The sequence below is a fragment of the Cryobacterium sp. PH29-G1 genome, from assembly GCF_030063365.1.
Classification (GTDB): domain Bacteria; phylum Actinomycetota; class Actinomycetes; order Actinomycetales; family Microbacteriaceae; genus Cryobacterium.
In genome coordinates this window covers 1-46,319 of sequence record NZ_JASISY010000020.1, presented here as the reverse complement: position 1 = coordinate 46,319, position 46,319 = coordinate 1, and the positions used below count along the sequence as shown (strand labels likewise).

Annotated in this window: 46 protein-coding genes; 29 read left to right on the top strand and 17 right to left on the bottom strand. The window is 66.8% G+C overall.

What is annotated here, in order from left to right; genetic code table 11:
* Positions 1-350: 350 nt before the first annotated feature.
* Complete coding sequence (locus QMK22_RS17080) at positions 351-1,181, bottom strand: IclR family transcriptional regulator (protein WP_283498854.1); 831 nt, start codon at positions 1,179-1,181, stop codon at positions 351-353.
* Between the two features lie 172 nt (positions 1,182-1,353).
* On the opposite strand from QMK22_RS17080, the gene QMK22_RS17075 reads away from it, so the two are divergent.
* The 9 genes from QMK22_RS17075 (at position 1,354) to QMK22_RS17035 (ending at position 10,759) form a co-directional block, all read left to right on the top strand.
* Positions 1,354-2,070, top strand: a complete 717-nt coding sequence (locus QMK22_RS17075; RefSeq protein WP_283498853.1) for a CoA transferase subunit A — start codon at positions 1,354-1,356, stop codon at positions 2,068-2,070.
* Positions 2,071-2,089: 19 nt separating this feature from the next.
* Positions 2,090-2,758, top strand: coding sequence for a CoA transferase subunit B (locus QMK22_RS17070; RefSeq protein WP_283498852.1), 669 nt, complete (start codon positions 2,090-2,092; stop codon positions 2,756-2,758).
* A gap of 245 nt (positions 2,759-3,003) precedes the next feature.
* A complete protein-coding gene (locus QMK22_RS17065) occupies positions 3,004-3,723 on the top strand; it encodes a DUF969 domain-containing protein (RefSeq protein ID WP_283498851.1) in 720 nt (239 codons plus the stop codon).
* Entirely contained in the window at positions 3,720-4,688 is a 969-nt protein-coding gene (locus QMK22_RS17060; protein WP_283498850.1) for a DUF979 domain-containing protein, read from the top strand. Before QMK22_RS17065 ends, QMK22_RS17060 begins: the two co-directional genes overlap by 4 nt.
* Before the next feature lie 21 nt (positions 4,689-4,709).
* Complete coding sequence (locus tag QMK22_RS17055) at positions 4,710-5,792, top strand: DUF2891 family protein (RefSeq protein WP_283498849.1); 1,083 nt, start codon at positions 4,710-4,712, stop codon at positions 5,790-5,792.
* Positions 5,793-5,884: 92 nt separating this feature from the next.
* The gene (locus QMK22_RS17050; RefSeq protein ID WP_283498848.1) at positions 5,885-6,643 is read left to right on the top strand and encodes a LamB/YcsF family protein; all 759 of its coding nucleotides are present in this window, start codon (positions 5,885-5,887) and stop codon (positions 6,641-6,643) included.
* A 4-nt stretch (positions 6,644-6,647) separates the two neighbouring features.
* Positions 6,648-8,291: a 5-oxoprolinase subunit B/C family protein gene (locus tag QMK22_RS17045; RefSeq protein WP_283498847.1), complete on the top strand. Its 1,644-nt coding sequence runs from the start codon at positions 6,648-6,650 to the stop codon at positions 8,289-8,291.
* 3 nt (positions 8,292-8,294) lie between these two features.
* The gene (locus tag QMK22_RS17040; RefSeq protein WP_283498846.1) at positions 8,295-10,031 is read left to right on the top strand and encodes an acetyl/propionyl/methylcrotonyl-CoA carboxylase subunit alpha; all 1,737 of its coding nucleotides are present in this window, start codon (positions 8,295-8,297) and stop codon (positions 10,029-10,031) included.
* 47 nt (positions 10,032-10,078) lie between these two features.
* Positions 10,079-10,759 carry a GntR family transcriptional regulator gene (locus QMK22_RS17035; RefSeq protein WP_283498845.1) on the top strand — a complete coding sequence of 227 codons (681 nt, stop codon included), beginning with the start codon at positions 10,079-10,081 and terminating at the stop codon, positions 10,757-10,759.
* A gap of 18 nt (positions 10,760-10,777) precedes the next feature.
* Here QMK22_RS17035 and QMK22_RS17030 read toward each other — a convergent pair whose 3' ends face one another.
* From QMK22_RS17030 to QMK22_RS17020, 3 genes are all read right to left on the bottom strand, one after another.
* Positions 10,778-11,575: a putative hydro-lyase gene (locus QMK22_RS17030; protein ID WP_283498844.1), complete on the bottom strand. Its 798-nt coding sequence runs from the start codon at positions 11,573-11,575 to the stop codon at positions 10,778-10,780.
* Positions 11,566-12,786, bottom strand: coding sequence for an NRAMP family divalent metal transporter (locus tag QMK22_RS17025; protein WP_283498843.1), 1,221 nt, complete (start codon positions 12,784-12,786; stop codon positions 11,566-11,568). Before QMK22_RS17025 ends, QMK22_RS17030 begins: the two co-directional genes overlap by 10 nt.
* A 426-nt stretch (positions 12,787-13,212) precedes the next feature.
* The gene (locus QMK22_RS17020; RefSeq protein ID WP_283498842.1) at positions 13,213-13,890 is read right to left on the bottom strand and encodes a MarR family winged helix-turn-helix transcriptional regulator; all 678 of its coding nucleotides are present in this window, start codon (positions 13,888-13,890) and stop codon (positions 13,213-13,215) included.
* A 117-nt stretch (positions 13,891-14,007) separates the two neighbouring features.
* Here QMK22_RS17020 and QMK22_RS17015 point away from each other — a divergent pair, with 117 nt between their 5' ends.
* The 6 genes from QMK22_RS17015 (at position 14,008) to QMK22_RS16990 (ending at position 20,211) form a co-directional block, all read left to right on the top strand.
* Positions 14,008-14,967 carry an SDR family NAD(P)-dependent oxidoreductase gene (locus tag QMK22_RS17015; RefSeq protein WP_283498841.1) on the top strand — a complete coding sequence of 320 codons (960 nt, stop codon included), beginning with the start codon at positions 14,008-14,010 and terminating at the stop codon, positions 14,965-14,967.
* Positions 14,968-14,969: 2 nt separating this feature from the next.
* The gene (locus tag QMK22_RS17010) at positions 14,970-15,854 is read left to right on the top strand and encodes an amidohydrolase family protein (RefSeq protein ID WP_283498840.1); all 885 of its coding nucleotides are present in this window, start codon (positions 14,970-14,972) and stop codon (positions 15,852-15,854) included.
* Entirely contained in the window at positions 15,851-17,002 is a 1,152-nt protein-coding gene (locus tag QMK22_RS17005; protein ID WP_283498839.1) for an acyl-CoA dehydrogenase family protein, read from the top strand. The genes QMK22_RS17010 and QMK22_RS17005 overlap by 4 nt, the downstream gene beginning before the upstream one ends.
* A 49-nt stretch (positions 17,003-17,051) precedes the next feature.
* The gene (locus tag QMK22_RS17000) at positions 17,052-17,507 is read left to right on the top strand and encodes a MaoC family dehydratase (protein WP_283498838.1); all 456 of its coding nucleotides are present in this window, start codon (positions 17,052-17,054) and stop codon (positions 17,505-17,507) included.
* A gap of 49 nt (positions 17,508-17,556) precedes the next feature.
* Positions 17,557-18,555 (top strand): ABC transporter substrate-binding protein, encoded by a 999-nt coding sequence (locus QMK22_RS16995; RefSeq protein WP_283498837.1) that lies wholly within the window; start codon positions 17,557-17,559, stop codon positions 18,553-18,555.
* A 105-nt stretch (positions 18,556-18,660) separates the two neighbouring features.
* Positions 18,661-20,211 (top strand): acyl-CoA synthetase, encoded by a 1,551-nt coding sequence (locus QMK22_RS16990; protein ID WP_283498836.1) that lies wholly within the window; start codon positions 18,661-18,663, stop codon positions 20,209-20,211.
* Positions 20,212-20,260: 49 nt separating this feature from the next.
* Here QMK22_RS16990 and QMK22_RS16985 read toward each other — a convergent pair whose 3' ends face one another.
* Positions 20,261-20,896 carry a PadR family transcriptional regulator gene (locus QMK22_RS16985; protein WP_283498835.1) on the bottom strand — a complete coding sequence of 212 codons (636 nt, stop codon included), beginning with the start codon at positions 20,894-20,896 and terminating at the stop codon, positions 20,261-20,263.
* A gap of 113 nt (positions 20,897-21,009) precedes the next feature.
* Here QMK22_RS16985 and QMK22_RS16980 point away from each other — a divergent pair, with 113 nt between their 5' ends.
* Both QMK22_RS16980 and QMK22_RS16975 read left to right on the top strand, forming a co-directional pair.
* Entirely contained in the window at positions 21,010-22,104 is a 1,095-nt protein-coding gene (locus tag QMK22_RS16980; protein WP_283498834.1) for an aromatic ring-hydroxylating dioxygenase subunit alpha, read from the top strand.
* 12 nt (positions 22,105-22,116) lie between these two features.
* Positions 22,117-23,127 carry a PDR/VanB family oxidoreductase gene (locus QMK22_RS16975; protein WP_283498833.1) on the top strand — a complete coding sequence of 337 codons (1,011 nt, stop codon included), beginning with the start codon at positions 22,117-22,119 and terminating at the stop codon, positions 23,125-23,127.
* Positions 23,128-23,381: 254 nt separating this feature from the next.
* Here the strand turns inward: QMK22_RS16975 and QMK22_RS16970 are convergent, their stop codons facing one another.
* Genes QMK22_RS16970 through QMK22_RS16955 form a run of 4 tightly spaced genes read right to left on the bottom strand, consistent with a single transcriptional unit; the run spans position 23,382 to position 26,819 of the window.
* Positions 23,382-24,242 carry an ABC transporter ATP-binding protein gene (locus tag QMK22_RS16970; protein WP_283498832.1) on the bottom strand — a complete coding sequence of 287 codons (861 nt, stop codon included), beginning with the start codon at positions 24,240-24,242 and terminating at the stop codon, positions 23,382-23,384.
* A complete protein-coding gene (locus QMK22_RS16965) occupies positions 24,232-25,005 on the bottom strand; it encodes an ABC transporter permease (protein ID WP_283498831.1) in 774 nt (257 codons plus the stop codon). The genes QMK22_RS16970 and QMK22_RS16965 overlap by 11 nt, the downstream gene beginning before the upstream one ends.
* Positions 25,002-25,805: an ABC transporter permease gene (locus QMK22_RS16960; RefSeq protein WP_283498830.1), complete on the bottom strand. Its 804-nt coding sequence runs from the start codon at positions 25,803-25,805 to the stop codon at positions 25,002-25,004. Before QMK22_RS16960 ends, QMK22_RS16965 begins: the two co-directional genes overlap by 4 nt.
* A gap of 51 nt (positions 25,806-25,856) precedes the next feature.
* Entirely contained in the window at positions 25,857-26,819 is a 963-nt protein-coding gene (locus QMK22_RS16955; protein WP_283498829.1) for an ABC transporter substrate-binding protein, read from the bottom strand.
* Between the two features lie 187 nt (positions 26,820-27,006).
* On the opposite strand from QMK22_RS16955, the gene QMK22_RS16950 reads away from it, so the two are divergent.
* The 9 genes from QMK22_RS16950 to QMK22_RS16905 all read left to right on the top strand — a co-directional run bounded on the left by QMK22_RS16950 (position 27,007) and on the right by QMK22_RS16905 (position 36,035).
* Positions 27,007-27,819: an IclR family transcriptional regulator gene (locus QMK22_RS16950; protein ID WP_283498828.1), complete on the top strand. Its 813-nt coding sequence runs from the start codon at positions 27,007-27,009 to the stop codon at positions 27,817-27,819.
* Between the two features lie 148 nt (positions 27,820-27,967).
* Positions 27,968-29,149, top strand: a complete 1,182-nt coding sequence (locus QMK22_RS16945) for a 4-hydroxybenzoate 3-monooxygenase (RefSeq protein WP_283498827.1) — start codon at positions 27,968-27,970, stop codon at positions 29,147-29,149.
* Positions 29,150-29,172: 23 nt separating this feature from the next.
* Positions 29,173-29,976, top strand: a complete 804-nt coding sequence (gene pcaH, locus QMK22_RS16940; protein WP_283498826.1) for a protocatechuate 3,4-dioxygenase subunit beta — start codon at positions 29,173-29,175, stop codon at positions 29,974-29,976.
* Positions 29,969-30,562: a protocatechuate 3,4-dioxygenase subunit alpha gene (pcaG, locus tag QMK22_RS16935; protein ID WP_283498825.1), complete on the top strand. Its 594-nt coding sequence runs from the start codon at positions 29,969-29,971 to the stop codon at positions 30,560-30,562. The genes pcaH and pcaG overlap by 8 nt, the downstream gene beginning before the upstream one ends.
* Positions 30,549-32,042, top strand: coding sequence for a lyase family protein (locus QMK22_RS16930; RefSeq protein ID WP_283498824.1), 1,494 nt, complete (start codon positions 30,549-30,551; stop codon positions 32,040-32,042). Before pcaG ends, QMK22_RS16930 begins: the two co-directional genes overlap by 14 nt.
* On the top strand, positions 32,039-33,334 hold the full coding sequence (pcaDC, locus tag QMK22_RS17485; protein WP_349361317.1) for a bifunctional 3-oxoadipate enol-lactonase/4-carboxymuconolactone decarboxylase PcaDC: 1,296 nt from the start codon (positions 32,039-32,041) through the stop codon (positions 33,332-33,334). The genes QMK22_RS16930 and pcaDC overlap by 4 nt, the downstream gene beginning before the upstream one ends.
* 9 nt (positions 33,335-33,343) lie before the next feature.
* Positions 33,344-34,147: a CoA transferase subunit A gene (locus QMK22_RS16915; protein WP_283498823.1), complete on the top strand. Its 804-nt coding sequence runs from the start codon at positions 33,344-33,346 to the stop codon at positions 34,145-34,147.
* Positions 34,147-34,821: a 3-oxoacid CoA-transferase subunit B gene (locus tag QMK22_RS16910; RefSeq protein WP_283498822.1), complete on the top strand. Its 675-nt coding sequence runs from the start codon at positions 34,147-34,149 to the stop codon at positions 34,819-34,821. The genes QMK22_RS16915 and QMK22_RS16910 overlap by 1 nt, the downstream gene beginning before the upstream one ends.
* Positions 34,818-36,035, top strand: a complete 1,218-nt coding sequence (locus QMK22_RS16905; RefSeq protein WP_283498821.1) for an acetyl-CoA C-acetyltransferase — start codon at positions 34,818-34,820, stop codon at positions 36,033-36,035. The genes QMK22_RS16910 and QMK22_RS16905 overlap by 4 nt, the downstream gene beginning before the upstream one ends.
* A 174-nt stretch (positions 36,036-36,209) precedes the next feature.
* On the opposite strand, the gene QMK22_RS16900 is transcribed toward QMK22_RS16905, so the two are convergent.
* The 4 genes from QMK22_RS16900 to QMK22_RS16885 form a co-directional block, all read right to left on the bottom strand.
* Positions 36,210-37,034, bottom strand: coding sequence for a putative endonuclease domain-containing protein (locus QMK22_RS16900; protein ID WP_283498819.1), 825 nt, complete (start codon positions 37,032-37,034; stop codon positions 36,210-36,212).
* 229 nt (positions 37,035-37,263) lie between these two features.
* Positions 37,264-38,487: an acyl-CoA dehydrogenase family protein gene (locus tag QMK22_RS16895; protein ID WP_283498818.1), complete on the bottom strand. Its 1,224-nt coding sequence runs from the start codon at positions 38,485-38,487 to the stop codon at positions 37,264-37,266.
* Between the two features lie 150 nt (positions 38,488-38,637).
* Complete coding sequence (locus QMK22_RS16890) at positions 38,638-39,513, bottom strand: alanyl-tRNA editing protein (RefSeq protein ID WP_283498817.1); 876 nt, start codon at positions 39,511-39,513, stop codon at positions 38,638-38,640.
* Between the two features lie 137 nt (positions 39,514-39,650).
* Entirely contained in the window at positions 39,651-39,773 is a 123-nt protein-coding gene (locus tag QMK22_RS16885) for a hypothetical protein (protein WP_255408738.1), read from the bottom strand.
* Between the two features lie 194 nt (positions 39,774-39,967).
* On the opposite strand from QMK22_RS16885, the gene QMK22_RS16880 reads away from it, so the two are divergent.
* Positions 39,968-40,213, top strand: coding sequence for a hypothetical protein (locus QMK22_RS16880; protein ID WP_283498816.1), 246 nt, complete (start codon positions 39,968-39,970; stop codon positions 40,211-40,213).
* 74 nt (positions 40,214-40,287) lie between these two features.
* Here the strand turns inward: QMK22_RS16880 and QMK22_RS16875 are convergent, their stop codons facing one another.
* From QMK22_RS16875 to QMK22_RS16865, 3 genes are all read right to left on the bottom strand, one after another.
* Complete coding sequence (locus QMK22_RS16875; RefSeq protein WP_283498815.1) at positions 40,288-41,634, bottom strand: threonine/serine exporter family protein; 1,347 nt, start codon at positions 41,632-41,634, stop codon at positions 40,288-40,290.
* A complete protein-coding gene (locus QMK22_RS16870) occupies positions 41,631-42,812 on the bottom strand; it encodes an acyl-CoA dehydrogenase family protein (protein ID WP_283498855.1) in 1,182 nt (393 codons plus the stop codon). Before QMK22_RS16870 ends, QMK22_RS16875 begins: the two co-directional genes overlap by 4 nt.
* A 97-nt stretch (positions 42,813-42,909) precedes the next feature.
* The gene (locus QMK22_RS16865) at positions 42,910-43,770 is read right to left on the bottom strand and encodes a DUF4349 domain-containing protein (protein WP_283498814.1); all 861 of its coding nucleotides are present in this window, start codon (positions 43,768-43,770) and stop codon (positions 42,910-42,912) included.
* Between the two features lie 151 nt (positions 43,771-43,921).
* Between QMK22_RS16865 and QMK22_RS16860 the strand changes: the two genes are divergently transcribed.
* Positions 43,922-44,122: a hypothetical protein gene (locus tag QMK22_RS16860; protein ID WP_283498813.1), complete on the top strand. Its 201-nt coding sequence runs from the start codon at positions 43,922-43,924 to the stop codon at positions 44,120-44,122.
* A 3-nt stretch (positions 44,123-44,125) separates the two neighbouring features.
* Positions 44,126-44,965 carry an alpha/beta fold hydrolase gene (locus tag QMK22_RS16855; protein ID WP_283498812.1) on the top strand — a complete coding sequence of 280 codons (840 nt, stop codon included), beginning with the start codon at positions 44,126-44,128 and terminating at the stop codon, positions 44,963-44,965.
* A 160-nt stretch (positions 44,966-45,125) separates the two neighbouring features.
* Here QMK22_RS16855 and QMK22_RS16850 read toward each other — a convergent pair whose 3' ends face one another.
* A complete protein-coding gene (locus tag QMK22_RS16850) occupies positions 45,126-46,082 on the bottom strand; it encodes an SDR family oxidoreductase (RefSeq protein ID WP_283498811.1) in 957 nt (318 codons plus the stop codon).
* Positions 46,083-46,319: the final 237 nt, after the last annotated feature.

Genomic DNA, 46,319 nt, shown 5'->3' with positions numbered 1-46,319 from the left:
GAGGGAGGGAGGGCGCGCGGAGGGCGGGCGCGCGCGGGGAAGGTCTGGGCACAGCGCGCGGAGGGAGCGCGCGCGGAGGGACTGGGCACGGGCGCGCGGAGGGAGGGCAGGCGCGCGCGGAGGGACTGGGCACGGCGCGCGGAGGCACGGGGCGCGGAGGCACTCGGCGCGGAGGCACGGGGCGCGGAGGGAGGGCGCGCGGAGGGAGGGCGGGCGCGCGGAGGCAAACGGCGCGCGGAGGCAAGGGGCGCGGAGGGCGGGCAGGCGCGCGCGGAGGGACTGGGCACGGCGCGGGGCGCGACCGGCGGGCGCGCGGAGGGAGGGTGGGCGCCGGGGCGGTGCGGTGCTTGCTAGATGGTGTTGGAGGCCAGGCGGGCGTGCTGCAGGGACTGGGTGATGCGGCTGGCCTCGTCGAGCAACAGTTGGCCGAGCATCCTCTGCCGCTCGGGCTTGAAGCGCGGCTCGATTCCGGTGAGCGAGAGCGCCCAGGCCGGCCGGCCGGCCCGGTCGAAGATCGCCGCCCCCATGCCCCAGCTGCCCTCCAGAATAAGCCCGGGGTTGACCGCGTAGCCGGTGACCCGGGTGCGCTCCAGATTGGCACGGATGCTGGCGGGCGAATGCCGACCATCCCAGCGCGCCGTGAGCGCCTCGGCGTCGGCGAGGAGGGCATCCACTTCGGCCTCGGGCAGGAACGCCATGATCGCCAGACCAGCGGATGCCACCCCCAACGGAAACCGCACCCCCTCGTGCAGCACGAAGGAGCGAATGGGAAAGCTGCCCTCCTCGCGCAAGAGACACACGGTCTCGGCGCCGCGCCGAATCGAGAGGAACGCGCTCTCTCCGGTTTCTTCGGCGAGGCGCTGCAGGCTGGGCCGGGCCAGCTCTTCGATGGGGTAGCGGGCCGCAGCGACGGTTCCCATGACGAAGATCTCGGGGCCGTAGTGCCAGGTTTTTTTAACCGGATCGTGGTCGAGCAGACCCTCCGCGGCGAGGGAAGTGAGCAGCCGGTGCACGGTGGGCCGGGTGAGGCCCGAGTCGCGCACGATCTCGGCCAAGGGAGTGCCACTGGGATTGCGACCGACCAGACGCAACAGCAGGGCGATGCGGGTAACGACCTGGGCGCCCTGCAGCACCGGGGCGCCGGCCGACCGGGGTGTGGCGGCGGGTCGGTTACCGGTCATTGTGACTCCTTTGTCCATAATGTGGATGTTTCGCAGCCTACTGTTCACGGGGTGGAATCGCAAGAAAATAGCAATTGACAGGGCTTATTCGGCCTGAATACCATGACGTAACGAGCTGTTGTCCACAAGATGGACAGGCTTCCACAGCTACACCACTCAACGAGGAGACAGTATGTCCAAGGTTCAGGTCAGCGCGATTGACGCGCTGTTCGACGTTCTGCGCGACGGGATGACCCTCGCCGTCGGTGGATTCGGGTTGAGCGGAATCCCCGCCGATCTCATCGACGCGGTGCGGGCATCCGGTGTGAAAGACCTCACCGTGGTGTCCAACAATATGGGCGTCGACGGCAAGGGCCTCGGCGTGCTGCTCGAGGCCGGGCAGGTGCGCAAGGTTATCGCCTCCTACGTGGGGGAGAACAAGCTCTTCGCTGAGCAGTTTCTGGCCGGCGTACTCGAGGTGGAGTTCAGCCCCCAGGGCACCCTCGCCGAGCGGTTACGGGCTGGCGGCGCGGGAATTCCGGCGTTCTATACCAAGACCGGCGTGGGCACACTCATCGCCGAGGGCAAGCCGCTCGCCGACTTCGACGGTGAAACCTACCTGCAAGAACGCGGAATCGTCGCCGACGTAGCCCTGGTCAAGGCCTGGCGCGCCGACACCCTGGGCAACCTGGAATACCGCTTCACCGCCCGCAACTTCAACCCGATCGTGGCCACCGCCGGGCTCGTGACCATCGCCGAGGCCGACATTATCGTGGAGCCCGGCGAGATCAACCCCAACCATGTGATCACGCCCAGCGTTTACGTGCAGCGCCTGGTTCAGTCCTCGGATCGGGTCAAAGACATTGAACAGCGCACCGTGCGCAGCCGGCCCGTGCTGGCATCCGCTTAGAGACCCGAGGAGCACAATCATGGCTTGGACCAGAGACGAAATGGCCGCGATCGCGGCGCAGGAACTGCGTGACGGCGACTACGTGAACCTCGGCATCGGCATTCCGACGCTCGTGGCCAATAATCTCCCTGAGGGCATCCAGGTGACGCTGCAGAGCGAGAACGGACTGCTCGGCATGGGGCCCTTCCCGTGGGAGGGTGAGGAAGACGCCGACCTCATCAACGCCGGCAAGCAGACCGTCACGGTGCTGCCGGGCGGGTCGATCTTCGACTCGGCCACCTCGTTCGGCATGATCCGCGGCGGGCACGTAAAGGTGGCCATTTTGGGCGCGATGCAGGTCTCCGGCCTCGGCGACCTCGCCAACTGGACCATTCCCGGCAAAATGGTCAAGGGCATGGGCGGCGCGATGGACCTGGTCGCCGGCACCCCGCGGGTGATCGTGCTCACCGAGCACGTCGCGCGCGACGGCGCCCCGAAGATCGTGACCGAGTGCACCCTGCCGCTGACCGGCCTGAAGTGCGTTGACCGCATCATCAGCGACATTGCCGTCTTCGACGTGACGGCGACCGGCCTCGTGTTGCGGCAGCGCGCCCCCGGTGTCAGCCTGCAAGACATCGAGGACACGACCGAGGCCGCCTTCACGGTCGAGGAACTGCCCGCCATCGGGCTCGGCGCCGGTCGCCGCTGACGCTCGCCAAAAGAGCGCCGCCGCTGACGCCGGCCAAAAAACACCTTCGCTGCTGAAGCGGAGGTGTTTTTTGCGTAATTTCCGTTCAGTGTCCCCCTGGCTATTGTGAGATTGTTCAACAATTAGGTAGGCTCTGGAAAACGCTGATTGGGCATCCGCTCTGAGAATGCGAGCAATACCCCTGCTCATCGGGGGTTTATTTGGCGTGTCTGGAGACCCAGGGCGCAGGCAACGCTGGGAGAAATATGCTCGTTCTGATCGGTGTGCTGCTTGTGATCGTGGGGTTTGCGATTCGCATGAACCCCCTCGTGGTGGTGACGGTCTCGGGCATCGTCACGGCGCTGATCGGCGGGTTGACCCCGCTGGAGATTCTGGAAGCGTTCGGCACGGGCTTCGCCAGCAGCCGGTCGGTGACGGTCTTCGTGATCGTGCTGCCGGTCATCGGGCTGATCGAACGGTTCGGTCTGCAGCAGCAGGCGAAGCGGATGATTGCCCGACTCTCGCGCCTGACCACCGGTCGCGTGCTGGTCGGCTACCTCCTGATTCGCCAGATCACGGCCGCTCTGGGCCTGAACAGCGTGGGCGGGCACGCCCAGACCGTGCGGCCGCTGATCTTTCCGATGGCGGAGGGCGCGGCCCTGCGTCGCTACGGCACGGTGCCCGATCCGATCAAGGAGAAGATCAAGGCGCATTCGGCCGCGACCGACAATGTAGGGGTCTTCTTCGGTGAAGACATCTTCGTTGCGGTGGGCTCGATCCTGCTGATCACCTCCTTCGTCGATGCCACCTACGGCCTGCAGCTTGACCCGTTGCACGTGGCGGTGTGGGCAATCCCGACCGCCATCGCCGCACTGCTCGTGCACGGATTCCGATTACTTCGACTCGATAAACAGCTCGACCGCGAGGTGCGTGCCATTGAGGCCGCCGACAACGTCGAAATCATCAACGCAGGAGGCACGGCATGATTGGCGTTGAAGCGGTTTACTGGTTTGTCGGCGCGCTCTTTCTGGTCTGGGCGCTGCTCATCGCCGGCGACAGCAGCCACCCGCGACGCTGGGGCAGCGCCGCGTTCTGGGGGCTGCTGGGCCTCTGCTTCTTCTACGGCACCTTCGTGCAGAGCGAGCTGGCCCCCGGCTGGATCCTCGGGATCGCCGTCATCGTCATGGTCGTGCTCGCCAGCACCGGCCAGCTCAAAGACGGCCGGGCGCGCACGACGAACGACGTGGAGCGCGAAACCTATTCGGTCGCTTTCGGAAACAAACTCTTCATTCCGGCACTGACCCTGCCCGTGGTGACCGTGCTGGTCGTGCTTCTGGCCCCGTACGTCACCATTAACGGGCAACTCCTGATCAGCCCGGTCAACTCCACCCTGGTGGCGCTCGGCATCGGCGCGATCTCCGGGGTCATCGTGGGTCTGGTTATTTTGCGGCCGCGGCGGCTGTTCACCCCCATTCTCGAAGGCCGTCGCATTCTGGAATCCATCGGCTGGGCGGCCCTGCTGCCGCAGATGCTGTCGACTCTCGGCATCCTCTTCACCAAGGCCGGCGTGGGCGTGGCCGTGGGCACCCTGGCGACCGTGGTACTGCCGGATGGCTCGCTGATCGCCGCCGTGCTGGTCTACTGCGTGGGCATGTTTCTGTTCACCGTGCTGATGGGCAACGCCTTCGCGGCGTTCCCCATCATGACCGCCGCGATCGGCTGGCCCGTGCTCGTGCAGACCTTTGACGGCAACCCGGCCGCCGTGTTCGCCATCGGCATGCTCTGCGGCTTCTGTGGCACCCTCGTCACACCGATGGCCGCCAACTTCAACCTGGTGCCGTCGGCCCTGCTGGAGATGAAAGACAAGTACGGCGTGATCAAGGCCCAGATCGGTACCGGCGTGCCAATGCTCGGCATCAACGTGGCCCTGATGTACTTTCTCGCGTTCTGACCGCACAACGAAGTGGATTCCATGCCTGACACCCGCACCCCCCTTGACGCTCCCGCCCTGCTCACCCAACTCGCTCCGAGCTACGCCGACGTCGTGCTCGACAACCTGGCCCGGCCCTATCCGCACTCGGCGCACCACACCGCGCGTTCAGCGGATGACCGCCCCACGCCCGAGCAGATCCACCCGGCCTTCTACACCGCCTTCGACTGGCATTCCAGCGTGCACATGCACGTGTTGGGTGTGCAGCTGCTCGAGCACGGCGTGGACGCGGAGCGGGATGCCGCCCTCCGCCGGGCGATCGGCGCCAATCTCACGGCCGACAAGCTGCACGTCGAGGGCGCCTATCTGCTCGCCAACGCCAACTGGGAACGGCCATACGGCTGGGCCTGGCTGGTGCGTCTCGCGGCCACCTGCGCGGCATCGACCGATGCCGAGATTCGCGGCTGGGCATCCGCACTCGACCCCATCGTCGACGTCGTGGCCGAACTGTTCGTGGCCTGGGTCGGCACCGCTGAATGGCCGGTGCGCCACGGCCTGCACACCAACTCGGCGTTCGGCCTCGGCCTGATGCTCGACGCCTTTCGCGACCTCGGCCGCAGCGACGCCGCCACGGCGTGCGAAAGCGCAGCCCGCACCTGGTTTGAAGCGGATGCCGGCTGGCCCGGTGACTGGGAAATGAGCGGGCAAGACTTTCTCTCGGCCGGGCTCAGCGAGGCCGATCTGCTGCGCCGCGTGCTCACGCCCGAAGCATTCGCGACCTGGTTCGCCGCATTTCTGCCCGGGCTGACGGCCGGCTCACGCATTCTGCGCCCGTACCGCGTCACCGACGAAGCGGATGGCTACCTCGTGCACCTGCACGGACTGAACCTCTCCCGGGCCGGTCAGGTCGCGCGCATTCTCGATGCGCTGCGCCGTGCCCCCGCCGCGCTCGACGCGCCAGCCGCACCCGTGGTGGCGGGGCTGACCGCGGCCCGGGAGCCCCTGCTGCGCGCCGGCCTCGAGGCGGTCGTGGCCGAAGACTTCATGTCATCGCACTGGCTCGCGACCTTCGCTTGGGACGCGCTCCTGTCGGCATCCGCTCTCGCCGATCCCGCCGCGAACTAGCCCGGGACTGCCATTCTCCGTCAGCTTTTCTAAATATTGTTGAACAATCGGGTGGTATGGGGCAGTCTAGGGAGAACGAAAGATGAGGAACCATGATTACCATCGATCTGAACAGCGACGTCGGAGAGTCCTACGGTAACTGGCGCCTCGGCGACGACACCGCCATCATCGCCCAGGTCACCAGTGCCAACGTGGCCGGTGGCTTTCACGCCGGCGACCCCAACCACATCCGCGCGACGTGCGCTGCAGCCGCCATGGCCGACGTCGCGGTCGGCGCGCACCCGGGGTATCGCGACCTGGCCGGCTTTGGCCGACGCTTCATCGAGATGGACCCGGCCGAACTCAGCAACGATGTGATCTATCAGATCGGCGCCGTACAGGCCCTCGCCCGCGCCGCCGGAACACGAGTGCGCTACGTGAAACCGCACGGCGCCCTGTACAACACGATCGCCCGCCATCCGGTGCAGGCGCAGGCCGTGGTGGACGCCGTGCTCGCCGTCGACCCGAGCCTGCCGCTGATGGTGCTGCCGAACAGCGAAATTGAACGCCGCGCGCAGGCCGCCGGGCTGCGCACCGTGGCCGAAGCCTTCGCCGACCGCGCCTACAACGCCGACGGCAGCCTCGTCTCGCGTACGTTGCCCGGCGCTGTGCTGCACTCGGTCGAGGCGGTCACGGCCCAGGTCGTGCGGCTCGCGCTCGAGGGCACCGTGGTGGCCATCGACGGTTCCATCATTGCGGTTCCGGTGCAGAGCATCTGCCTGCACGGCGATACCCCCGACGCCGTGCGGCTCGCCGCGGCGGTGCGCACGGCCCTGCTGGGTGCCGGCGTAACCGTGGCCAGTTTCGTTTAGCGGAATGCGTACCCCCATCCGTTCCATCCGTGCCGTCGGCGACCGGGCTGTGCTCGTGCAGCTCGGCAGCCTCAGCGAGGTGCTCGGGCTGTACGAGGCGCTGCGCGAGCATCCGTTGCCCGGCCAGGTCGACGTCGTCGCCGCCGCCGAAACCGTGCTCGTGACGGCCGAATCGGCGAGCGTGGCACGCGGTTTCGCCGCCCGGCTGCGCGCGATCGAGCCACGCACCGCCCAGGCCGCCCACGATGACCTGGTCACCATCGACGTCGTCTACGACGGTGACGACCTCGACGAGGTCGGCGCACTCACCGGCCTCGGCCGGGACGGCGTGATCGCAGCGCACACCGCACAGCTGTGGACGGCCGCGTTCGGCGGATTCGCCCCGGGATTCGCCTACCTCGTCGGCGACGACCGGCTGCGGGTGGCCCGGCGTAGCAGCCCGCGCCGGGCGGTTCCGGCCGGAGCGGTGGCGCTCGCCGATGGCTATTCCGCCGTTTATCCGCGGGTCACGCCGGGCGGGTGGCAGCTTATCGGCCGTACCGACGCCGCCCTCTGGAACCTTGACCGCGACCAGCCGGCCCTCCTGCAGCCGGGCCATCGGGTGCAGTTTCGCGCCGTGCGCGAGTTCATCACGGTCACGCCCGCCGTCAGCCCTGCTGTCACACCCGCCGCCAACTCCGCCGATTCTTCCGCCGCCGCCGCCGCCTCCGCCGATTCTGCCGCCGCCTCAATCGTTGACCTCGTCGTCGTGCAGCCCGGACCGCAGACCACCGTGCAAGATCTCGGCCGCCCGGGCCTGGCCCATCTCGGCGTGGCCGGGGCCGGCGCGCTCGACCGTGGCGCCCTGCGCCGTGCCAACCGCCTGGTCGGTAACCCGGCCGACGCCGCCGTGCTGGAAAATGCTCTCGGCGGCCTCGTGCTGGAGGCTCGCACCGAGCAGGTGCTCGCCGTGGCGGGGGCCGGCGTTGCGATCAGCGTCGGCAAAACGGATGCCGCCGCGCGATCCGTACCGACCGACGCGCCGTTCGCGGTGCACGCCGGCGAACAGCTGAGCCTCACGGCCCCGGAGTGGGGCGTGCGCAGCTATGTTGCGGTGCGCGGCGGCTTCGACGTGCCGCTCGTGCTCGGCAGCCGGTCCACCGACTCCATGTCGGGCATCGGCCCGGCGCCGCTTCGCGCCGGCCATGCCCTGCGGGTGCTGCCGGCAGCACCCACGAGTGTGGTGGGCGCCGCCGAATGTGCGCCCGCGCCGCCCAACGACGTGACCGTGCTGCGGTACGTGCCCGGGCCCCGCGATGACTGGTTCAGCGCCGACACCCTCGGCGACTTCGACCGCACCGACTGGCGCGTCACCGCCCAGTCGAATCGCATCGGCCTGCGCCTGGACGGGCCGGCCCTGCAACGCGCGCAGAGCGGCGAATTGCCCAGTGAGGGCACGGTTTGCGGCGCCATTCAACTGCCGGCTTCGGGCGTTCCAGTGTTGTTTCTGGCCGACCACCCGGTGACCGGCGGCTATCCGGTGCTCGGGGTGGTGTTGCACGCCGACCTCGACCGGGCGGCGCAGCTCGCTACGGGCGCGCGCATCCGTTTTACTGCCGTACAGCTTGATTCCACCGCACCGACCGCCATCCACCCGAACGAGAGCTGACCCGTGCACAAAGTACTCATCGCCAACCGCGGCGAAATCGCCGTGCGCATCATTCGAGGTTGTTCCGACGCCGGGCTCGACTCGGTGGCCGTCTATGCGGATGTCGATGCCGACGCCCCGCATGTCGGTATGGCCACCGAGGCCTACGCGCTGGAGGGCAACAGCCCCGCGGAGACCTATCTCAACGTGCCGAAGCTGCTGGCCATCGCCCGGCGCTCGGGTGCTGATGCCGTGCACCCCGGCTACGGTTTTCTCTCCGAGAACGCCGACTTCGCCGAGGCCGTGCAGAATGCCGGACTGATCTGGATCGGACCGAGCCCGGACAGCATTCGCGTGCTCGGCAACAAGGTGTCGGCGCGCGAGATTGCTGTGCGCGTGGGCGCGCCGCTCGTGGCCGGCTCCAACGGAACCCTGGAGACCGCCGCCGAAGTGCGGGCCTTTGCCGAGGAACACGGCCTGCCGGTGGCCATCAAGGCGGCGTTCGGCGGCGGCGGTCGCGGCATGAAGGTGGTCTGGGAACTCGACGCCATCGAGGAGTCCTTCGACTCGGCTGTGCGCGAGAGCGTGGCGGCGTTCGGTCGCGGCGAATGCTACGTGGAACGCTTTCTGCACAAGCCCCGGCACGTCGAAGCGCAGATCCTGGCCGACGGGCACGGCGAAGTGATCGTCGTCGGCACGCGCGACTGCTCGCTGCAACGCCGCAACCAGAAGCTCGTTGAAGAGGCGCCCGCACCGTTTCTCACCGACGATCAGCGCGAGCTCATCTACAGCTCGGCGAAGGCCATCTGCCGGGAGGCCGGTTATTCCGGCGCCGGCACCGTGGAGTACTTGCTCGCCGACGACGGCAGTATCTCCTTTCTCGAGGTGAACACACGCCTGCAGGTGGAACACCCGATCACCGAAGAGACCTCCGGCGTCGACCTGGTGCTGGCCCAGCTCGCGATCGCCGCCGGCGGCGGGCTGCCGGTGTCCGACGACCCGGTGCCGCGCGGGCACTCGTTCGAATTTCGCATCAACGCCGAAGACCCGGGCCGCGGTTTTCTGCCGTCGCCGGGCACCGTGACCACCTTCACCGTGCCGACCGGGCCGGGCATCCGAGTGGATGCCGGCATCCGCTCTGGCGATGCGGTTGCGCCGCAATTCGACTCGCTGCTGGCCAAGCTCATCGTCACCGGCGCTGACCGGCCGCAGGCCCTGCGGCGCGCTCGCCGGGCGCTCGCCGAGTTCGAGATCACCGGCCTGCCCACCGTGCTGCCCTTTCACCGGGCCGTCGTTGACCTGCCGGCGTTCGCCGGACCGGATCGGCTGGGCGTGCACACGAGCTGGATCGAAACCGAGTTTGCCGAGCAGCTCGCCGCCGACCCCTCGCTCGCTCCGGCTGCCGTGCCGATCGGGCGGCGCACCATCACGATCGAACTGGACGGGCGACGCGTGGCGCTCGGTCTGCCCGATGACCTGCTGGCCGGCCTCAGTCACGGCGGCGGCGCGGTTCCTGTCGCCGCGGTCGCCGCCGACGAGCCGGATCCGGCCGCGCTTCACTCCACCATGAGCGGCACGGTCGTCAAGTGGCTCGTCGAGGACGGCGTCACCGTGGCCGAGGGGGATGCGCTTCTGGTGCTCGAGGCCATGAAAATGGAGTCGACCGTACTCGCGCATCGCTCGGGCATCGTCGTGGGGTTGCTCGTGGCTCCCGGTGACCTAGTGGCCGTGCACGCGGTCGTCGCCGCCATTGAGGCCTGACCCGCGCAGCAGACTCGATCCTGCACCAGACTCGATACTGTGGGGACATGACCCTCGACGAGATCCTGCCCGACCTTCGTCGCCAGAGCGCCGACGTTCGCCACGCCGAAACCGGACTGTGGGCCGCGTCGATGCTGCGCGAGCGTATTTCGGCCGGGCAGCTTGCCCCTGGCGCCAAACTGTCGGAGGAGCCACTCTGCGAGGTGCTCGGGGTGTCCCGCAATACGCTGCGCGAGGCTTTCGCGACCCTGGCCCGCGAGCGCGTCGTCACGCGCATCCCCAATCGGGGTGTCTTCGTGACCCGGCCCACCGCCGACGACATTCGGGAGATTTACCGGGTGCGACGCTTTCTCGAACCGGCCGCGCTTGCATGGTCGATCGAACCGAAAACGGATGCCCTCCATGCCGCCATCGCGCGCGCCCGCGTCGCCCGCCGCGCCGGCTCGGTGCCGGGCATGGCGAGCGCCAACCAGGACTTTCACGCGGCCATCGTGGCCCTGACCGGAAGCGAACGCCTGACCCAGCAGATGACCCAGGTGCTCGCCGAGATGCGGCTGGTTTTTCACTCGATGGAAGACGATCCGCTCTTCCACGCCCCGTACATTGACGACAACGCCGTGATTCTCGACACGTTCGAGGCGGGGGAACGCGCCGCGGCGGCGGCGCTTTTGGTCGATTACCTGCACGGCGCCGAGCAGCAGCTACTGGCGGCGCATGCCCGCGCCTGAGGCCGGCATGCGCGGGGCCTACGGCACTAGATAGTCGCAGTCACGGGCATCCGTGATGAGCATGTGGCCGGGGGCATGGCCGATGGCGAGCGGCGGGCGGGACTCCATCACGGCCGCCTGCGGGGTGACCCCGCAGGCCCAGAACACCGGAACGAAGCCGTCGGCCACGCGCACCGGGTCTCCGAAGTCGGGGCTCGCGAGGTCATGGATTCCCAGTGTCGCCGGATCCCCGATGTGCACCGGAGCGCCGTGCACGGCGGGGTAACGCGCCGTGATGCGCGCGGCATCCGCTACCCGGTCGGCGGGGATCGGGCGCATCGACACGACGAGCGGCCCGGCCAGGCTGCCAGCGGATGCGCAGCGCCGGTTGGTGCGGTACATCGGTACGTTTCGGCCCTGCTCGATGTGGGCGATGGGAATGCCCGCTTCTTGCAGAGCGGCCTCGAAGGTGAAGCTGCAGCCGACGATAAAGGTGACGAGGTCGTCGCGCCACCAGGCCGACAAGTCGGTGGGTTCATCGACGAGCACACCGTTCTGGTAGACGGTGTAGCGGCCGACGTCGGTGCGAATGTCGCCGCCGACCAGCAGTGGGCCGGTCGTCTCTCCGGCCTCCAGCACTCCGAGGATCGGGCAGGGCTTCGGGTTGCGTTGGGCGAACAGCAGCACGTCGAAGGCCTGCTCGCGCGGCACGATAATGAGGTTCGCCTGGGTGAATCCGCTGGACCAGCCCGCCGTCGGTGTGGCGAGTCCGTCTCGAAAGCGCGCCCGGGCCGCCGCAGGGCTGAGGCTTGCCCGGTCGATCTGCGTTACGACCACAGCTGCACGAGGCCGCCGAGTGAGCGGTAGCCGAGATACACGGTGAGGAGCCAGGCGGCGACGCCGATGACGATGAGCCATTTGGGGTAGACGTAGCCGCCGAGCAGGTCGCGGCGGCGCCACGCCACCCAGAGGATGACAGCAAAGCCGACCGGCAGGATCAGCCCGTTGACGGCTCCGGCCATGATGAGCAGGGTGGCCGGGGCCTGGCCGAGCAGGGTGAAGACCGCCGCCGACACCGCGATGAACACGCAGGTGGCAATGCTGCGCACCCGTGGCGAGGTCTTCGCGGTGGTGACGAACGAGATCGACGTGTACGCGGCTCCGATCACCGAGGTGATCGAGGCGGCCCAGAGGATGACACCGAACAGCATGCGGCCGATGTCGCCGGCCGCGGACTGGAACGCTTCGGCGGCCAGGTTATCGCTGGTGAGAGCGACGCCGCCGGCGACGACGCCGAGAATCGCCAGGAACAGAAGCACCCGGATGACGCCGGTGATGATGATGCCGAGAATGGAACTTTTGGTGATCTCACCGACGTTTTCGGGGCCGGAAACGCCGGCGTCGATCATGCGGTGCGCGCCGGCGTAGGTGATGTAGCCGCCGATCGTGCCGCCGATCAGGGTCGTGATGATGAGAAAGTCGATGTTGTCGGGAATTACGGCATTTTTAAGTGCTGCGCCGAGCGGCGGCTGCGACACGATCGCGACGTAGCCGATGAGTACGATCATGACGGCACCGAGCACGACGACGATCTTGTCGAGCGCCACGCCGGCACGCTTGCTCAGGAAGATGGCGATGGCGATGGCCGCCGATGCGAGCCCGCCGATCTTCGGATCGATGCCGAACAGAACGTTGGTGCCGAGTCCTGTTCCGGCGATGTTGCCCACGTTGAAGACGAGGCCGCCGATGCAGATGAGCGCGGCGAGAAACCAGCCGGCCCCCGGCAGCACGGTGTTGGCGAGTTCCTGGGCGCGCTTGCCGCTCACGCCGATGACCCGCCACACGTTCAGCTGAACGGCGATGTCCACCAGAATCGACACCAGAATGGCGAAGGCGAAGGCGGCACCGAGTTGCACCGTGAAGGTCGTGGTCTGCACGATGAAGCCGGGGCCGACCGCGCTCGTGGCCATGAGGAACATGGCTCCGAGTAGGGCTCCGCGGTGTTTGCTCTTCGGTTTACGCGTGATCGGTGCATTGGTCGTGGCCATGAATTGCTGCTCACTTCTCTGGGATACGAGTCAGCACCGGCGGCCACTGATTGTGAGAAAGCCTACGATTGTTCAACAATCACTGCAACCATTTGGGGGACATTGGGTCAACCTGTAACCCGCCTGAAATACAAAACGGTCAGATCCTGCGCATCCGGTTCTCGCGCTTCCCCGGCGCATAACTCCTGCAATTTCTTCAGGCCAGCGCCGACTTCCGCGGAATGGCGCGGTGAAGTTCTGGCGAGCTCTCAAATTGCAGGAGTTATGCGCTGGGCGGGCTGGCCGAGCGGTTGCCGAGCGGATGCAGGCAGGCGAGCAGCCAGGTGTGCAAGTGGGCAGGCAGGAAGTCCGGGCGGACTGGAATCCGGGGCGGGCAGACAGACAGACAGGCAGGTGGGCCGGTGGGCAGCCAGGCCGGCCGGCGCGTCAGGGAGCGGGTTCGAAGGCGATGCGGCGCAGTAGGGAGCGCAGCTGGTCCCGCTCGGCACTGCTGAGGCCCCGGAGGGATCGGTCCTCGGCCGCCTGAATCATGGCGCCGGCCTGCCGGTAGAGTTCCCGGCCAGCCGGGGTGGCCACGATCACTTTGGAGCGGCGATCGCGCGGATCCTGCTCGCGGGTGACGGCGCCGAGCTGTTCCAGATGGTCGACGAGGGCCACAATTTGGCTGGGGTCGAGGCTGAGAAACCCGGCGAGTTCGCGTTGCGAGGGGTTCTGGCCGCTGCAGGCCAGCGATAGCACGGAATACGATCGCACGCGCAGATCGAGCTCGGCGAGCATGCTGTTGGCCCGGGCCGAGCCAACGGATCGGGCTCGCGCCGTCATGAACTCGATCTCGTTGGCGAGGTCGGTATCGCGCAACCGATCGGAATCGCGCAGGCGGTCGGCAGCCGGGTCGGCGGCTCTCGTTTGCTCGCCAGGGCCAGGGCCAGGGCCAGCGCCAGTGCTAGTGCCGGTGCTAGTGCCGGTGCCGGTGCCGGTGCCGGTGCCAGCGCCAGGGCCAGCGCCAGCGCCAGCGCCAGTGCCAACGAACTCTGCCGGCGCGCCGGCCGCACCCTCGGCGCGGGAAACCAGGGGCGCTTTTACGGCCGGAACGGACTTTGTCATTTCCATAGGATAAACCCTAGCAAATTAGTTGACATTTTCAACGGTATAGGTTTTCATTGGTTTTACCGCACGGCAGAGCCCCGTGGCATCGACGCCACAATCGAACGAGGAGTCACAATGACGTTGACGAACATGCCCCCCACCGGCACGCTGTTGAAAGGCAAGGTAGCGATCGTGACCGGCAGCGGCCGAGGGCTCGGACTCGCTTACGCGCAGGAACTGGCACGGCAGGGGGCATCCGTTGTGATCAACGATGTCGACCAGCTGATCGCCGATGACGCCGTCGCGACCATCGTTGCCGAAGGAGGCCAGGCCGTGGCCGTCGTCGCCCCGGTGGGTTCGACCGCCACCGCGCAACAGCTTGTGCAAACCGCCGTCGACAGCTTCGGCCGTCTCGACATTCTCGTCACCAACGCCGGCGTGCTGCGCGACACCGTGGTCTGGAAGATGACCGACGACGACTTCGACGCTGTCATCAACGTGCACCTGCGCGGTACATTCACCTGTGTTCGTGAGGCGGCAATTCGTTTTCGCGAACAGGGCGAGGGTGGCCGCATCATCTGCATCGGCTCGCCCACCGGTCAGCGCGGCAACTTCGGCCAGACCAACTACGCTGCCGCCAAGGCCGGCATCGTGGGCATGGTGCGCACCTGGTCGATGGAACTGGCTCGCGCCAACGTCACCGTGAACGCGGTCGTGCCGGTCGCGGCGACCGCGATGACCGACACCGTGCCCTTCTTCAAAGCCTTCAATGATGCCGCAGCTCGCGGCGAGACCATGCCGCCCTTCGCCCGCCGGGTGCTCGGCTACGGCACCGCGCAGGACGTGGCCGGAGTCGTCGGCTTTCTCGCCTCCGATGCTGCGGCCGGCGTCACCGGCCAGGTCATCGGCTCCGGCGGCGACCGGGTTCAGCTCTGGTCGCACCCCGAGGTCGTCGCGACCGCCTTCGAGACCGGCGGGTGGAGCGTCGAAACCTTGAGCGAAGACTTCTCCGCGCTGTTCGGCGACAAACTGCAAAGCGTCGGCGAGAAACTGCCCGAGCTGCCCGCCGAGTTGCAGCCCGTCGCGGCGAACTAGCGATGGTCTACGAACTGGGCCTCAACGTTGACGCGCTCACGGCCATCGACACGCACGTGCACATCGAGGTCGGCGACGACGGGCACAACGCCCTGCCGCAGCCGCTCGTCGACGCCGCGAGCAAATATTTCAAAACGGATGCCCCCCGGCCCGGCCTCGACGAGATCGCCGACCTGTATCGCGAACGCAAGATGGCCGCGGTCGTTTTCACCGTCGACGCCTCCCGCAACCTGAACCACCCGCCGAACAGCAGCGAAGAGATCGCGATCGGTGCCGCCCGCAACAACGACGTGCTGATTCCGTTCGGCTCGGTCGACCCCACCCGGGGAGCGGCTGCGATCACCCAGGCCGAGCGCCTGGTCGGAGATTTCGGGGTGCGCGGGTTCAAATTCCACCCGACCGTGCAGAACTTCAACCCGAGCGACGAGCAGTTCTACCCGCTCTGGGCCACCCTGCAGACCCTCGGGCTGCCCACGATCTTTCACACCGGCCAAACCGGTATCGGTTCGGGCCTGCCCGGCGGTTTCGGCCTCAAGCTTGGCCTGTCCAACCCGATGCTGCTCGACAACGTCGCCGCCGACTTTCCCGAGTTGCCGATCATCATGGCGCACCCGAGCGTGCCGTGGCAGGACGAAGCCCTCGCCGTCGCCACCCACAAACAGAACGTCTACATCGACCTCTCGGGCTGGTCGCCCAAGTACTTTCCCGAGAACCTCGTGCGCCAGGCCAACTCCTTTCTGCAAGACAAGGTGCTCTTCGGCAGTGATTTTCCGCTGATCAGCCCGGACCGCTGGCTGAAGGACTTCGCCGATCTCAACCTCAAAGACAGTGTGCGGCCGAAGATTCTGCGAGACAACGCCATCCGCCTGCTCGGACTGTGCGCATGACCGCCTTCTACCCGAGCGATCAGTTCGGCTACTCCACCCTGCTCAGCGATGACGAGCTTGCGGTGTTACAGGGCCTGCGGGAGGTGCTCGACCGTGAGGTGCAGCCGCTGCTCGCCGATCACTGGGAGGCGGGGGAGTTTCCGTACCAGATCGTGCCGAAGCTGGTCGAACTCGACCTCATGAACGCGGGCACGAGCGCACTCTACGGCGGCTTTCGCAATTTCGAACTGGCCCGCACCGACGCATCCGTTGCCACGTTCTACAACGCCCAGTCGGGACTGTTTCGCACCACCGTGAACCTGGGCGGCAGCCCAGCGCAAGTCGCTGCGCTCGACGCGAGAATCGCGAGCTTCGATTGCACCGGCGTCTTTGCGCTGACCGAACCCGAGCACGGCTCCGACATCGCCGGCGGGCTCGCCACAACCGCGCGTCGCACCGGCGATACCTGGGTGCTCAATGGGGCGAAGCGCTGGATCGGCGGCGCCTCGAGCGCCGACGTACTCGCCGTCTTCGCCCGCGACGAGGCCGACGGTCAGGTGAAGGCCTTCCTCGTAGCAGCGGATGCCCCCGGCGTCATCCTCCGCAAAATCCAGCGCAAAACCAGCCTGCGCATCATGCAGAACGCCGACATCGACCTCGTCAACGTGCAGGTGGCCGAGACCGACCGCCTGCAGCGCATCAACTCGTTCAAGGATGTCGCCGCCCTGTTGCGCTCGATGCGCTCCGACGTGGCGTGGATCGCCACCGGCCTGCAGGCCGGCGCCTACGAGGCGGCCCTGCGCTACGCGAAAACCCGTGAGCAGTTCGGCAAGCCGCTCGCCGCTTTTCAGCTCACCCAGCAGAAGCTCGCCACCATGCTCGGCAACGTCACGGCGTCGCTCGGCCTGGTCGTGCGGCTCAGCCAGCAGCAGGAGGCCGGCGTATTCACCGAGGAGAATTCGGCGCTCGCGAAGATGTTCTGTTGCGAGCGGATGCGCCACACCGTGGCGTTGGCTCGCGAAATCGTCGGCGGCAACGGCATCACCCTCGACACCGATGTCGCCCGGTTTCATGCCGATGCCGAGGCCGTGTACTCCTACGAGGGTACGCACGAGATCAACAGCCTCATCGTCGGACGCGCCGTCACCGGGCAGAGCGCCTTCAGCTAACCCTTTCGCCTCACCCGCCATCGTCTCATCTGGATATATAAGGAGCGCCATGAGCACCACCGTCACCACCTTCGCCGAACTGCCCGGCCTGGCCGGCACCGACCTGGGCTACACCGACTACATCGAGGTCGACCAGACCCAGATCGACACCTTCGCCGACGCCACCGATGATCACCAGTGGTTGCACACCGACCCGGTCAAGGCCAAGGACGGGCCGTTCGGCACCACCGTTGCGCACGGGTTTCTCACCCTGTCGCTCGCGATCCCGTTCTGGACCGAACTGCTCGACGTGACCGACGTGACCACCAAGGTCAACTACGGCCTGGACAAGGTGCGTTTTCCCTCACCCGTCACCGTCGGTTCGAGAATCCGCATGCGGGCGACCATCGCCAGCGTCACCGAGATCGCCGGCGGCGTGCAGCTCGGCGTCGACCAGACCATCGAGATTGAGGGCGGCACCAAACCAGCCGTCGTCGCGCACTCGCTGTACCGCTTCTACGTTTGACCCGCATCCGCTGCACTGCACATCACACAACCCTCAAGGAAGAGGCACCATGTTTCACAGTAACCTGACCCGCGTTCGCACCGTCACCGGCCTGGCCGGCCTCGCCGTCGTCGCTCTGGCCCTCACCGGCTGCGCCGGCGCGACACCCGCCGCCGATGTGCCGCCCGACGCCGCCGACGGCGCCCTCACCACCGTGACGGTAGGCGTGCTCGCGATCGCGCCGTCGGTTGCCATGCAGTACGGCATCGACGAGGGCATCTTTGAAAAGCACGGCCTGGACGTGCAGCTGCAGACCGGTCAGGGTGGCGCCGCGATGCTGCCCGCCGTCTACGCGGGCAGCATGGATTTTGCCATCGGTAACCCGCTGTCGGTGATGGTCGCCGTTGATAAGGGCCTCGAAATGGAGATCGTCACCGGCTACAGCAACTCCAAGGCCGACGGCGACGACATCAACGGTGTTGTCGTGCGCACCGATTCGGGCATCGACGGCTTTGCCGACCTCGAAAGCAAGACCGTGTCGGTCAATGCGGTGAGCACCCAGGGAGACCTCACCATCAAGGAGAGCACCGAGCAAGACGGCGGTGATCCGTCTCTGATCAAGTTCAACGAGATGCCGTTCCCCGACATGGAAGCCCAGCTCGCCGCCGGCAACACCGACGCCATCTGGGTGCCGGAGCCGTTTTTGAGCAAGGCGCTCGCGAGCGCCGACTTCAAACTCATCGGATACCCGAACCAGCAGGCCCTCCCCGGGCTGCCCACCATGGTCACCTTCACGAGCGCCAAGTACGCCACGAACAACGCCGAGACCCTCGCCAAGTTCCGTGACGCCGTGGATGAAACCCTCAAACTGGCCGAAGCGAACCCCGACGATGTGCGTGCAACCCTGCCGGCCTTTATGGGCATGGACGCGGCCGTGGCCGCCAAGCTGAAGATGGAGACGTTCGACGGCGAGGTGCCCGAGGCCGTGCTCGCCGACCTCGGTGAGCTGATGCAGAAGTACAACGTCGTGACGAACGCGCCCGACGTCGCCGCGATGATCGCCAGCTAAACAGCTCGCAACCGGGGGTGTGCGCCGTAGTACGGTGGGCACACCCCTGACCCGCCCAGTGTCAGTGCCTCCGAAAATGGAGGCGTGTGAAAGGTACGTGCAACGATGCATAACCAAGGTCTCGGTTCCTGGATCCACCGCCGACGAGTGAAATCGGCCGAGCAGACGGCGCTGATCAGCGGCGATGATCGCGTCAGCTACGGCGAATTCGCCGAACGGGTGGACCGGCTGGCGAACGCCCTCGATGCCCGCGGCATCCGTTCGGGTGACCGGGTCGCCTATCTCGGCGAAAATCACCCGGCCTTTCTCGAGACGCTGTTCGCCTGCGGGGTGCTCGGGGCCATCTTCGTTCCGCTCAACACCCGCCTGGCCGCGCCCGAGATCGCCTTCGCACTGACCGATTCCGGCAGCCGCATTCTGGTGCACGCGGTGAGCCTGACCGACCTGGCCGAGCGTGGCTCGACCGGCACCCAGGTGGTGCAGCGCATTCGGGTAGCGGATGCCGCCGCTCCCGCCGCCGAATCCGCCTCGGCCGGACTGCTGGTGGAAAACCTCGACGAGGTCATCGCGGGCGCCCCGGCCACGCACCGCGACGAAAACGTGACCCTCGATGACCCCGCGCTCATTCTCTACACCTCCGGCACGACCGGCCAGCCCAAGGGCGCCCTGCTCACGCACGGCAACATGACCTGGAACAGCTTCAACGTGCTCGTCGACTATGACTTTGTCAGCAGCGACGTGGCCCTCATGATCGCGCCGATGTTCCACGTCGCCTCGCTGGGGATGGGCGTGCTGCCGACCCTGCTGAAGGGCGGATCCGTCGTGCTCGAGCCCAAGTTCGACCCGGGCCGCACTTTGCACCTGATTGAGCAGCACAAGGCCACCATTATCAGCGGCGTGCCCACGACCTACCAGCTGTTGTGCGAGCACCCGGACTGGGCGAGCACCGACATCAGCTCGCTGCAGAAGCTGACCTGCGGCGGTTCGGCTGTTCCCACCCGGGTGCTCGAGGCTTACGAGAAGCGCGGTCTGTCGTTTTCCGGCGGTTACGGACTGACCGAAACCGCGCCCGGCGCCACGAGCCTGGCCCCGCATAAGTCGCGCGAGAAGGCCGGCTCCGCCGGGCTGCCGCACTTCTTCACCGACGTGCGCATCGTCGACGAAACGGGCGCTGAAGTGCCGGACGGCGAGGTCGGTGAGATTCAGATCTCCGGCCCGAACGTCATTCGCGAGTACTGGAACCGGGCCGAAGCCACCGCCGAGAGCTACGCGGGCAATGTCTGGTTTCGCTCCGGTGACATGGGTTACACCGATGAACACGGCTACCTGTTCATCTCCGACCGGCTGAAGGACATGATCATCTCCGGCGGTGAGAACATCTACCCGGCCGAAGTCGAGCTCGCCATCTCCGAGCTCGAGTCGGTGTCGAGCGTGGCCGTGATCGGCATTCCCGACGAGAAGTGGGGTGAGGTGCCGTGCGCCGTGATCACCGTACGCGACGGCTTCACCCTCGACGCCGACGCTATCCAGATGCACCTGCAGGACCGACTGGCGCGTTACAAGGTTCCCAAGCGCGTCGTGATCGTCGCCGAAATGCCGCGCACCGCGAGCGGCAAGATCCGCAAGGCGGAGCTGCGCAAGGCCCACGCGGTGTAGCAACCGCACGGCTCGGCGGGTGGCAAACGGATGCTGCGGCTCACCCTGGTCAGGTTGCCGGCGGCGCGGCATCCGCTCGAGTGCGGTGAGCGGCCGTGGGCGCATCAGCGTTGAGCTCATCGATGAGCGCGAGCCCGCGTTCGGCCCACTCGATCTCGTGCTCGGCCCGAGCGATCAGGCCCTCGTAGGTGTAGCGCTTGTAGGCGCGAATGCTCGCGTGCTCGCTCGCTGGCGCATGGGCGAGTCGCTGTTCGAGCATGGTGCTGGTGCCGGTGTCGATCTCGCGCACCTTGTCGCGCCAGTCGTCCCTGCGGGCCGTATAGGCATCGATGTGTGCGTGCATTTGCGCCCGGGCGGCGTCGGGCTCGGCCCACTCCAGGTAGGCGGCCTTGAGATGCGCCGGGTCACGCTCCCGGGTGTAGCTGAGCGGCTCGTTCATCCAGGCGCGAAAGGCGTCGAGTCCCTTCGGCGTCACACTGTACTCACGTTTTTTGCCGCGCGGCCCCCACGGCACCTCGGTACCCACGAGCAAGCCGTCGGCTTCCATTCGGCGCAGTTCCGGGTAGATCTGCGAGTCGGGGGCATGCCAGACATGCGAAACGGATGCCTGGAACGCCTTCGACAGGTCGTACCCGGTCATGGGTTCCACGGTGAGCAGCGCCAGGAGCGCGTGGCGAAGGCTCATAGAGGTGTCCCCTTGGGTCGTGATGAAAACTACTTGAAACTGACTACCAGTATAGGTAGTCTGAATCCTGCGCTAACTATCTATGGGGATAGGTAGCTGACCGGAGGGTTTCAATGACGATTATCCAGACCAAGAGTTCGACCACGAACAAAGTGCTCAACTACCCGCTCAACACTTGGTACGTTGCCGCCTGGGACCACGAGGTCACCCGCACGCTGATCTCCCGCACAGTGGCCGACAAACCCCTCGCCATCTATCGCACCGAAGACGGCCGGCCGGTCGCGCTCGCGGATGCCTGTTGGCACCGCCTCGCCCCGCTGTCGCAGGGCAAGCTGCTCGCCAAAGACGAGATTCAGTGCCCGTACCACGGCATCGTCTACAACTCGGCCGGCCGGTGCGTGTCCATGCCCGCTCAGGAGACCATCAATCCGAGTGCAACGGTGCCCTCCTACCCCGTCGTGGAACGTCACCGTTTTCTCTGGGTCTGGCTCGGCGATGCGACACTCGCGAACCCCGACACCATTCCCGACATGCACCAGATGGACCACCCCGACTGGGCCGGCGACGGACTCACCATCCCGGTCACCTGCAATTACCAGCTTGTGCTCGACAACCTGATGGACTTGACCCACGAAGAATTCGTGCACGGCTCCAGCATCGGCCAGGCTGAGTTGAGCGAATCGGACTTCGAGGTCACCCACGACGACACGACCGTGACCGTGTCGCGCTGGATGCACAACATTGACGCCCCGCCGTTCTGGCTGAAGAACATGCGCGACAAGTTTTCGGGTTACTCCGGCAAGGTCGACCGCTGGCAGATCATCCACTTTGAAGCGCCGTCAACGATCAACATCGATGTGGGCGTGGCCAAGGCCGGAACCGGGGCGCCCGAGGGCGACCGCAGTCAGGGTGTCAACGGCTACGTTATGAACACCATCACCCCCGAAACGGCCCGCAGCGCACACTATTTCTGGGCCTTCATGCGCAACTACCGGTTGGAAAGCCAACTCATCACGTCGCAGCTGCGGGCCGGCGTCTCCGGCGTGTTTAAAGAAGACGAAGACATGCTCATGGCCCAGCAGGCCGCCATCGACGCCAATCCTGATTACGAGTTCTACAACCTCAACATTGATGCCGGTGGTCTGTGGGTACGTCGCCTGATCGAGCGGATGCTCGAGGCCGAAGGCCGGATGGCCACCGCCAAATAGGCGGGCAGAATCATGGCAGCAACCAATATTGAGGTGTGGCAGCAGGCAACGGTCATCGAGACCGCTGCGGTCGCCACCAATATCCAGCGCATCGTGCTCGCGCCGGCCTCGCCGAAACGAGCCGAGCCGGGCTCGCACCTCGACCTGTTCGTGACGATCGATGGTGAGCGACGTAAACGCTCGTATTCCGTCGTCGACTCGACCGAGGATGGCTCGCGGGTGGCGATCAGCGTGCTGCGCGCGCCGCTGTCCCGCGGCGGCTCGATCTTCATGCACGGGCTGCAGCCGGGCGATACGCTGGAGGTCACGCAACCGCTGCAGAACTTTCCGCTGCGCGTCGGAGCGCCCAGCTACGTGCTGCTGGCCGGAGGCATCGGCGTGACCGCGATCGTCAACATGGCCCGAGTGCTGAAAAACCTGGGGGCGAACTACACGTTCGTCTACGCGGCGCGCAGCCGAGAACGCATGGCCTACCTGCCCGAACTTCTTGCGCTGCACGGCGACAACCTGCAGGTGCACATCGACGACGAGGGCACCGCCCTGTCGGTGGCCGACCTCGTCGGCAGCATCGACCCGAGCGCGGAATTGTATATGTGCGGGCCGATCCGCCTGATGGATGCCGTGCGCCGGGCCTGGACCGAACGCGAACTCAACCATCCCAATTTGCGGTTCGAGACCTTCGGCAACAGCGGCTGGTACGACCCGGAGGAGTTCCTCGTGCGGATACCCCGCCTCGGCGTCGAAGCCCGCGTGCCGGCGGGCCGTTCCCTGCTCGAAGCCCTCGAAGACGCCGGCGTCGAGATGATGTTCGACTGCCGCAAGGGCGAATGCGGCCTGTGCGAGGTCACGGTGCTCGCATTGCACGGCGCCATCGACAACCGCGACGTGTTCTACAGCGAACGCCAGCAGCAGGCCGCCGCGAAGATGTGCTGCTGCGTCTCCCGCGCCGTCACCTCGCGCACCGGGCTCGAAGCGGATGCCGCAGCCGGCGGCCCCGCTATCGTCACGATCGACGTTTCCTAACCGCTACGCCAAAACGGATGCCCCGGCGAAATTCGCCGGGCATCCGCTCGTTGGTCTGCGCGCCGCGCGGGATCTGCGCTGATTCGCGGGACCTGCGCTGGTGCGCGGGGGTTCGGGTCTGGTCAGTACTCCCGCGTCACTCGTCGCGCGCGACCTGCGCCAGTGCGCGCGTGTTGCGCCTCCCGCGCACTGGCGCAACTCCCGCGCGGCATCGTGAAGGGCGGATCGCCAGGCGAGCGGCTGGTGTGTGAACGCTATGCGCGGCCGGCCGTGCGCTGCGCGGTGATCTGCTCGGTGACGGGGCCGAGTTTGGCGCGTTGGATCTCGGCGTAGACGTGCGAACGCAGTTCCATGAAGCGCGGCAGGGCGCGGGTGTTGAGCTGGTCGCGTTCGGCTGGCAGATCGATCTTGAGGTCTTCCTGCACGACCGTCGGTGAGCTGGAGAGCACGATGACGCGTTCGCCGAGGTAGACGGACTCGTCGATGTCGTGGGTGACGAAGAGGATGGTGATGCCGAGATCTTTCCAGATGGTTCGGATCAGGTCTTCGAGGTCGGCACGGGTCTGGGCGTCGACGGCGGCGAAGGGCTCATCCATGAGCAGCACCTGCGGGCGGTAGGCGACGGCGCGGGCGATGGCGACGCGCTGCTGCATGCCGCCGGAGAGCTGCCAGGGGTAGCTTTTGGGCACGTGCGAGAGTCCGACCGCTGTGAGGGCCGCATCGACGAGCGCGGTGCGTTCGGCCTTGGGAACTTTCTGGTTTTTCAGGGGCAGCTCCACGTTGGCGCGCACGGTCATCCAGGGGAACAGGCTGCGGCCGTATTCCTGGAAGACTACGGCCATCGATTTGGGTGGACCGGTGACCTTGCTGCCGGCCAGTTCCACGGTGCCGCTGGTTTGTTCCATCAGGCCGGAGATGCATTTGAGCAGGGTGGTCTTGCCGGAGCCGGAGGGTCCGACAAGGCAGACCAGCTCTCCCTCGGCCAGATCGAAGGTGAGGTCGCGCACGGCTTCGACGTCGCCGCCGGGAACCTTGTAGATTTTCTGCAGGCCGCGTACCGAGAGCATCGGCACGGTCGTCACGGGCTGGTTCATGGTGGTCTCGCTAACTGTCATGAGTGATTTCCTTTAGGCCGTGGTACCAGTGCAGTACCCGTCGTTCGACGAATTGAAAGATGAGGGCCAGGCCGAGGCCGATCAGGCCGAGAACGACGATGCCGCTCCACATTTCGGGGATGGCGAAGTTGCGTTGGAATTGCACGATCGTGAAGCCGAGGCCCGAGGAGGAGGCGAACATCTCGCTGATCACCATGAGGATCAGGCCGATGGACAGTGACTGTCGCACTCCGGCCATGATCTGCGGGGTGACGGCGGGCAGTACGAAATAGCGGATGCGCGCAAAACCCCGAATGCCGTAGCTGCGGCAGCTGTCACTGAGCACCGCGTCAACAGCGCGCACGCCCTCGACCGTGTTGAGCAGCACCGGCCAGATGGCGCCGGAGATGATGACGGCGATTTTCATGCTGTCGTTGACGCCGATCAGCAGCATGAGCAGCGGCACGAGCACGGGGGGCGGAATCGCGCGGAAGAATTCGAGCAGCGGTTCGAGCAGATTGCGCAGCCAGCGGGTGGAACCGATGAGCAGGCCGAGCACGATGCCCAGGGCGATCGCGAAGAACAAACCCACGGCGAGGCGCCCGAGGCTCGGCAGCACGTCGTCGAAAAAACGATCTCCGATCCAGGTCGTCCACAGTGTTTGGGCGAGCTCGACGGGTTTGGGCACGAAGAAGTTGGTCGAGCCGAAGGACAGCGCCCACCAGAGAATGATGAGCAGGACGGGCAGGCCGAAGAAATAGGCGATGCGTTTGAGGGGACTCACAGGACGACCTCTCCTCTCACGGACGGATGCCAGCTCAGCACGCGTTTCTCAACGATGCGCGCGGCGAGGTTGATGAGCACGCCGATCATGCCGGTGGCCAGCACGAGGGCATACATCGAGGAGATGGCGCCGCCGGACTGGGTCAGGGCGATCTGCTTGCCCAGGCCCGGGGTGCCGATGATCAGTTCGGCGGTGATCGCCAAAATCAGGGCGACGGCGGCCGCCAGGCGCAGCCCCGTCATCAGATAGGGCAGCGCGGTGGGCCAGATGACGTAACGCACCCGGGCGAGCCGGCCGAGGCCATAACTTTTCGCGGTGTCGTTGGCGACGGCATCGACATCGCTGATGCCGTACAGCAGTTGCAGCAGCACCTGCCAGAACGCGGCGTACACCACGAGCAGCAGGGTGGATTCGATGCTGGTACCGAAAATCAGTACGGCCAGCGGGATGAGCGCGACCGAGGGGATCGGGCGCAGAAACTCGATGGTGGTGTGGGTGGCGCGGCGCAGAAACCGGCTGGAACCGATGATGAGCCCAACGACGATGGCGGCGAGGGTGGCGATGAACAGCCCGAGTGCCCAGCTGGTCATCGTATCGGCGACGTCCTGCCAGAACGCGGCCTCCCCGAGGTACTGGCCGAGACGCACGAGCACCTCGCTCGCCGGTGGCAGGTAGCGGTCGCTGACCAGGCCGAGGCGGGGAGTGGCCTCCCAGATCAGGAAGAACAGGATAATTCCGCTGATGCCCAGGCCCAAAGCTCTCGCTTTCGGCCCGGCAGCAGCGCTGCGTTGTGTGCTCATTCTGGCAAGCCACTTCCTCGTGGTCGGTGCGGTTGGGCGGATGACGTGCGGTTACGGCAGGAACGTGCTCATGTCGGGCGCGGTCTCGACCACACCGTATTTGAGGGCCGCTTCGCCGAGGGCGTTGACGGCGTTCACGTTGAACTCGGTCGGGTACTTCGGCAGCACGATCTTGGCGAGCACGTCCGCCGGAGTCTTGGTGTAGGTTGCGATGATCGCGCGCACGGCGTCCGGGTTGGCCTGGGCGTATTCCAGCGACTTCGTCATCGCGCTCTGGAACTTGGTCACGAGCTCTGGATCGTTGGCGACGGTGTCGGCCGAGGAGAAGTACGCGGCCACATCGAGATTCACGTCAAAGTCGGCGTACCCATAAGAAATAACGCGCTGGCCACTTTCCAGGGCGGCCGTCACGAAGGGTTCCACCACGAAGGCGGCATCAACCTGACCGTTTTCCACGGCGGCGCTGGCGTCCGGGAACGGAACTTCCACGAACGAAATCGAGGACGAGTCGCCGCCGAGTCGATCGATGGAGCTGCGCATGACGGTGTCGACGATGTTGTTGAGGCTATTGCCCGAAACGGTCTTGCCGTCGAGGTCGCCGAGGGTCTTGACGGGCGAATCGCCCTTGACGATGACGGCGCCGAAGTCGCTCGTCACGTCGCCGGTGGAGGCGACGGCGGCGTTGACGACCTTGAGCGGCAGGCCCTTGTCGTTGGCGACCATAAGCGACACGAGGTTGCTGAACCCGAATTGGTAGTCGCCGGTGACGACGGCCGGAACGATCGCGGCGCCGCCGGTCGCGGTCTCGATGGTGAGATCCAATCCCTCGTCCTTGAAGAAACCCTGCTCGAGCCCAAGATAGAGCGGAGCGGTATCGGCGATGGGAATGACACCGACCGTGACCGGGGTGAGGGCGTCGCTGCCGGCGGGGGCCGAGGAGTCGGAGCCGGCTGAGCAGGCGCTGAGGGCGAGAACGGATGCCGCGGCGAATCCGATCATGAGTATTTTCTTCATGTCACTCCATTGTGTTGTGCTGCGGGTCGTGCGGCTGTGGTGCGCAGGAGTCCGGAATATCATTGACAACCTCAATTGTTGAAAAGACTAATCGCTCCTGAATGGAGAATAGCCCTGGATTGCCCCGCCTGATCATCCGCTTCCATTCAGTGGAAGTTCTGGTTCGGACGCGCTAGCGTGGCGAGTAATGAGCGGAAAACCAGAACCGAAACGTACGGACGGCCCGGCACCGGCCGTCGACGATCGTTCCGTCGCGGCCCGTCTCTTCGCCATTCTCGACGCCTTCGCCGCCCCCGCCGGCGCGACCTCGCTCACTCTCACCCTCACGGCGATCGCCCAACGCGCGGGTCTTCCCCTCTCGACCACGCACCGGTTGGTCGCGGAGTGGGTGGGCTGGGGCGGCCTGACCAAACACGACAACGGTCAGTACTCCCTCGGTATGAAGCTCTGGGAGCTGGGCGTGCAGACGCCGACCGCCCGCAATCTGCGCACGATTGCGCTGCCCTATCTCGAAGACCTCTATGAGACCACGCGCGAGCACGTGCACCTCGCCATTCTTGACGGGCGCGACGCGCTCTACCTGGAGAAACTCTCCGGGCACCACGCCGTGCGCTTGATCTCCCGGGTCGGTGCGCGCCTGCCGCTGCACTCCACCGGGGTGGGCCTCGTGTTGCTGGCCTACGCGCCCTCGGACGTCGTGCAGCAGTATCTGGCCACCGGCCTGCAACGCTTTCTGCCGCGTACGGTCACCGAGCCCGACGCCGTGCGCAAACGCCTCGCCGAGATTCGCCTGCTCGGTCTGGCCCGCATGTCGGAGGAGATGACCGCCGGCTCGAGCTCGATCGCCGCGCCCATTCGGGACCGCACCGGCCAGGTCGTGGCTGCCGTGTCGATCGTGACCCGCACCACCGATATCGTCGACCCCGAGCAGGAGCAGGCCGTGCGGCTGGCGGCCCAGGGCGTGAGCCGGGCCCTCGGCTATCGGCGGGCCCAGCAATAGCCCGCAGCACCCGGGCAGCAGCACCCGGCAGCAGCCCCCTGCCCGAGATATTGTCAACAATTCCACTGAGTGGAAGAAGCGCACCGAACCCGCGGCGAGCACAGCACACTGATGTCAACACCCCCTGTCATCGTCGCTAGGAGAACCTGTGCCCCACGAAAATACCCGCGTCGCCATCATCGGCGCCGGTCCCGCCGGCCTTCTCCTCAGCTGGGCCCTGCGCGACGTCGGCATCGACTCAATCGTCGTCGAAAACCGTTCGCAGGAGTACGTGCTCGGCCGCATCCGGGCCGGCGTTCTGGAACAGGGCTCGGTTGAAACCCTCACCCGCCTCGGGCTGGGTGACCGCCTCGCATCCGAGGGGCTGCAGCACGACGGAATCTTTCTGCAGTATGCCGGCCAGCGCCACAACGTGAACTTCAACGAGCTGATCGGCCGCACGGTGACCGTGTACGGCCAGCAGCAGGTCGTGAAAGACCTCGTCACCGCGCACGAACAGGCCGGGTCGACGATCTACTACGAAGCCGCCGACGTGGCCGTCGACGGACTCACCAGCAAGCACCCGAGCGTGACCTTCGTGCACGACGGCGAGCAGCACACGATCGACGCCGACTTCGTCGTGGGCGCCGATGGTTTTCACGGCATCTGCCGCGCGTCGATTCCCGCCACAGAGATCACCCTGTTCGACCGCAGCTACCCCTACGCCTGGCTCGGTATTCTCGCCGATGTCGCGCCGTCCTCCGACGAACTCGTCTACGCCCTGCACCAGGACGGTTTCGCGATGCTCTCGATGCGTTCGCCCGTCGTCTCCCGCCTGTACCTGCAGGTCGACCCGGCCGACGATATCGCGAACTGGTCGGACTCGCGCATCTGGGAAGCGCTGCAGACCCGACTGGCCACCCCCGGGTGGACGCTGAACGAAGGCCCGATCACCGACAAATCGATCACCCCGATGCGCAGCTTCGTGGCCTCCCGCCTCGCCTACGGCAACCTGTTTCTGGTCGGCGACGCCGGCCACATCGTGCCACCGACCGGCGCGAAGGGCCTCAACTCGGCCATCTCCGACGTCACCGAGCTCGCCGCGGCGCTCACCGAATTCTACGCGAACGACGAATCCCTGCTCGCCGGCTACAGCGACACCGCCCTGGCCCGGCAATGGCGGGTGCAGCAGTTCTCCCGCTATATGACCGAAATGCTACACACCAGCCCCGGCGACCTGCAGTCCGGCGCCTTCGACTACCGCAGCCAGATCGGCCAGCTCGACTACGTCACCCACTCGCCGTTCGCTGCGCGCATGCTCGCTGAGCAGTACACCGGCCTCCTGCTCTAGCCCTACGACAGATACGAGAAATCATGAGTCAGACACCCCGACCTCGCCCCGGAACGGGCCCCGCGAGCCAGAATGAGATCACCGCCGAGATCGAAGCGATCGAAGCGGATGCCGCCGCCCGCGTCGCCGCCGGCGCCTCGCCCGAACTCCAGCCCCGGCGCGATTACGCCCCGTACCGCAGCTCCGTGCTGCGCCACCCCACCCACGAGCTCGTGCGCGTCGACCCGGAGGAGGTCGAACGGTTCTCGCCCGCCTTCGGCCACACCGACGTGAACCTGCTCGAGAGCGACCTCACCATTCAGCACGCCGGCGAACCGATCGGTGAGCGCATGACGGTGAGCGGCCGCGTACTCGACGGCGAGGGTCGCCCGGTGCGCCACCAGCTGATCGAACTGTGGCAGGCCAACGCTGGCGGTCGTTACGTACACAAACGCGACCAGCACCCGGCCCCGCTCGACCCTAACTTCACCGGAGTTGGCCGCGCGATCACCGGTGACAACGGCGAATATTCGTTCACCACGATCAAGCCGGGACCCTACCCGTGGAAGAACCATGTGAATGCGTGGCGCCCCGCGCACATCCACTTTTCGCTGTTCGGCAACGCGTTCACCCAGCGCCTGATCACGCAGATGTACTTTCCCGGCGACCCGCTGTTCGCGCTCGACCCGATCTACCAGTCGATCGCCGATGCTGACGCCCGCGCCCGCCTGGTCGGGCAGTACGACCACAGCCTGAGCGTGCCGGAGTTCTCGCTGGGGTACAACTGGGACATCGTGCTCACCGGACCGAAATCAACCTGGATGGAAAGCGAAGACGCCGATGAGTAAGCCCGAAACCGTGCCGGCACCAGCCCGGCAAACCCCCTCGCAGACCATCGGCCCGTTCTACGGCTATGCCCTGCCGTATGGGGGCGGACCGGAACTGGTTCCCGGGTACCACCCTCGCGCCATCCGCTTTCACGGCACCGTCACCGACGGCGCCGGTGAGCCCATTCTGGATGCCCTGCTCGAGATCTGGCAGGCCGATGAAAGCGGCGCGCTCAGCCGGGAACTCGGCAGCCTCGACCGCGACGGCTTCACCTTCACCGGGTTCGGCCGCTGCGCCACCACGATCGCCGGGCAGTACACGTTCACGACGCTCAAGCCCGGAGCCGCCGGCAGTGCCGCGCCGTACATTCTGGTCACGGTGTTTGCCCGCGGGGTGACCCACCACCTCTTCACCCGCGCCTACTTCGCCGACGATTCCGCGCTGCACGCCACCGATGCGGTGCTCAGCCAGGTTGCCCCCGACCGCCGGCACACGCTCATCGCAATCTCCGAGGGCGTCGTCGGGGGCGCCGAGTCGTACCGCTTCGACATCGCCCTGCAGGGTGAGAATGAGACCGTCTTTTTGGATTTTGATGCCGCACGCTGAGCACACTTTTGATGCCGGGCTGCTCAATCCGCTCAGTCACGGTACGCGGGAATCCGAGCTGACCAGCGACCAGGCCTGGCTGCAGGCCATGGTCGACGCCGAGCTCGCCCTCACCCGAGCGCTCGTCGATGCCGAACTGGCCCCCGAGTGGATGCTCACCGTTTGCGACGCGCTCGCCGACGCGACTGCGTTCGACCTCCGCGCGATCGCCCTTGAGGCGCGGGGCGGCGGCAATCCGGTGATTCCGTTCGTGAAACACCTCGGTCGGGCAGCCGAGAAGGTGCGCGCCGGCGCCTCCGACCACATTCACGTCGGCGCCACCAGCCAGGACATTCTCGACACCGCCGCCATGATCGTGGCCCGACGGGTGACCTGCGAACTCATTCACCAGCTCGATTCCCTCGGCGGAACCCTCGCCGACCTCGCCGAGCAACACCGCGGAACCGTGATGAGTGGCCGCACCCTCGGTCAGCAGGCCTCGCCGACCAGCTTCGGTTTTGTGGCTGCCGGTTGGCTCGACGCCGTGCTGCTGATCGTCACCCGGCTCGAGAGCGTGCGCGACACCCTGCCCGTGCAACTCGGCGGCGCGGTCGGTAACCTTGGAGTGCTCACCGACATCGTTCGGGCCCGGCGCGGTGCGGCGGTCACCGCCGACGTTCTTGACGTGGTCGTCGACCGCTTCGCGCACCGGGTCGGCCTGGTGGTGCCGCGCCTCAGCTGGCACACCAACCGGGTCGTCATCTCCGAGCTCGCCTCGCTGCTCGCCGCCGCGACCGGTGTGGCCGGCACCTTCGCCCTCGACGTGTCGGTGCTCTCCCGCACCGAAATCGCCGAGGTCAGCGAGCGCCTCGCTCCTGGCCAGGGCGGATCCAGCGCCATGCCGCACAAGCGCAACCCCGTCTCGGCCGTGCTGATCACAGCGGCAGCGCTGCAAACGCCGGGTCTGGCATCCACTCTGTACGGCAGCATGCTGGCCGAAGACCAGCGGCCGAGCGGAGCCTGGCACGCCGAATGGCAGTCGCTGCGGGTGCTCGAACGACTCACCATCTCGGCCGTCACCGGAGCGGCCTCGCTCGCGGCGCGCCTCGACGTGGACCCGGATCGGATGCGCGCCAACCTCGACCTCACCGACGGACTCGTGTTCAGCGAGCGCGTCACCACGATTCTGGCCGAGAGCGTGGGCAAGACCACCGCATTCGCGCTGGTGGAACGCGCCTCGCAGGAGGCGTTCGCGACCAATCGGCCGCTGCAGGTCGTGCTCGCGAGCGTGCTGATCGCCGAGGGCTGTTCGGATGCCCTGCGCGCGCAGATCTGGGCGGCCTTCAATTATGAGGGCGAACCGGGCCAGACCGCCGCCGGCATTAACCGGGTGGTGCGCAGCTTTCGACGGCGAGCGGAGGCCGCGACGCGAGATTTGTCCGCGCCAGACGCTATCGTCGAAGCAGACACCCTGTGCAACAACGACGTGAGGATTTCATGAGTCAGCCGGTCATCCTCTGCACGATCGAGCCAGCCCGAACCGGCGACGCCAACGCACCGCTCGTGGTGCTCGGCCCGTCGCTCGGCACCACCATCGATGTCTGGGCCGGTGTGGTGCCCGCGCTCGCCGCGACCCACCGGGTGCTGCGCTTCAACCTGCCCGGGCACGGTTTCAGCCCGCGCGCCACGGAGCCTTTTACGATCGAACAGCTCGCCGACGCCGTCGTAGCGCTGGTGGACTCGATCGGTGTCGACACCTTTGACTACGCCGGAACCTCGTTCGGCGGTGCCATCGGCCTGGCCCTGGCCGTGACCCACCCCGGGCGGCTGGCGAGCCTGGCCGTGCTCTGCTCCGGCGCAAAAATCGGCACCGCTGCCGCCTGGACCGACCGGGCCGCCGCGGTGCGGGCGAGTGGTACGCCCTCGCTCGTGGCCGGCAGTGCCGCCCGCTGGTTCGCCCCCGACTTTCTCGGCCGCGACCCGCAGGCCGGTTCGCACGCGCTCGACCAGCTGCTCGACATCGACGACGAATCCTATGCTCTCGCCTGCGAGGCGCTCGCCGTCTTCGACCAGACGGATGCCGTCAGTGGCATCCGCACGCCCGTGCTGTGCATCTCGGGCGAGTTCGACACCGTGACGCCGACCGCGCAGCTGCAGCAACTGGCCGCGATCATTCCCGGCGCCCGGGCCGTTGTGGTGGGCGGAGCGGCGCACCAGCCCTCGCTCGAGCAGCCGGCCGAGGTGGGCGCCCTGCTCGGGGAGTGGCTCGCGGGAGCGGCGACACGTATCGCCTCGGCGTCCTCGACGGCGCACGTCGCCCCGCGGCCGGTCGATGCGGCCGCGCCGCTGCCGGCGGGCCGCACCGCGGCATCCGCTTATGCCGACGGCATGCTGGTGCGCCGCGCGGTTCTCGGCGACGCCCACGTGGATGCCGCCACCGCCGCGATCACCCCCGAAACCGCCGTGTTCCAGGACTTCATCACCCGCTACGCCTGGGGCGAGATCTGGACCCGGCCGGGCCTGGACCGTCGCACCCGCAGCTTTCTCACCATCGCGGCGCTCGTCACCGGCGGGCACGAGGGTGAACTGGCCATGCACGTGCGGGCGGCCCTGACCAACGGACTGACCCGCGCCGAGATCAGCGAGGCGATTCTGCACACCGCGATCTACGCGGGTGTGCCGGCCGCCAACACCGCCTTCGCCGTGGCCCGGGCGACCTTCGCCGGGCTCGACGAGGCCGCCGCCGAGACCACTGCAGAGACCACTCCCGACACCACGATTCGGCCCAGCTAAAGGACCCCCATGGACAAGACCTACCCCTCCGCCGCGGCCGCCGTCGCCGACATTCCCGATGGAGCCTCCCTCGCCGTGGGCGGTTTCGGCCTGGTCGGCGTGCCGATCGTGCTCATTCGCGCGCTGCTGGCCCTCGGCAGCACCGACCTGCACGTGGCCTCGAACAACTGCGGTGTCGACGGGTGGGGGCTGGGGGAGCTGCTGCGCGAGGGCCGGATCAGCCGGGTGATCGCCTCGTACATTGGCGAGAACAAGGACTTCGCGCGGCGCTATCTCGGCGGCGAACTCGAGGTTGAGCTCACCCCGCAGGGCACCCTGGCCGAGCGGCTGCGCGCCGGCGGCACCGGAATTCCGGCGTTCTACACCGCGAGCGGCGTGGGCACCATGGTCGCCGACGGCGGTCTGCCCTGGCGCTACGGACCGGACGGCGCGGTGACGGTGTCGAGCCCGCCGAAGGAGACCCGGCTGTTCTCCTCGCTCGGCAGCGAGAAGGAATACGTGCTCGAGGAGGCCATCGTCACCGATTACGCCCTGGTGCGCGCCGCCAAGGGCGACCGCCACGGCAACCTCGTGTTCGAGAAATCGGCCCGCAACTTCAACCCGGTGGCCGGGATGGCCGGCCGCATCACCATCGCCGAGGTCGACGAACTGGTCGAGCCCGGGCAAATCGATCCCGACGAGGTGCACCTCGCGGGCATCTACGTGAACCGCATCGTGCAGCTCGGGGCAGCGGATGCCGCCGACCTGCCGATTGAGAAGACGACGACGCGGCCGCGGCCGGCGGCATCCGCTAGTGAAAACGGAGCGAACTAATGGCCCTCACCCGTAACGAGATGGCGGCCCGTGCCGCCCAGGAACTCGCCCCCGATTCCTATGTCAATTTGGGAATAGGTCTGCCGACCCTGATCCCGAACTTTCTGCCCGACGGGGTGCACGTGGTGTTGCACTCCGAAAACGGTGTGCTCGGTGTCGGGCCCTACCCCTGGGAGGGTGAGGCCGACCCCAAGCTGATCAACGCCGGTAAGGAGACCGTCACGGTCAACCCGGGAGCGGCCTACTTCGACTCGGCGCAGAGCTTCGGCATGATTCGCGGCGGCCTGATCGACGTGGCCGTGCTCGGCGCCATGCAGGTGTCGGTCGTGGGTGACATCGCCAACTGGGCCGTTCCGGGCAAGATGATCAAGGGCATGGGCGGTGCGATGGACCTCGTGCACGGTGCCGACACCGTCATCGTCGTGATGGAACACGTCACCAAGAGTGGTGAGTTCAAGATCAAACAGGTCTGCGACCTGCCGCTGACGGGCAAGACTGTCGTCACCCGCATCATCACCGACCTCGCCGTGATCGACGTCACCCCGCAAGGTCTCGTCCTGCGCGAGGTCGCGCCGGGCGTCACCGTCGACGATGTGCAGGCCGCCACCGAACCGACCCTGCTGGTGCCGACCCCGCCGACCACGATCACCACGATGATCGGCGCCGCCGCATGAGCGAGCTGCGACAGGTCGTCATCTGCGAACCGCTGCGCACCCCGATCGGCCGGTTCGGCGGCGCGTTCAAAACCGTCGCCCCGGCCGATCTCGCCGCGGTGGTGATCCGAGCGCTGATGGACCGCACCGGCCTCGACGGCGCTCTCGTCGACGACGTCATCTTCGGTCAGGCCTACCCTTCGGCCGAAGCCGCACCGGTGGCCCGCGTCGCCGCCCTCAACGCCGGACTACCCGTCACCGTCGGCGGCGTTCAGGTCGACCGCCGCTGCGGCAGCGGCCTGCAGGCCATTCTGGATGCCGCGATGCAGGTGCAGACCGGGGTCAGCGATCTGCTCATCGCCGGCGGCGTCGATGTCATGAGCCAGGCTCCGCTCTACACGGTCGACTCCCGCTGGGGCCTGGCCGGAACCGCTGGCGTGCTGCTGCGCGACGCCCTCGGCCGTGGCCGCGAAACCGCCGGTGGCCGCAACTATCCGGTGCCCGGCGGTATGCTCGAAACCGCCGAGAACCTGCGCCGCGATTATTCGATCGACCGGGAGGAGCAAGACGCCCTGGCCGTGGAATCGCAGCGCCGGGCCCTCGCCGCCGTCGCCGACGGCCGTTTTCTCGATGAGATCGTGCCGGTGTCCGTACCCGGGCGCAAGGGGGAGGTCGTGGTCTCCGTCGATGAGACCCCGCGCGAGACCACCCTCGACGCCCTCGCCGGACTCAAGCCGATCATGGGCAAAACGGATGCCGCCGCCACCGTCACCGCCGGAAATGCCAGCGGGCAGAATGATGCCGCTGCCGCCTGCATCGTGACCACCCCGGAACGCGCCGCCGAGCTCGGCCTCGTGCCGCTCGTGCGCCTCGCCGCCTGGGCGCGGGCCGGCGTGGACCCCTCGCGGATGGGCCTCGGCCCGGTCCCGGCCACGAAGCTCGCGCTGGAGCGTGCCGGGCTGAGTATGGCGGACATGGACTTGATCGAGCTCAACGAAGCGTTCGCCGCGCAGGTGCTCGCCGTCAGCCGGGAGTGGAACTTCTCTCCGGAGGATTGGGCCCGCACCAACGTCAACGGCTCGGGCATCAGCCTCGGCCACCCGGTCGGCGCCACCGGAGCTCGCATTCTCGCCACCGCCGCGCGGCATCTGCAGCGCACCGAGGGTCGCTACCTGCTCGAAACGATGTGTATCGGCGGCGGCCAGGGCCTCGCCGCGGTCTTCGAGCGCGCCTAGCGGCATCCGCCCCGCCCCACCACTCGCCGACCCGTGAGTTTCGTTCGCCGACCCGTGAGTTTTGGCTCAAAAAATGCCAAAAGTGGCGTGAGACTCACGGGTCGGCGATCCAGCGGGGTGAAAACTCACGGCTCGGCGGTCGGCGAGGCTCTTCTGAGCGGATGGCCGACCGCACTACCAACGCGCACCGCGCGCGGCCAGGGCGGTGCGCACCCGGCGCAGCAGTTCGTCGCCACCATTTTTCAGGTCGTCATCGGTGATGCGCACCATGCGCCAGCCCTCATCTTCGACCCGCTCGCGGCGGGTGATATCCACGCGGAACTGCCGCGCGTCGGTGCGATGCCCGTCTCCCTCGTATTCGAGGCAGACCTTGAAACGTAGCCACGCCAGATCGACTCGGGCCACGAAGGCGCCGCCCGAATCGAGGATCTCAAAGTTGACCACCGGTTCCGGAATGCCCGCATCCACCAGAAACAGGCGCGTCTTCGTCTCCTGCGGTGAGTCGACCGCGGCTCGAGCGAGAGCCGCCGCCGCACGCAGGGCGCGGCATCCGCGTCGTCCCATCAGGCCGGCCGTGACCGCGCGCAGCTCGGCCGGCGTGTGCCACGGGTGGCGGCCGCTGCACAGAAAATCCGCGGCGGCGACGAGCTCAACCCGGGTGAGCAGCGGGCCGAGGTCGATCCAGGTCTGGAGCAGAATGGTCACCGGAAACCCATGCACCCGCTGGAACGCGCGCCCGGCCCCCTCATGCCCGACGATGCCGGCCATCTGCGGCGCCCGCGTGCCGGCCGGCACCGAGACATGCAGGCGGCGATCCGCTTCCAGCCGACCGGGTAACCAGATCCCGTGAATCAGGGCCGCCGTTGTGTGACTGAACAGGTGGGTGGCCGGCATCCGTTTGGAATAGGCCCGAGCTAATTCGACAATGGATGCGGGATGGTCACGGTCGGCGCGGAGACGTCGAAATGACAGGGCTCCGCGTTCGGGTGTGGTGGGCATGCCGTGATCATGACGCCGATCGTGATCGAGCATATTTGTTATGCACAGGCGACTCATCGCCGACTCGTGAGTTTCAGTCACCGACCCGTGAGTTTTGGCGCGAAAAATCCAAAAAGTGGCGTGAGACTCACGGCTCGGCGATCGACCGAGGTGAAAACTCACGGCTCGGCGAGCGGATGGCGGGGGAGCCTGGTGTGGCGAGCCGGGCATCCATTGTGCGGAGGGAGCGTTACTGGAAGGCGGAGATTCCCGTGATGGCACGGCCCACGACGAGGGTATTGATCTCGTAGCTGCCCTCGTAGGTGTACAGGGCTTCGGCGTCGGCGAAGACGCGGGCCATGCCGAAGTCGGTGGAGATACCGTTGCCGCCGAGCACCGCGCGGCCCAGCGCCACGGATTCGCGCATGCGAGCGCTGGAGGAGGCCTTGGCCATGGCGGCGTGCTCGGGCCGCAGGGTTCCGGCCTGCTGCAACTGGGCGATGCGCACCATCGTGCCGAGCGAGGTCGTGGCGTTCTCCAGGATGCGCACGAGCTTCTCCTGCACCAGTTGGAACGACGCGATGGGCTTGCCGAACTGTTGGCGTTCGAGCGCGTAGCGCAGGGCATGGTCGTAGGCGGCGAACTGCAGGCCCACGGTCTGCCAGCCCACCCAGACTCGGGAATTGGTGAGCAGTCGGTTGGTGTCGCGAAAGCTCGTGGCGCCGGGCAACCGATCGCGTTCGGCGACCACGACATTGTCGAGGGTGATCGTGGCGTTCTGCACGATGCGCAGGGCGATCTTGTTCTCGATCGCCTCCGCCGTGTAACCAGGCAGGTTCGCGTTCACGATAAAGCCCTTGATCTGGTCATCGTCGGTGTCACGCGCCCAGACCAGCACGTTGGCCGCGAAGGTGCCGCTGCCGATCCACCGTTTGACGCCGTTCAAGGTCCAGGACGAGCCGTCGCGGGTGGCCGTCGTCTCCATATTGCGTGAAACATCGGAGCCGTGCTCGGGCTCGGTGAGGGCGAACGCGCCGATTTTACGCAGGGAAATGGCGTCGGCCAGGTAGCGTTCACGCTGATCGTCGGTGCCGAGCTTGGCGATGGCCGCCGCGAACAGGCCGCTGTGCACGCCAACGAAGGTGGAGATGGATGCATCCACCCGGGACAGCTCGAGGGTCATGAACCCGTGCAGCAGAAAATTGTCGCCGCGGGCGCAGAGATCAACCAAGTTGAGGGCGGTGAGGGCGGGGATCACCTCGAACGGAAACGTCGCGTTCTTCCAGTGCTCGGCCACGACGGGGCGCACGTCGCGTTCAAACACCTCGCGGGCGTGGGCTACGAGCTGCTGTTCTTCGGGGGTGAGGAGGTCTGAGTAGGAGAAGAAATCAGCGGTTGGCCCGGTGAAGAATTCGGAGCCGGCGGCATCCTTATCGGTGCTTTCAAACTTCGGGCTATCAACAACAACGCTCATGGCGGGTCCTCTCTGACCGGGTACACCTGAAGTGTGCCCCCATGAGAGGAATTGCGCAAACTCTCGCTGCCGGACCGTGCAGGATGCGCATTAACTCGCCGCGATGGTCCCCCAAATTGCCCCAGGTGACCGGAGCGGTGGAGCGCGGGGTCAGCGGGTGGCTGAGGTGTTCATGGTGAGGATCAAAGTGCCGTCCAGGTCGTGCAGGGTGAGGCCGACGGTCACGACGCCCAGGGTGCCGAGCGACTCCACGTGGGTGCCGCCACAGGGGATGCGCACCGTGGCGCCGGGCAGCTCGCAGACCCAGTACCGGCGATCCGTGAGCCGGTCGCCGTCGCGGTCGATGCGCACGGCGGCATCCGTTGTGGTCCACCCGGCCAGGGTCGCGTTGACGGTCGCCTCGATTGCCGCGAGCGCCGATCCGTCGGCCAGGCCCTCGACCGAGAAGCCCTTCTTGCGCAGCGACTTGCCGAGCCGGTAGGTGTCGACGGAGGCGTTCGGGCCGATCAGCGACTCCTCGATGGCGAGACCGTCGAAATCGGGATGGTCGAGGGCGTCGAGCCGAACGTCCTTTTTCCACCGGTCGGCGAGCGCAGCGTTGAGGGCGAGGGAAGCCAGGTGACAGCTGGTGTGCCCGGCGCTCGTGGCGTCGCGCAGTCCCTCATCGACCTCGACGGTGACTGTGTCGCCGGCGGAGAGGCCGTCGGCGTCGACAACGTGCACGACGACAAAGGCCCAGCCGGGAGTTCCCTTGGCCACGGGAATGCCCTCGCCGACATACAGCGCCGAGCCGTCGGTGGCGCCCACGATGCAATCCTCGACCGGCCAGAAGGCGGCGCCGTGATGCAGCAGCGCCATATCGGGCCCCTGATCCGGCCAGCCCGCATCGACCGGATGCACGCAGGTCGCGTCGAGCAGCACGGCCGAGCGTCCATCGGAGAGCGGCTCGGAGTGCAGCACTGTCGCCTGCGTGTCGACGCTGCCGCTCGGGTAGAGCACGCGGGTGTCTTCGGTGGGCAGGGTCATGGCTGGTCCTTTCGAGGCGTCGAGCCGATCTGGCGCACCAGGCGGATGCACGGGGCGAGCACAAAGGTGCCGCCACAATCGTGGCGGCACCTCATGCGCGTGGTACCGAACAAGTCGGCACCGAGAAGATGCGGAACCTAGCTCTTGCGGGCCCGAGAAGCGGTCTCTTCAGACTTCGCCTTCTTGTCGGCCCTCTTTTCCTTGAGGGACTTGTCGGCAACCTTCTTGGTTGCATCCTTTTTCGGTGATTTATCAGCCATTATGTACTCCTTCGCGCCGAGCCGTGGGGCCCCGTCACCTCGAGAATACGCGGGTTTGCCGCAAACGTCATCTCCGTCTTCGACCGTGTCGGTGCATCCGGTCAACCGGGCTGGCCTTGCCCTGTGCACGATCGCCGGTGTGTCGTAAGCTGTCGCTGCACAGAACCCCCTCACCCCGTCGAAAGGTTACCGTCATGAGCCAAAGCGCCACCTACCGGGCAGTTCTTTTTGGACCGAATCCGATTGCCGCCGGAACTGAAGTGGAGCTCGAATACGTCGACGGCGCCCTTCAGGACGTCATCGTGCTCGAAGCGGTCGAGGACACCGAAACCATCACCCGCACCTATAAGCGCGGTCACGAGACCGAAGAGCCCGTTCCCTACCGGTTCGTCGAGGAAGACAGCACCGAGGTCGCCGGCGAGGCCGACATTCCCAACTAACCGCCCGGCTGATCCTGGGCGAATGTCGGTGCGGGCCTCGATTTTGCGGCCCGCACCGACATGCGCGCCAGACGCTAGATGCGCTTGGTGGCGTCGCGACCGAGCCGCACCGGAAGCGCCATGAGCGGTCCGACGAAGCGGCGTTGCAGCCGGCGGGCCGGGCCCCAGACCAGCTGCACGACGTACTGCGACAGCAGTGCGCCGGCCGCGAGGGCCATGGCGATGCCGGCCGCGGTGAGCAGCGAGAGCAGCCCGTTGATGTCACCCTCAGACAGCTTGAGCAGTCCACGAAACAGGGTGAGCCCGGGCACGAGTGGCACCAGGGCGGTCACCATGATCACGAGCGGGGGGGTGCGCACCAGGCGCGCCATGACCGCGGCGAGCAGGCCGACGCCGAGAGCACTCGCCGCCGAGGCCCAGACCAGACCGAATCCGCCGGCCATGGCGGCGACAAACAGAAATTCGGCCAGAGCGCCCAGCACGCAGACGACCCACAGCGCCCGCCACGGTACCTGCACGGCGAGAGCGAAACCGACCACGATGACAACGGATGCCCCGAGCAGCACCGGCAGCCCGGCCAACGTCACGGCCGGGCTCGAATTGATCTCGAGCAGCAGCCCGAACCGGGCCAGGAACAACGCCGAGCCGGTTACCCCGGTAACCAGGCCCGCGGTGATCAGCAGCGCCTCCACCAGTCGCGCGGTGCCGGTGAGGTAGAACCCGGAGAGCGTGTCATGCACGGCGCCGAAGGTGGTCACACCGGCCAGGAGCATGATGATGGCGGCGACAACCACGAGGGAGGGGTTCGCCGTGGGGTCGATCACCCGCACAATTGCGGCGACGAGCGGGCCGACCGCGCCGCCCACCACCGTCTGGTAGAACAGGGGAACCTGCCGGTGGTCGAGCACCGAGGTGATCCAGTCGATGATCCAGGTGGCGATGAACGCCGCGATGATCACCGTGGGCCCGGCGCCGATCAGCACGGCGGCGCCGGCACCGACCAGGCTCCAGCCGATGCGACGCCACTGCTTGGTCACCTGCGGCTTGGAACTGACGATGGTCGCGAGAATCTTGCGAGCATCGGCCACATCGATCGGCTTCTCGATAATGTCCGCGATCAGCTCCGAGGTGGCGGTGAGCTTGGAATAGTCGAGGGTGCGGTACTTCACGTTGCGGCTGCGAGTGATCGACTCGTGCGTTGACGGGTCTTCCTGCGTGAGCGTGATGATGGTGTGCGTGATGTTCGCGTCGGTGCCCTTGAGCCCGTACGCGCGCGTGAGGGCGATCATGGCGGCGGTCGCGTCTTCGGCACCGGCGCCGGCCGTGAAGATAACCTCGGCGAGGCGCATGGTGAGGTCGAGTACGGCGCGGGTGTATCCGGTGTGATCGAGCGAAATGGCGGTGGTCTTGCTAAAGCTCATGAGGTGGGCAAATCGAGCGGCCCCAAAACGGATGCTGCGGCGGTCGCGTGCGCGGAATCCTCGTCGGAGGGGTGGAAGAAGCCGGCGAGAACATCCCGGTAGAGCCGGGCGAGTTCGGAGGTGGCGGTGTAGGCGGAACCGCCGACAACCTGCACGGCCGTGTCCACGACGAACTTGGCGTTCTTTGTGGCCCGATACTTCAGTCCGGATAACTGGGCGAACCAGGCCGGTCCGACCTGCCAGGTCTGCTCATCGACCGTGCGCGCGAGGGCATCGATCTGCGGGTAGATCCCGTCCATCGCAATGACCAGGTCCCCCACGCGCCAGCGGGCTACCGGGTCCTGCGCGTGCGAACGCCCATCGTTTTTCAGCGAGGTGCGCCGGTGGGCGCCCGCGATAGCGAGTTCCAGGGCGCGCTGGCCGAGACCGGTGTAGACGGCGGAGAGCAAAATCTCAAAGTTGGCGAAGATGCCGGCCACGAGCGGATCGCCGTTCGGGCCGACCGGCAGGCGCCGCACCACGCGGTCCGGGCGTGCCCGGGCGCCATCGAGCACGGTGCTCTGGCTCTGACTCGCGCGCATGCCGAGGGTGTTCCAGTCGTCCGACACGCGGATGCCGGCATCCGCTCGGTCGAGAAAGGCCCAGACGATAGCGGGAGCGGCGGGGTCGGAGGAGTCCAGGCCGAGCACGCCGAGCCGGGTCCAGGCCGGCGAGAGCGAGGTGAAGACCTTGGTGCCGGTGAACCGGTAGCCGCCGTCCGGCTGGGGGACGGCATCCGTGGTCGAGCCGAACAAGACCAGATCGTTGCTCGGTTCGCTCACGCCGAAGCCGAAGATTTCGCCGCGGCCGGCCTCCTCGAGCAGAAAATCGAGGGAGTGATCGTGCTGAGCGTGCAGGCTCGCGGCGACGCCGGTCCAGATTAGGTGCATGTTCACGGCAAGGGCGGTGGCCGGGGCGTGCGCGGCCAACCGGGTCTGCTCGCGAGCCGTGTGCGCCAGGCTGCGGCCGAGCCCGCCGAAACGCACCGGCACCAGGGCGCGCAGGTAGCCGGCAGCGACGAGATCGTTCAGATCTTCGGTGAAGAAAGCGTTGGCCTGGTCATACCCGGCGGCCCGTGAGCGGATGCCGGCCAACAGCTCGGCAGACAGCAGTCGGTCGGTGCCTTCCGCTGTTCTCACCGCCTCGTTTTCACTGCTCGTGGGTACAGAAACGGGCGCTGCCGGGGTCGAATCGGGCAGGGCTCTGGCAGGGGAAAACTCGGTCACACAGACAAGCCTATGCAGCCTTGCGCCGCCGCGCGAACAACCGCACGATTAGCAGCACAATTGCTGCAAAAATGGCCAGAACGACCAGCCACGGCAGGGCCACCCCGAGGCCCACGAGCAGGCCGGCGAACGCTGCAACGAGGGCTGTCCAGCCGGCCACGATGCCGTCCCAAAAGTTGCTCGGGCCGCCCGCGGCGACGGTACCCTCGGCGACCAGCTCGAGCTGAACGGTGGAGTAGTCGATTTGGTCGGCGAGGTAGTCGCGCTGGGACCGCAGACTTTCCAGCTCGCCCTGCCGGCTCGACAGGGCGCTTTCAATGCTGATCAGGTCGGCCGTGGTCGTGGCCGACTTCATCAGGGCGAGCAGCCGGTCGACCGAGGTACTCAGGGCGGTGACTCGAGCATCGAGGTCCTGGCTCTGCTGGGTCACGTCCTGTGCCGTGAGCGAGACGAAGTTGAGCCGGCCGAGTTTCTTAATCTCGGCCAGGGTGCGGTCCAGTTCGTCCGACGGAATGCGCAGGGTGAGATTCGCGCTCGCCGGCTGAATGTCGGTGGCCGGGTTTTCGCTGCGATTGTCGACTCGACCGCCGGCCTGTTCGGTGATCGTGACGGCCGTTTCGCTCGCCGCCACCGGGTCGGTCGCCGTGATCGAGAGGGAGCCGGTGGTGATCACGTCGCGGTTCGCGGTTTTCACATCGCCGGTGGTACCGCTGACGGCGCTGCTGTCGGCCTGCCCGCCCTCGGCGGGGATGACCTGACCGGACACGCCCCCCGACTGGTCGGGAGCCACCGAGCTGCCACTGTTCGTCGAGCAGCCAGCCAGCAGCACCCCCGTGAGGAGCACCGCGATCACACCCCAAGTTCGTCGCATGCCTCACTGTATGGCGGTGCTGACGCCGTCAACTGGAGGCAGTCTGAGAGTCGGATCACAATTGGGACTCAAAGTCTGCCCCCCGAAGTATGGTCGTGGAATCGGCGGTTCATGCCGACGAATCGCTGCACCACATAATCAGGAGGACAACATGGGATTGATGGACGATGCCAAGGATGCACTTGATGCCACCGGCAAGAAGATCGGCCGGGCGGTGGATGACGCCAAGGAGCGCATTGAAGACAAGTCTGACGAGGCCAAGGCCGACGCCAAAGTGAAGCACGCCGAGGCGGAGCGCGATGCTACCGAAGCCAAGAATGACTTTAAGTCCGCTCTGCGCGACGATAATTAGCGTATGACCTGGTGGGCGGAGCTGAAGCGCAAAGCGCGTCGGCGCCGCCCACCGCTGTTGCACGTGGCAACGGATGCCGGTACCGGACCCGTCGTCATCCTTGTGCATGGCATCGCGTCGTCGTCGATCACCTACTACGAGGTGATTCCTCTGCTCACCCCCAATCACCGGGTGATCGCGGTCGACATCCTCGGTTTCGGACAGTCGCCCGCGCCGGAAGGCTGTGAGTACCGGCTGGAAGACCACGTCGAGGCGCTGGCGGCAACCATCCGCTCGTTGAAATTGCGCGAGCCGTTCGTGCTGGTGGGGCACTCGCTGGGCAGTCTGATCAGCACCCGCTATGCGGCCATGGAACGGCACGGTCGCACCGCGTCGACGTGGCGCCGACTGACCGGTCGTGGCACCGTTTCGCGCATGGTGCTCGTGGGGCCGCCGGTGTATGTCACGCCGAGCGATATCGGTGATCCGCGCGTGCGGGCTCGGGTGAGCGCCTACCTGCGTGCCTACGATTTTTTGCGCGCCAATAAGGATTTCACGCTCTCCAATGCCGGGATCGTGGCTCGCCTGCTGCCCAAGGGCATCTTTCAGCTGACCGAGAAGACCTGGACGCCGTTCACCAAGTCGATGGAACACTGCATCGAATCGCAGACCGTGGTGAGCGACATCGCGAGCCTCACGGTGCCGGTCGACGTGATCTACGGCGCCCTCGACGCATTCATCGCTCAGGGCAGCCTGACCATCATCGAGCGGATGCGCCACGTCACGATGCACCGCGTCGAGGCCAACGACCACATCATCCGCAAACGGTTGGCCCGGGTGCTCGTGAAGGTCATCAACAGCTGAGGCGCGCGGCTGGAAGCGTCAGGCCGGAAAGGTCAGGCCGGAAGCGTCAGGCCAGGAAGCGCCAGGCCGGAAGCGTCAGGCCAGGAAGCGCCAGGCCGGAAGCGTCCGAGCGGAAGCGCCCGAGCGGAAGCGTCAGGCCGGAAGCGTCCGACCGGAAGCGTCAGGCCGGAAAGGTCACGCCGGTGAGCTCCTCCGAGGTCGACCAGAGGCGGCGGGCATCCGCTTCATTGAGGGAACGCGGCGGGAGCTTGGCGGGAGCGGGCGCGCCGGTGAGTTCTCCGAAACCGCCCGGGCCGTAGTAGCCGCCCCCGGCCGCAGCGGGGCTCGTCGCCGCGTAGAGTGCGGGCAGAATGCCCTGGTCGATTTGTTGCCACATCCAGCCGATGCGGTGGGAGGCTTCGTTCGCGGCGAGAAACACCCGCGCCGATGCGCCCCTGTGCGTGGGGCCGGTGATCTGCAGGTTGGTGACGGTCGCGCCCGGGTGCGCGGCAACGCTGCGCACGCCCCAGCCGCCCGTCACGCTGCGCCGGTTGAGTTCGCGCGCAAACATGAGCGTGGCCAATTTGGAGAGCCCGTAGGCGCGGGTTCTGCGGTAGCGCAGTCCCTGCAGGTCGGCGAAGTCGAGCTTCCCGGCTCGTGCGGCGAGGCTGGAGAGACTGACGACCCGGCTGGTACCGGCTGCTTGCAGCAGCGGCAGTAACTGGGCGGTGAGCGCGAAATGACCGAGGTGGTTGGTGCCGAATTGCAGCTCGAACCCGTCTTCGGTTTCGTCGCGCACGGGCGGCATCATGAGGCCGGCGTTGTTGAGCAATATGTCGATCGGGCGACCCTCACGATTCAACTCCTCGCCCAAGCCGGCGACGCTGGCGAGCGAGGCCAGATCGAGATGACGGATGCTGACGGCGGCCTCTGGAAGCTGCTCGCGAATGCGCGCCACCGCCTCGGCGCCCTTCGCCTCGTTGCGCACGGCGAGAATGACCTCGGCGCCGGCTCGCGCGAGGCGGCCGGTGAGGCCGAATCCGAGGCCGCTATTGGCGCCGGTGACGACGGCCAGCCTGCCGCGCAGGTCAGGAACCTGAATGTCGGGAGTGGTCTGGTGAGGCGAGGTCGTGGACATAAAGCTCCCTAGGGGTGATGTTCCATCCAACTCGCTCGCCCCCCGGAAGTCACGCCGCGGCCGTGCTGCCGGGCACATTCACGGCTGCCCGTGCTGCGGTTCCACGTCGCCCCTCTGCGTCAAGCTGGTTGTGAGTCAGTTCACGATCAGTCGGAGGCAGGGAAATGTCTATTAGTTCAGGATTCACCGCGGCGGAGATACGCGAGTTCGTGCATGAATATCAGCTGGTGCCGTTTG

Bases quoted from the DNA above. Each gene is read 5' to 3' on its own strand.
- QMK22_RS16980 (WP_283498834.1), top strand. From the start codon at position 21,010: ATGACGATTATCCAGACCAAGAGTTCGACCACGAACAAAGTGCTCAAC.
- QMK22_RS16860 (WP_283498813.1), top strand. From the start codon at position 43,922: ATGGGATTGATGGACGATGCCAAGGATGCACTTGATGCCACCGGCAAG.
- QMK22_RS16910 (WP_283498822.1), top strand. From the start codon at position 34,147: ATGGCCCTCACCCGTAACGAGATGGCGGCCCGTGCCGCCCAGGAACTC.
- pcaG (WP_283498825.1), top strand. From the start codon at position 29,969: ATGAGTAAGCCCGAAACCGTGCCGGCACCAGCCCGGCAAACCCCCTCG.
- QMK22_RS16970 (WP_283498832.1), bottom strand. From the start codon at position 24,242: ATGACAGTTAGCGAGACCACCATGAACCAGCCCGTGACGACCGTGCCG.
- QMK22_RS17005 (WP_283498839.1), top strand. From the start codon at position 15,851: ATGACCGCCTTCTACCCGAGCGATCAGTTCGGCTACTCCACCCTGCTC.
- pcaDC (WP_349361317.1), top strand. From the start codon at position 32,039: ATGAGTCAGCCGGTCATCCTCTGCACGATCGAGCCAGCCCGAACCGGC.
- QMK22_RS17045 (WP_283498847.1), top strand. From the start codon at position 6,648: ATGCGTACCCCCATCCGTTCCATCCGTGCCGTCGGCGACCGGGCTGTG.
- QMK22_RS16930 (WP_283498824.1), top strand. From the start codon at position 30,549: ATGCCGCACGCTGAGCACACTTTTGATGCCGGGCTGCTCAATCCGCTC.
- QMK22_RS17065 (WP_283498851.1), top strand. From the start codon at position 3,004: ATGCTCGTTCTGATCGGTGTGCTGCTTGTGATCGTGGGGTTTGCGATT.
- QMK22_RS17080 (WP_283498854.1), bottom strand. From the start codon at position 1,181: ATGACCGGTAACCGACCCGCCGCCACACCCCGGTCGGCCGGCGCCCCG.
- QMK22_RS17010 (WP_283498840.1), top strand. From the start codon at position 14,970: ATGGTCTACGAACTGGGCCTCAACGTTGACGCGCTCACGGCCATCGAC.
- QMK22_RS16915 (WP_283498823.1), top strand. From the start codon at position 33,344: ATGGACAAGACCTACCCCTCCGCCGCGGCCGCCGTCGCCGACATTCCC.
- QMK22_RS16885 (WP_255408738.1), bottom strand. From the start codon at position 39,773: ATGGCTGATAAATCACCGAAAAAGGATGCAACCAAGAAGGTTGCCGAC.
- QMK22_RS16990 (WP_283498836.1), top strand. From the start codon at position 18,661: ATGCATAACCAAGGTCTCGGTTCCTGGATCCACCGCCGACGAGTGAAA.
- QMK22_RS16875 (WP_283498815.1), bottom strand. From the start codon at position 41,634: ATGAGCTTTAGCAAGACCACCGCCATTTCGCTCGATCACACCGGATAC.
- QMK22_RS16985 (WP_283498835.1), bottom strand. From the start codon at position 20,896: ATGAGCCTTCGCCACGCGCTCCTGGCGCTGCTCACCGTGGAACCCATG.
- QMK22_RS17035 (WP_283498845.1), top strand. From the start codon at position 10,079: ATGACCCTCGACGAGATCCTGCCCGACCTTCGTCGCCAGAGCGCCGAC.
- QMK22_RS16960 (WP_283498830.1), bottom strand. From the start codon at position 25,805: ATGAGCACACAACGCAGCGCTGCTGCCGGGCCGAAAGCGAGAGCTTTG.
- QMK22_RS16975 (WP_283498833.1), top strand. From the start codon at position 22,117: ATGGCAGCAACCAATATTGAGGTGTGGCAGCAGGCAACGGTCATCGAG.
- QMK22_RS16950 (WP_283498828.1), top strand. From the start codon at position 27,007: ATGAGCGGAAAACCAGAACCGAAACGTACGGACGGCCCGGCACCGGCC.
- QMK22_RS17015 (WP_283498841.1), top strand. From the start codon at position 14,008: ATGACGTTGACGAACATGCCCCCCACCGGCACGCTGTTGAAAGGCAAG.
- QMK22_RS16905 (WP_283498821.1), top strand. From the start codon at position 34,818: ATGAGCGAGCTGCGACAGGTCGTCATCTGCGAACCGCTGCGCACCCCG.
- QMK22_RS17000 (WP_283498838.1), top strand. From the start codon at position 17,052: ATGAGCACCACCGTCACCACCTTCGCCGAACTGCCCGGCCTGGCCGGC.
- QMK22_RS16850 (WP_283498811.1), bottom strand. From the start codon at position 46,082: ATGTCCACGACCTCGCCTCACCAGACCACTCCCGACATTCAGGTTCCT.
- QMK22_RS16895 (WP_283498818.1), bottom strand. From the start codon at position 38,487: ATGAGCGTTGTTGTTGATAGCCCGAAGTTTGAAAGCACCGATAAGGAT.
- QMK22_RS16865 (WP_283498814.1), bottom strand. From the start codon at position 43,770: ATGCGACGAACTTGGGGTGTGATCGCGGTGCTCCTCACGGGGGTGCTG.
- pcaH (WP_283498826.1), top strand. From the start codon at position 29,173: ATGAGTCAGACACCCCGACCTCGCCCCGGAACGGGCCCCGCGAGCCAG.
- QMK22_RS17020 (WP_283498842.1), bottom strand. From the start codon at position 13,890: ATGACAAAGTCCGTTCCGGCCGTAAAAGCGCCCCTGGTTTCCCGCGCC.
- QMK22_RS17070 (WP_283498852.1), top strand. From the start codon at position 2,090: ATGGCTTGGACCAGAGACGAAATGGCCGCGATCGCGGCGCAGGAACTG.
- QMK22_RS17050 (WP_283498848.1), top strand. From the start codon at position 5,885: ATGATTACCATCGATCTGAACAGCGACGTCGGAGAGTCCTACGGTAAC.
- QMK22_RS17075 (WP_283498853.1), top strand. From the start codon at position 1,354: ATGTCCAAGGTTCAGGTCAGCGCGATTGACGCGCTGTTCGACGTTCTG.
- QMK22_RS16855 (WP_283498812.1), top strand. From the start codon at position 44,126: ATGACCTGGTGGGCGGAGCTGAAGCGCAAAGCGCGTCGGCGCCGCCCA.
- QMK22_RS16880 (WP_283498816.1), top strand. From the start codon at position 39,968: ATGAGCCAAAGCGCCACCTACCGGGCAGTTCTTTTTGGACCGAATCCG.
- QMK22_RS17055 (WP_283498849.1), top strand. From the start codon at position 4,710: ATGCCTGACACCCGCACCCCCCTTGACGCTCCCGCCCTGCTCACCCAA.
- QMK22_RS16900 (WP_283498819.1), bottom strand. From the start codon at position 37,034: ATGCCCACCACACCCGAACGCGGAGCCCTGTCATTTCGACGTCTCCGC.
- QMK22_RS16995 (WP_283498837.1), top strand. From the start codon at position 17,557: ATGTTTCACAGTAACCTGACCCGCGTTCGCACCGTCACCGGCCTGGCC.
- QMK22_RS16890 (WP_283498817.1), bottom strand. From the start codon at position 39,513: ATGACCCTGCCCACCGAAGACACCCGCGTGCTCTACCCGAGCGGCAGC.
- QMK22_RS17025 (WP_283498843.1), bottom strand. From the start codon at position 12,786: ATGGCCACGACCAATGCACCGATCACGCGTAAACCGAAGAGCAAACAC.
- QMK22_RS16955 (WP_283498829.1), bottom strand. From the start codon at position 26,819: ATGAAGAAAATACTCATGATCGGATTCGCCGCGGCATCCGTTCTCGCC.
- QMK22_RS17060 (WP_283498850.1), top strand. From the start codon at position 3,720: ATGATTGGCGTTGAAGCGGTTTACTGGTTTGTCGGCGCGCTCTTTCTG.